Below are 57,671 nucleotides of genomic sequence, written 5' to 3' on the forward strand. Positions count from 1 at the left end.
CCAGTTCTTCTTTGGATAACTGGCCCAAACTTTCTTTTTCTAGTTCTTGAGGCAGGTTTTGGTTCATATTTGTGATACTCCACCTCAACTGTCCCCTTTGTCAATACTCTGTTACCTGAATCCTTACATTTTTTAATCTCTCTACTCTGCGTGACTCTGCGTTTTAAAATGCCTCTTGTTGACGGGAATTTGCCTCAACTTTACTCAACCAAATCACTAAATCTTCCGAATGTACTGCGATTTCACTTCCTAAAGTTTTGATATAAAGCAGTCCATCACTAATAGTTAAATCCCTAATAGGATACCACGAATCACGATTCTGAATTAAAAGATCCAACGGAATACCACCTCTTAAAACATTCTTGCGATATTTCCACCAAGCACGCCATAGCAAAACAGATTTAGTACAGTGCATCTGATAGCCTTTTGGCACTTCGCAATATTTATAGTGATAGAAACCTCTATGATCTATTTCTCCTTTGAGGAGATAATTAGATTCTGCTAGTACCTCATTGATCAATTCCCAATGGGATGACTTAGCTTGAATTAAAAACTCAGGAAATGCGCTATTCAGTTGTGTTGTAGCAATCACGCCTTCAGACTTAGCTGTTAGTTGATTAGTTTTATAAACTGTTTGTGCTGTTAAAGTAGAGTTGGATAGCAAAACATCTTGTTTCCGAGTAGATTTATCTACAAACTCACGAATTAAGTCTAGATTAGACAACATAAAATTACTTGTACTAACTTACTAAATGTGATATCAACCACAACGTTATGTAATTTAGTAGCTACATTAGTCTTTCACAGCAATCTGGATAATCACAAGCGAATTCACAGTAAAAACACAGTTAGTTCAAGTTTTTGTTAATTTTAATAAACTAAAAGCCTATACCTAAAATATAAGTAGAAAGGTGCAAATAAACCGAACTATGTAACGGAAAGTAAAGTAGGTTGAAAACCTCTTCCCTTCTGCCTTCTGCCCTCTGCCTCCTGCCTTGTCATAACGACAATTTTTAACACCGACCTACTTAGGTATAGGCTTTTGTGATCAGCCGTTGAATATTAAATTTTCAAATCTTTAAGAAAAGGTTCAAACACAGGAGTTAATTCTGAGCGACTAAGGACGAGAGTCGGAAAAGAGCGATCGCTATAATCTTCTCCTACTGTCAACGGAAATGGCTCAGATTTCAAGGATTTCCAACTACCACCAGCCGCTTGCACAATTACCCAAGCACCAGCTAAATCCCAAACTTTGGGTGTCGCTTCAATTCCACCTAATACTGCCCCAGTCGCAACTGTAAGAAAGTTATAACTAGCCACACCCAACATGCGAATTTTGCAGGGAAAGCCTTGTTGGATGACAGATGTACTGCGAGAACAAAGATTAAAAAAGTGGTTACTACTGGGAGCATCCGCACTGGTGTGGATAGGATGATTATTGAGAAATGCTCCCGTGGGTGTTGCTAAACCCGATGTACCTGGCCAAAAACCGTGGAAAGTTTGAGCTAGTGGCGGTACGTGAACATAACCAAAAACAGGCGTACCTTGATACAGCAAACCCAGAGAAATCGACCAGATAGGAATACCACGGGTAAAGTTAGTTGTCCCATCCAAGGGGTCAATTACCCAGCACCATTCTGTACCGGGAAATGTCTTGTCGGCTTCTTCGCTCAAAATACCATAACCAGAAAAATTAGCGGCGATCGCATCTCGAATTTCCTGATCAGCCCATTGATCAGCCCTTGTCACCAAACTACCATCAGCTTTTTGTGAAGCTTGCACTTGTCCAAAATCTTGCATCAGTTGTTTGCCCACTCTTGCAGTGGTAATGTGGGCAAAATCAAGAACTGTTAACCAAAAATCATTCATTGGAATATGAGGGAATGGGAATGATCATTTCATACTTCATACTTCAAACTTCCATCAGTCTAGATCGCTTTCTAAAACAGAGGCGATCGCTTGTTTGGTATTTGTCTGAAATTCTGTGATGTTAACTCTATTGAGAAACCAAATCGATACCACCATCCCCACTGCTTCTAGGGCAAAGACCAACCCGTAAGCTAGTTCCAGACTGGGTAGTGTCCTGCGCCCTATATCCAAGAGTGTACCGCCAATCACCACTGCCATTCCCCTGGAAATAGATTGTGCTAATCCCCATGCGCCAATAAATGTGCCGGCGGCTTCGGCTGCTGTCAAATCCAGCATCAAGCTAATTGCAGCTGTTGTTAAGAAACCAGTCGCTAAACCGAATAAAACCAAACCCAGTTTCAGAAAAGCTGCATTGGCTGTAAATCCAGAAATCCCCAGCAATAATGCACATAATGCCACCAACATACAGCCTAAGCGGGCGCTTTTGCGCTTACCTAAACGTGGCACAATTAAAAAGCCAGCCACAGCGTAAGCAACCAACAATCCAATACCGTAATAAACGTTTAACTTGGTGCTTTCAGCCAAAGGCATTTTAAACACCTGACCGGCATAAGGTTCTAAAATTGGGTCTTGCATAAACAAACAAAGTGTCATCACCACCAAAAAGGTGAAAAACAAACCTGTTTGGGGACTGGCTGTTAAAATTTTCCAAGCTGCACCCAGGGTGATACTGTCTTCTCGGTTTACTAATGTGGAACGGCTGGCATATTGGGAGTACTTTTTCTCAACGCCCAATGTTGATGCGATCGCCATTCCAAATACAATAGCTGGGACAATGATAAATAATTGGTTGACTGCTGCTTGCAATGTTTCTGTAGTTGCTTCTGGTGTTAACTGCTTGAGCAAGCTAGAACTAATGATTGCTCCCACAATAATCCCTGCCATCAGCATCGACCAAACCACACCCACTACTTTAGAACGGTTATCTTCTTCAGATACATCCACCAACAAAGCAGCAAAGGCTGTACCACTAGCGCAAATTGCTAAACCGTACACAGCAAAAATTAAAGATAGCAGCGCAGTCCAGCCTATAGTTTCAGTTGTCCAAACCCAAGCACCAGAAATACTCGCAACATTATTCAACTGCCACATTACTTGTACAGCTAAAAAAGCCGCGATCGCAAATATGGCTGCACCCACCCACACATAAGCTGTACGATGATAACCCCACAACGGTTTAGCATCAGAAATCTGACCAAACCAAATCCGGGAAGGCGACACAAATGCAGGTAAAGCCAACACCACCGCTACCAACGTCGCCGGAATCGCTATTTCTTGAATCATGACCCTGTTAAGTACTCCCAGAGTCAAAATGGACATCATGGCCAAACCCATTTGAAATAGGCCAAGCCGAAACATTGTGAGTAAGTTCACCCTTGACACAGCCAGGGATTTTGCTTTGGTATCGAACACTTCACCGCTTGCCATAGCTACTTTTTCGTATGGTTTATCAAAATAGTCTCTCTTTACTTAAAGATAAACTGTTTGATCTTCCAAAAAAACCCGTAATTTCAGTGTAGAGTGGGACATAAATAAATCCCCTGTTTAAACTGCTAGATTCTTCACTTAATTGTAGAGCAGTGCTTGATTGTATCCATGTTTCTCAAGAGTAGATGGAGTTTTTACCTTATAAATTACTTGCACAAAGCTGAAAGCCGTCATTAAAATTATTGACATATAAGCGATAGCTAAAAAAGCAAAGCATGAACACTGTTGTTAGAGTAAGTGCTTTTTGGGATTCTGAAGCTGAGGTTTGGGTAGCTAGTAGTGATGATTTACCTGGATTGGTTACGGAAGCTTCTACTATTGAAGTGCTAACGGAAAAGCTCAAAGTGATAATTCCAGAACTTTGTGAGTTAAATCAAGTAGAAGATTGATTATGTACGTAGAGGTGTTGTCTGCTTCAATTTATGACAAACCACTCATTCAACGGATGATGGAGCTTTATCAGTATGATTTTTCAGAGTTTGAGGATAAAGAACTCAATGAGCATGGTTATTTTGGATATCCATACTTAGATTATTACTGGGTGGAAGATAATCGCTACCCTTTCATCGTTCGAGGAGACAAAAAACTTGCTGGATTTGTTTTAGTGAATCAATTCACATACACTCCAGATAGTCAGTATTCAGTAGCAGAATTCTTTATTTTACGAAAATATAGGCATCAAGGAATTGGTAAGCGGGTTGCCTTTCAAGTTTTTGACCAATTTTGCGGCAAGTGGGAGATTCATCAAATTACTACAAATACAGTCGCTCAAAAATTTTGGCGTAGTGTTATTGGAGAGTACACAAAAGGTAAATTTACAGAAATATTAATAGATGAGGCTAGGCAACGAACTATTCAATATTTCAACAATAGTAAAAGAATGCAGTAGTCTTACTATTGAACATTTAAATTCTTTCCTTTCTACAGTTTATGCTCAAATTTATCTGAATCTAGCTATCACAATAATAATTTTTAACTAGTAAGACATACTACACGAATTAACTTACCTGTCAATGATTCCTCTTGAGTAATTGCTTCATTAATTCGAGTTGCCATTCGAGACATATCAGTATCATTCGTACAAACAATAATACCTGAATGTTCGGATGAGTTTCTATGCAGTTTGATAAAGTCTTGACGATTTAATGTTATGACAGTTCGATTATCACTAATTGCAAAATTTAACACTTCGTCATCTGGAATACCTAAATTTGCGTTACCAGCTTCTTGTACAGTTAAAACATCATGCCCCATTGTTCGTAACAGTTCACTCACCTTCCTGGGAAACATTTCATCAGCGTATAAACGCGCCATGATTTAAGCAACCTCATTAGCGTGAATAGCAGCTTCAATTTCTTCAGGATAAGCATCTGCATATATCCAAGCATTAACTAAATCAGCTGCACTAATATGAGGATAATCTTGCAAAAGTTGAACTTCGGTAATACCAAGACGACGTGCTTCAACTAATAGCCAAATCGCAATACGAGTTCCAGAAATACAAGCTTCTCCACCACAAACACCTGGTGTTTTTGTGATACCTTTTGCCCCAATGTTAATATTTTGAGTTAAAGTTTGAATAATTGCAGCCTTCTCTGTTGGAAGTAGTGCTAGGATTTGATTTTCTAGTTCTTGGAAAGTCATATAGTAACTAGCTCAGTTTGTATTGTAGCTGCTTATATTGTAGTAGTGGGGTTTTCAAAAATCGCTTTGAGCTATGTGTCCGGTCTCCTATTCGCAGAGAGAAGGCATCACCCAAACCATCACACTGAGTAATAAAAATTACTTTTTATAAAACTAAAAAAGATTTTAAAGTAAACTAAAGAGTAATACTTCTTAGAGTTATTATATTGCTCCGTAACTTTATCAAATGTAATCAATTTACATAAAAATATCAATGTGAAAAATGTGGTTTTAACTACGTTATTTCATTGAATTAGTAAGATAAGCTTGCCGTATGTATGTCATAAAACTACTGACTTCAACTACTAACAAAAAAGGCAGAAACCATGAATAAAGAAGTAGCCAAAGTAATATTATGGGAAGAAAATCAAAAAGATTTTCTCAGAAAGTTCTATGATCTCCAATTTACTCCCAGAGTAGGAGAGGAAGTTTACCTCAAAAAGGAAAGGTGGAAAGTAACCAGAGTTGAGCATGATGTAGAAGTCAGCGAGATTAATGTCTACATGGAATTAATCAAAAAACCTAAGCAGGAAAAATCATCTAATTCATAAATAAAAGTAAATACATTCAACTATAGCAATCCTATTTGATTTGAGAGAATTGCCGCCAGCAGATCCCTGATTTTTCAAAAAAGTTGGGGATCTTGTTTCTGTGAGTCAAGATTAAAATCTTTATGCAAGCCACAACCTCGCAACCAGAGTTGCGCGATCGCTCTGTAACGCTACACTATAAAAGTAAAGAAATGTAAATATATAGATATTGCAACTGTGGAAACAATCACATTAGGGAAAAATGGTGCGGCGGTTCCACCTCTGTGCATTGGAACTTGGGCTTGGGGTGATAAACTGTTTTGGAATTATGGTAATGGCTACGATCAGCAACAGTTACAAGCAGCCTTCACCGCAGCTTTAGAAGCTGGTGTGACTTTTTTTGACACCGCAGAAATTTACGGAATGGGATTGTCTGAAGAATTTTTAGGGCAATTTATCAAACAAACAACCCAACCTGTACAGGTTGCTACGAAATTTAGCCCTCTCCCTTGGCGATTTACAGCCCAATCTATCAGCGATGCTTTAACAGAAAGCCTTAAGCGCTTGCAATTACAGAGAATTGAACTGTATCAAGTGCATTGGCCATTTGCTTTCTTTTTAAGCCAAGAAACACTAATGAACACCTTAGCAGATGAGGTGAAGCAGGGAAGAATTGCCTCAATTGGTGTAAGTAATTACTCTGCAACACAAATGCGTGAAGCACATCAAATATTAGCAGCGAAGGGAGTACCGTTAGCGACAAACCAAGTACGTTATTCTTTACTAACTCGTCAAGTAGAAAGCCAAGGTATTATCGCCACCGCTCGTGAGCTTGGTGTCACAATTTTAGCCTATAGTCCTTTAGCTCAAGGATTACTCACAGGTAAATACACACCTGAAAGTGCTGATAAACCAAGCGGAGCTAGAAGAATAGATTCAAAATTTAGTAAAGAAGGCTTGCAAAAAATTGCATCAGTGATATTTTTACTACGCAGATTGGGAGAAAAACGCGATCGCACCCCAGCCCAAATTGCGCTCAATTGGTTAATTGCTCAAGGTAATGTCATTCCCATTGCTGGGGTAAAAACAGCCGAACAAGTAAAACAAAATGCGGGTGCTTTCGGCTGGAAATTAAATAACGATGAAATCGAAGAACTAGAAAAAGCAACTCGTCCTTGGCTGAATTAACCTTCATGGTCTCTGTATTTAAATGTGCTGTTATCTGGCTTATTCAAATACAGGAGGCCACAGTTCTGATACAGTTAACTCCCAACCAGGGAGTAAATCTGGCAATGTCAATTTATCGTGATTTTTTAAAATTACTGGTGCTTGATTAAGTCGATAAACTTTTAAAATTAATTCGTCAGGGTCAATCAAGATCCCAACAGTAGACCCCAGTTCTAAAAATAGTTGAATCTTTTGTTCTAATGTCTTAACCCGGTCTGATTTAGATTTAATCTCTACTATCAAGTCAGGTAATAATTCCACAAAATCGCGCTTGCTAGTCTTGAGTCTGTCAGCACACACAAAAGACACATCAGGAGCGCGGAGATTGCGTTTTTCATGATTAGTTTCCAAGCTAGGCAGAATAAAACCAGCACTAGAACCAGTAACCCTTCCTAGCTTACGTGGGCGTACCCAATTTGCTAACTGTCGAGCAAATTCTATACCTATTTCTTCTGAAATGTAGTCTGATGGCCCCATAACCAAGATGCTACCGTCTACCAGTTCCATTTGCCATTCTGGATGTTCAGCTTGTAGCTGCTCTAAATCTGCAATAGTGAACATAAAACTATAGAGAATACATCTTTATCTATGTTCCTACAAGCTGATGGAAACTGCTAACTACTTTTGTGAGTTATGAGTCCCTCAGTACTCAGCACTTAAGAAAGCTTTTGATTGGTAGAGGAAACAGGAGATTCACGGCGGCCTGTCCGCAGTTTTGGTTTGGGTGTAGAACGTCTGTCTTCGTCACTGCTGTTAGCGTCTGATTTGTTCCAAGAGGAACGGTTTCTGTCACCAGAAAATTCCCGACGCTTACCGCCGATCTTGGGTTTGGCTACAGGAACTTCCTCTTGGGGAATTTCCACATCTGAACTTAACCAAGCGGGACGGGTTTCATCGTAAGCAAGTTGTAGTGCCGCTGCGGCGATCGCATGAGCATCATACTGTTCAATTAATTCGCTGACAATGGGTAAGAATGAAGCTAACCGTTCACCAGTCAGGGCTTCTCTCACTTGTTGTTGCAATTTATTGATGTGTCGCGCTTCAATTTGCGCCCGTGTGGGAATTGAAAGTAATTGCCAGTTTTGACGGTTGTGGCGCTCAAATACTTGCTGTTTGCGGCGCTCAAAGGGCTGAACCAAAGAAATCGCTGTACCTTCTTTACCAGCACGACCAGTCCGACCGATACGATGGACGTAGGTTTCGACGCTATCGGGCAAGTCGTAATTGATCACATGGGATAATTGATCAACGTCTAAACCCCGTGCAGCAATGTCAGTTGCTACTACCCAGCGTACTTGACGATTACGGAAGCGAGTTAATAACCTTTCTCTGGCTTGTTGGGACAAATCACCGTGATATTCATCTACACTGTGACCAGCTGCTTGCAGTTGATTGGTTAATTCTGCCGCAGTTCTTCTGGTACGCACAAAGATTAAGGCTGTTTCTGGATCTTCCATTTCCAGAATTGGCTGTAAAGCTTTGGCTTTTGTCCAGTGACGGGGAATAAGATAAGCTACTTGGTTGATTTTGTTGGGTGCAGCTTTTGGTTGCTCAACAGTAACTGTCACAGGCGATCGCAAAAACTTGTTTACCAACATGCGAATCGATGGTGGCATTGTCGCCGAGAAGAGTGCTGTTTGGCGATCTTGGGGTGCTTGAGACAAAATTTTCTCGACATCATCGATAAAGCCCATGCTCAACATTTCATCGGCTTCATCCAACACAAACCACTTGACTTGATCCAACTTCAAGCAACCACGCTCTAACAAGTCAATCACCCGTCCGGGAGTACCGACAACGACGTGAACGCCGCGTTTGAGTTGCATAATTTGGCGATCAATTGATTGACCACCGTAAATTGCTAAAGCCCGTAAGTTACTATTGCCAATAAATTGACTGACAGCATCATGAACTTGAATCGCTAATTCACGAGTTGGTGTTAAAACTATAGCTTGCACTGCTCTTTGATTTACATCCAACCGCTCTAAAATCGGTAGGGAAAATGCAGCTGTTTTGCCTGTTCCTGTTTGGGATTGTCCCACTACATCCCGACCTGCCAATAATTGAGGAATGGCTTGGACTTGAATGTTAGTAGGTGCAGTAAAACTCATTTTTTCTAGTAGTTCTGCACGTTCTTGGGAAATTCCTAGTTCAATAAACGAAAGATTCATCAATTCTCCTAGATTTTATATTTTGACTTTGAGGCTGAGAAATTGAGCAGCAGTTACTTATGGGGGTTTCTCTCCCTTTGGGAGAAAACCGCACTGCCTCAATTCACTTGTAACTAGAGACAACTTGACCGTAAAGATCATATGTGTCAGCGTTGCGAATTGCTACTGGCACAATGGTTCCTAATTTTGCCTGGCCTGTGACATACACCTGACCATCTACTTCTGGCGAACATCTTCCTGAACGACCAATTAATTCCCCACTTTCAGGATTTTCTTGCTCAATCAGGACATCAACAACTTTGCCGACTTCCTGTTGATTTTTGCTCCAAGAAATGGGCTGCTGAAGTTCCATGAGTCTTTGCCGCCGCTCGTCCATGATTTCTTGGGGTAACTGATTGGGCAGACTGTAAGCGGGGGTTCCTTGTTCTGGCGAAAAGGTAAAGACACCAACATGGTCAAATTCATGCTGCTGCACGAAGTTTAGTAGATGCTCGAAATGCTCCTGGGTTTCTCCTGGGAAACCAACAATAAATGTTGTCCGCAATACGGCTGTTGGTAGTGCAGTTTTGATGCGCTCGATAATTTCATTGTTTACCCGCCCTTGCCAGGGACGGTTCATGGAGCGCAGAATTCCAGGATGAGAGTGTTGCAAGGGCAAATCCAAGTAAGGTAAAACGTTGGGTGTTTCACCGATTGCCGCAATCACATCTGGGGTTAATCCGGTGGGATAGGCATAGTGCATTCTCACCCAAGGTATGTCCACTTTCCCCAAGGCTTGGAGTAATTCGGCTAATTTGGGCTTGCCGTAAATATCCAATCCGTAGTTAGTAGTGATTTGAGAAATCAAAATGATTTCTTTCACCCCTTGGCTGGCTAACTGCTCGGCTTCAGCCACAATCGATTCTATGGTACGCGATCGCTGGTTGCCTCGCAGATGAGGAATAATACAAAACGCACACCGATAATCACATCCTTCCGCCACCCGTAGGTAGGCAACACCCTCGGTTGTAGTCCGGTAGCGCGGTGTAGTTTCATCGGCGATGTAAGTTGGTTCGGCGCTAATCTGCTTTACGCGCTCTCCTTGTTCTGCCCGCTCAATGACATTGACGATTTTGTGATAGTCGCCTGTACCTACAACGGCTACTGCTTCCGGCAACTCCTCCAACAATTGCTCTTGGAAGTGTTGCGCCATGCAGCCTGTAATAACGATTTTTTTATTGGCCTCTGCCAATTCTACTAAAGTTCTAACAGATTCTTCTCTTGCTGCTTCAATAAAACTACATGTATTAACAATAACGTAATCTGCTAACTCTTCGTTTGTATCTACGCCATAGCCTGCTTCCACTAGCAGTCCTAGCATGTGTTCTGTATCAATTCGATTTTTCTCACAGCCCAAATGAGATATTGATATTGTTGGCTTTTCACCCATACTTTAAATTCTGAGGTTTTTTTTGTTATCTACACAAAGTGCGATTGACTTCGCTCTTTGTAATGCACACCTTTCTATTGACAACACCCAGGTGGATTGTTCCTCTATTAGTTACTGTGCATATACCTGTGACCTGGATAAATTAAAGGTCATGTTATGATATGTCTACTATTAATCTGTTTCCCAGGGTAAATCCGAGTGCCTTTGAGTATATTTGACACTTGTAATATTTTTTAACAAATCGCCTATTGGTATTTTAAATTACCGCAGCGTATGCGTTGTTGATCTACCCGTCGGGAAGCCGCCCAAAGGGCTTGTTGTGAGAAGTCGCTACCCTCAGGGAAATCGCGCTTGCGACTACGCCTAATCAAGCAATAATGCTAACCCTAATGATTAGGCTAGTCCAACGACGATGCGTGGGCAAGGTGCCTAAACTCCGGGAAGCTGCCTTGCGTCTTGTGAGTGGCAAACTCCTCTTGCAGCCAGGTTTTATCTTAACATATCTTATGGAACGTTTGATGCTAAATTCCATCTGCGGATGGAGGCAGTCAAACAAACACTAGAAACACATTCATGCTAATGAAGGAACGAGGGACGAGAAACGAGAAAATAGGAGCTAGGTGAATTTTAATCCCTAATGCCCCATCCCTAATCCCTAATCCCTGAATAATGTTTGAAAACGTGGACTTATATCAGACCTTTAAAACTCGTACACCCATTATTGGCGTAGTTCACCTACTGCCATTACCCACCTCACCCCGCTGGGGAGGTAGCCTCAAAGCAGTAATTGACCGTGCCGAACAAGAAGCAACAGCCTTAGCCAGTGGGGGGGTAGACGGCATTATTGTAGAGAATTTTTTCGACGCACCATTTACTAAAAATCAGGTTGACCCGGCAGTTGTGAGCGCCATAACGGTGGTGGTACAAAGGATACAAAACTTAGTAACCTTACCTATCGGGTTAAATGTTTTGCGAAATGATGCCAAAAGTGCAATGGCGATCGCTAGTTGTGTGCAAGCCCAATTTATCCGCGTCAATGTGCTAACAGGGGTAATGGCAACAGATCAGGGATTAATTGAAGGAGAAGCCCATCAATTGCTACGCTATCGCCGAGAATTGGGCTGCGATGTCAAAATTCTGGCTGATGTCTTAGTTAAGCACGCTCGGCCTTTAAGTTCCCCCAATCTTACAGTCGCCGTCAAAGACACTATTGAACGGGGTTTAGCGGACGCAGTCATTTTATCGGGTTGGGCTACAGGTAGTCCTCCTAATCAGGAAGATTTAGAAATAGCTTGTGGTGCAGCTAACGGTACACCAGTATTTATCGGTAGTGGAGCCAGTTGGGAAAATATTGCTACACTGTTGCAGGCAGCAGATGGTGTCATAGTTTCTAGTTCCTTAAAACGTCATGGTCGGATTGAACAACCAATTGATCCGATTCGCGTCAGTCAATTTGTCGAAGCCGCACGTCGGAATTGGAACTCTAAAGGCACAAGTAAATCAACGGAACAAGTAAAATTACATTCGTAATGAGTAGGGAGTGGGAAGGCTTCAAAGCTGAAGGATTTAGATCCATAGAGACTTGCCCCAGGCTGGGATGAAATTTCACACTACCCTTTGGGAAGCCGCGCAAAGCGCGTCTACATACTTCACACTTCATACTTCATACTTCAAAGTTATGATTCGCCGCCGTTCTACTCCTTGGATTCACAAATGGTCGCGCCCAATAATTGCCGCGATCGCTGGATGTGGTGCTTTGGTTACAGGCTATCTCACCATCGAAAAGCTCACAGGAGGCAGTGCAGCTTGTGTGGCAGAGGCTGGTGCTAAAGGCTGTAATGATGTACTTTCTAGTGCTTGGGCTACAGTGTTAGGTCAACCACTAGCTTTGTTTGGATTTTTGGCATACACCGGTATGGTGATCTTGGCTTTAGCTCCCTTAATCTTGAAATCTGAGGACAACAACCAGCACAAACAGATAGAAAACTGGACATGGTTGCTGTTGTTGGTGGGAGCGATCGCTATGTCTGTCTTCAGCAGCTACTTAATGTATGTGCTGGCTTTCCAAATCAAAGCATTTTGTCCTTATTGCATAGCCTCAGCTTTATTCTCCTTGAGTTTTTTAGTCCTCACAATTATTGGCCGTGCTTGGGAAGATATTGGACAAATTTTCTTTATTGCCATTATTGTGGGGATGGTGACCCTAATCGGCACTTTAGGCGTTTATGCTGGTGTTAACAAATCAGCCACAACACCCGGTTCTACACCTGGACAAGAAAAGATTAGTTTTACACCTACAGCCGCACAAACACCTAACCCAGAATTCGGTTGGGAAATTACTACAACCTCTGGTGAGGCAGAAATTGCTCTAGCACAGCATTTAGCAAAAGTGGGTGCTAAAGAATATATTGCTTACTGGTGTCCCCACTGTCACGAACAGAAACTGATTTTTGGCAAAGAAGCTTATCAGATCCTCAAGGATAGTAATGTTCCAGTAGAGTGTGCTGGCGACAGTCCCAAAGGTAAACCAGAATTATGTCAAGCTGCAAAAATACAAGCTTTCCCCACTTGGATTATCAATGGTCAAAGTTACAGTGGAGTCCAAAACCCAGCAGAACTAGCAAAGATTACTGGTTATACAGGCCCAACAAATTTCAAGTATTTTAAGTAATTACTAGTCCTTCAATGTTGGACTTCGCCCAAAATCTAAAATTGGCATGGTCAACTGGCTGAATGTAACAATATATTCCCAGTTGACTTATTTTTTTGCCAATCTGATTTCCAGATTTGGTATAACTTACAACAAAATCATCAAAATATTTGTTTCTTAGTCATAACCACTCAAATAGAATATTTGTCATTTTTTAGTCAGCGAAAATATACTTTTGTTATTAGCAAACAATATTTATACTGAACCTGTTCCTGATCAGCAAGGAAATACTGGCTAACTTTTGCTTCATAAGCACTCACCCTAACTCCTACTTCGTCAACACTATTCTCAGATGTTTTGGTGGAACTTAATCATACTGACAAATTTCTTAAACAATGAACACAATAAGATGCAAGCTATACTTACTAGTTATTTGATAGCTAGTTGATAGCTGTACACAATAGATATGTTTTCCCCCACTAGGTAATGGGAATGAGTAAGCAGCTAGGCAAGTGTTTTGTCAGGTTAATGTTGAAATTAAAACTGAAACAGGCGCTTGGTCGAAAATATAGAGAATTATTTGTCGCTTGTACCGTTGCAGCCTGCATTTTACTTTTGCGCTCTGTTGGAATGTTACAATCCTTAGAGTTAGCTGGGTTAGATCAATTTTTTCGCTTACGTCCAACCGAACAACTAGAAAATCGCATCACGATTGTAGCAATTGATGAAGATTCTTTGCGTCGAGTCGGTTCTTGGCCAATTCCCGATGGGGTTATTGCTCAGTTATTAAAGAAATTACAAGTTAATCAACCTCGTGCTATTGGCTTAGATATTTATAGAGATTTAGCAGTAAATCCAGGTCATGAGAATCTCGTTAATTTTTATCGTTCAATGCCAAATTTGATAGGTATTGAACTATTAACGCAGAACAAACATACTCGTGTTCCACCTCCACTAAAACTAAATCACAAACAAGTTGGTTTTAATAATGTATTGTATGACCCCGATGGTAAAGTACGACGCAGTTTGTTGTATTTACATATGGGCAATCAACACTATGAAAGTTTTGCGCTGAAGTTAGCTTTATTGTATTTACAATCAGAAGGAATTACACCTCAAAAAGCAACTGAAAAACTTGATTATTTAAGGTTGGGTAAGGCTGTATTTACTCGTTTTCGAGCCAATGATGGTGGTTATATAAAAGTTGATGATAAAGGCTATCAAATTTTAGCTAACTTTCCCAAACCCTTCTGTTATAGACCCTCTGGCGAATTCTGTAGCTACCGCCAGATATCGATGAGCGATGTACTTGATGACAAAGTGCCAGTTAGTTGGATACGCGATCGCATCGTATTGATTGGTTCTACTGCTCCCAGTCTACAAGATTTTGCATTTATTCCTCACTCCAGTCAAATGCTGGGTGCAGCCAAGCCTGTGGCTGGTGTTGAACTGCAAGCTTATTTTATCAGTGAGTTAATCTCAGCTGCGATTGAAGGGCGACCTTTATTGAAAGTTTGGCCTAAATTCTGGGAATACTTATGGATTTTGGCTTGGTCTTATCTGGGATCAACAATAATTTGGCGAATTAAATCCTTCAGTAAAAGTATTCCTAGAATTTTTCTATCTTTATTAATATTGTTTTTCACTAGTTATATGGCTTTTTTATCCGGATGGTGGCTACCATTAATTCCCGGAATGATCACCTTTGTTAGTGCATCTATTTGGCTGATTTTTCATATTGCGTACATGCAGGAAGAATTGAAACGTTCTAAAGAGTTTTTGCATCAAGTAATCAACTCTATTCCTGACCCAATTTTTGTCAAAAATGAGCAACATCAGTGGATTGTTTTAAATGAAGCTTACTGTCAATTCATTGGCTATCCAGATAGTTTGTTAATTGAAAAATCATACTATGAATTTTTTCCTCGACATGAAGCTGATGTTTTTCGCCAACAAGATAATCTGGTTTTTATTACACAAAAACCGCGAGAAAATGAAGAAGAATTTACTGATGCTACTGGCAAAACTCATCTAATTGCAACTAAAAGATCGCTGCACAAAGATGCTGCGGGGAATTTCTTTTTAGTTGGAGTAATTCGAGATATTACCCAGCGCAAGCTGATGGAAGAAGAACTAAGACGCACGGCTGCTGAGTTATTTCGCTCTAATACTGAATTAAAACTCAAAGAAGACCACTTACGCTATTTGGCTTACCACGATCCCCTTACAGGTTTATCTAATCGGAAATTCTTTGCGGAACAACTTCACGAGTCGTTGCTTTGGACGCAAAAAAACAATCTATTACTGGGACTGTTGTTTATTGACTTGGATGGCTTTAAGCAGGTTAATGATACTTTAGGACATGATATGGGCGATCGCCTGCTAGTGATCGTCGCCCAGAGACTCAGCAACTGTTTACGTGGAAGTGATACTGTCTCCCGTTTGGGTGGTGATGAATTTACAGTGATTCTCAGAGCAATTCCTGATGTACAAGTAGCTGCTAGAGTCGCGGAAAAAATTTTAACCAGCATTACTGAACCAATTGTTTTGTCAGGATACACTACTAAAATTTCTGCCAGTATTGGGCTTAGTATTTACCCCATCAACAGCCAAGATACAGAAACTTTGATTAAACAAGCAGATGCAGCCATGTACCGGGCCAAGCACTTAGGTAAAAACCGTTATGAGTTGGCTTAATTAGCCAAGAGACACCATCATAAGCACCCAGTTGCCTAAGTGGGATTAAAGATGGTATTTTTTTAGTACAAAATTACTAGATAATAGTTCCGAGTGTTTACTGTGGTCATCCGGTTGGACTAAAAATTTTATTTAGAAAAGTAACACCATTTAAATTAATTTGGAACTATACTTAATTTTTATAAATTAAAATTTCATTAAGATTACTAAAATAAAAAATTTGTGGCTCCGTTTTCCTGATATTTACTTAAGTGCATCCAATTCCCTAAGTAAATACCGCTAAAGTATGTGTGTTTTTTAACAAATAAATGAAGTATTTAAACGCAGAAATATAAAGATTTTATTAAAAATTTGAATTTGTGATTATTATCTATGGGGAATTAATGAACGTTGATAGCTTTCGCTCGTAGAGAGTTCTAACTTTAGACTGATGACCATAAATGATATTTAGGTATATTTCTTAAGTGTTGAGCAGGTTTGATGACCACGGCTTTTCACTCCAATAGTTATCTGTTAACCAAAAACTTTAATTAAAACTTAATTTTTTCGGAAAAAAAGACTGAATCTGTTGTAGGTAAAAAAAATATTGGATGAACTCACAATGCAAGAACTTAATAAAAGCTTTATGGATACGAACTTGAGAATTACGGGCATTTTAATATTATGTGTGAGCGCCTGTCTCGTTATTCCTAAAATCGCTGATGCTACAGGTAGGGTCAGCAGTTTAGTGGCGAAGGATTTAAGTCATACAAACAGCAATAGTTTGACGAGTTCCAAGGTGAATTCTCAGGCATTAAAAAATGTATACATTCCGCCCAATTACGGTGGCCCTGACAGCCAGCACGGTAGCGGTACACGTTAATACTGCTTCTTTTAGATAAATGTTATGGGAATGTATTAAGTCTAAAGTCAAAGATATTTGCTCGTTAGTAACTAGCTTAAAGGAGTGGATTTACTCCATTGAAATTTTTGTACAAGTGTGTGAATTTGCCAATTAGGATCTGGCTCTGGATAATCGATGCGGTAGTGTCCGCCCCGGCTCTCTGTCCTAAAAGCAGCACTTTTGAGAATTAAATAAGCTACATCTAATAAATTCCGAGTTTCTGCCCACAGTCTTAATTGCCGCTCTACATCCGGTGTTTTGAACCTGACAGATTCATTAGCACGTAAAGAAAGTAAGAATTGACTCAAGGGTAAGATAGCAAAATCTTGCTGCCAAGCTTCTACAGTTGCGATCGCCTTTAATAATCCCGACTGTTCCCGACAGATACCAGCACTTTGCCAAACTAAACGCGGTAACTTCTCTCGCAATGCTTCTAACTGTACTTGCTGGATTTGCCAATCATTGACATCTATACTCAATTCGCGTAACGGCAACACTGGTATTTCTGATAGTTGTTCAACATCTGCTAGTGAAATATCCGTCATCTGTGCGCCAAATACAATACATTCTAGTAAAGAATTACTTGCCAGACGATTTGCTCCATGTACTCCAGTACTGGCGGTTTCTCCCACCGCATATAAACCAGGAATGTTCGTGCGATTCTGTAAATCTGCCACAATCCCCCCCATCCAATAATGAGCCGCCGGAGCCACAGGAATTGGTTCATTGTAAACATCAATTCCCCAACGCTGACAAACTTTGATGATGTTGGGAAAGCGATGACGAATTTTGTCAGGGGGGATGGGGCGCATATCTAGCCAAACATGGGCGGTAGCCAGATCGACAGCAGTCTGTTGGAGATGGCTAAAAATTGCTCTGCTAACTACATCTCGCGGTGCAAGTTCTCCCGCTGGGTGATAGTCAAAGGCAAACCGTCTCCCTCTATTATCAACTAAATGTGCGCCCTCACCTCTGACAGCCTCACTAATCAAAAAGCGATCTGCGCCTGGTTTAGTTAAGGCGGTGGGGTGAAATTGCACAAATTCCAAATCTCGCAGCATAGCACCAGCCCGCCAAGCGATCGCCACGCCATCGCCCGTACTCACGGCTGGGTTAGTAGTTTGGGCAAAAACTTGGCCACCGCCTCCAGTTGCTAAAACGATGGCTTTGGCCTTTACCCATGTAATCTCACCTTGATAAAATAGGCTAACTCCCTGACAGCGCCCTGTGTGGGGTTCTAACCACAGACTCAGTGCTAAAGCTTGTTGGATAACTTGAATATTTTTGCGGCGTAATACTTGTGCCGTTAAAGTAGTTGTGACCTCTCTACCGGTAGTGTCAGCGGCGTGGAGAACACGGTTACGAGAATGGGCAGCTTCTAAAGTCAAAGCCAAGGCTTGACCATGACGGTCAAAAGCTACACCCAAATTTACCAAAGATTGAATGCAGCTAGGGGCTTGTTGGGCAAGGAATTCCACGGCGGCGCGATCGCACAAACCTGCACCGGCTTGGATTGTATCTTCAATGTGCAACTTAGGCGAATCTTCTGGGGCGATCGCCGCAGCAATCCCACCTTGCGCCCAATCACTGGCAGACAAAGTAACAGTTTCTTTGGTAATCAAGCCGACTTGCAAAGACTCTGGCAAACACAGCGATGTGTATAGTCCAGCCGCACCAGCACCGACTACTAAAACATCAAATTGGCGAGGAATTTCTATTTCAGACAAAGTGAGAGATGGGGAGAAATTTTTACGATATGTCCTTACAAACAGCTTTTATACTCAGAACTCAGCACTCACACTTCGACTCCTTTCGACTTCTCTACGAGACGCTACGCGAACGCTCAAGACAAGTCGCTCAGTGAATAACACTCAGCACTCAGCACGGGCTAAACGCCCCGCTATCGCTAACAGGACTTTTCTACAAGAGAGCCACTCCCATCTAGGGAGTGGGCTACTGTTTTCTACATTAACGATAATTAGGCTTATCTGTAGATCCCGTTGTTAAAGCGATCGTCTCCTTCGTTGAAAGCAGGTTCTAGTTCGGTAACGGTGAAGTTATCGAAATTAGCTTGCAGGAGTTGTTTTTGGCGATCGCTCAATCCTGGTAGTTCTAACACATCTTCTACCTTTTGGTAAGGAGCGTTTTTGATGATTTTCTTCGCCAAAGTCGGATACAGACCTGGGTAATTTTGGAAAGCTCGGACATTGGTATTATTTAAATCAATTTTTTTCCCAAATTCCGTTGCTAGTTTAGCATCTGCACGGTTGCTGGATTCCACTGCTAAAACAGGGACTTGCGGCAGAGCCAGACTGTTGATCCCAGCAGCTTGGGCTATTCCAGTTGTACCTAACCATCCCCAGCAACCAAGCAACAACGTAAATACTGTTAATAAACGCGCCAATCTTTTCACGACTTTTTACCTCTTTCTATCAAACTGAATAATGGCTCTAAGCTTACAGCTGTCAACAGTTTATAATCTTTGAGCCATATTTATGACTCTCGACTCTTAACCCTTGACTAAGAACTGATAGCTCAATCAACACACAGCAGTCATCAGAAACTAATATACAGCGTATTAATATCCACAATATTTACTGCTATTGGGTTTGACTCAATTTACTTTTTGTTACAGAGTTCTGTTTTTTTGTACTTTTATTGTTATAAATGCGTTTCCTCATCAGTAGTAACCAAATCCACCCCACACTTGATAGCCGCCTCTGCTAATCGAGTATCAATCGTTGCCAAGGGCAATCCCAATCGCAGCGCCAGTTCTAAGTAATACCAATTCACGAAAATCTTGATACAAATTAATGGTTTTTAATTCTTTCCCTCTGCTCCCTACCCCCTGCCCCCCTGCGACCTACTTGTATCAAACTTAAAGTGAAACGGTATAAGCCGCGTCATAAGCTGCTAAACTTTCCTGTCGCCCCAGTACTAAGGTTATACCCAAGGCGTTTGCATCTGTAGCCAGATCAACCCGGATTAAAAGTGACTGTAGTAAAGCAATCGCTTCTTCGGATTGTTCTTTAGTTATACGGTTACGCCGTTCAGCTACAAGCAGTACATTAGCAATCTCCAGTGACCAAATTCCCGGCACAAAAGCTTCAGCATCCGGCATTATTGCCAATATTGCCTCAGCACTGGAGTTATTTTCATCCACCAAGCACCAGCTAATTGCTACAGAACAATCCAAAACAAACTACATCTGATTATCTTCGCCCTTCTTCTATCATTGAGCGGATTGACGTTTTATCTAACGCCACTTCTCGCCGTAGTTGTTTCATTCTGGCAATAGCATGACTGATCGATTTTTTTGTTGTGGGCTTTCCCCAAGCGTTACATTGGGCTTGGACTTCCTCAATTTCTGTAACTTCGGTATCAGGTAATGCCTGTATAACTACTACTACTTCAACAGAAGTATCTTTTAAATCAGTAGTTGTTTGGATTTGTAATATACCATCAGAGCCAATATGCGTTTGCCCTTGGCGTTGGCGAAGCCATCGCAAATTCATGGTTTCCATGTCGGCATCTAATAACTCATATTTTGGAAAGTACCTTAATTATGCTTCTACTTCCTGTAAGTGTTGACTCAGCACTCTAAAGAAATATGGGTGTATGGGAAAAAAGTTTCTTTTATTCATAATCAGATGGTGCGCTCCCTGTGCTGATGCTTTCAAGCAGCACTAGCTGCTAACAAAAATAAGCCATCTACCAAAATAGTGCTTAAAGCTGCGCCAGCAAAAGCATACCAGTGTTGTTGTTGGTTAAGTAAAGGTAAAATTCCGGCTGTTAGTAGTACTGATGCGAGTACCACTGCCCAAACTTGCCCCCAAGGTGTATGGACTTGAGTTACAGCAGCTTGTAGTATAGGCGACGCACGATCAGGTTCGACTTGCATAATTTGTCGCCAATAGGGCATTAGGTCAACTATGTAGAAATAAACATCGGTTAAGACTGTACCAAATAAGGAACCTAGATAAAACCAGTTACCAACCTTGCCCCAATTTTTAAGTAGACACCAACAAGCAAATGGTAAGCCGATCGCCTCTACTGGTAAATGCCATAAAGGTTCCCAACGCAACCAACCCCAATAAATTGCTCCTGCTAACCAACTCCAGCTAAAGCCTAAGAGCAAATCCCCCCACAAATAAGTTGCGGGACGTGACATTAAGCGAAAACTCAGCCATACCCAAAATCCTGTGATCGCTAAACTGAGACTGGGTAGCGATCGCACAAGTGGTGCTTCGATAAATACAGGTACTGATACTAAGAATATCGCCGCCGCCAACACCAACCAAGTTTGCCGAGGCGATATTAACAATGGTAAAGATGGCGATACGGAAAGCGTAGATTCTAATTCTTCGATACCTAGCCGCCCACCATCCCTTAAGGGTAATTCCTTATTTATAGCGGTGGTAGAAGCGTTGTAACCAGACAATGTATTATTAATCAAAGTTTTAATAATTGTTACTAAACTTTATTTTATTTAAGATAACATACCTCAGAATCCCCCCCAGGGGTATTTTTATTATACTGAAATTTGAGGCAGTGCTGGAGATGTCCGCAGAAAAAGACATTGGGAAATATTTCCTAAAATCTCACTGCATCTTTTTTCATGAGAAGGCAGAAGTACGAAGGCAGAAGTACGAAGGCAGAGAGCAGAAGGGAAAACCCCATAAATAAATTCAGGGGTTTCAACAAGGACACCTTTTTTCTCGCACTGCGTGTCCCCAGAAAAATCTTTTTACTTTTGTTCATAAATAAATAATGGTGCTTGAAACCCTGTGGCAGAGGGCAAAAATATATTTTATTCCTTCTGCCTTCTGCCTCCTGCCCTCTGCCTTTCTTCGGTCATTGATAAAAGTTCTATAAAATTGGCAAAATGGCGTTGACTTATTGAAGTAGTTGTAAGAACATGGCCAGCGTCTTAAATAGTGTTGTTGATTGTAAAATTGAATTTTATTTAAGATTGAGTAGAACAAGAAGTATATAAAGCAACATTACTAGCTAAAAAATGTTCATGATCATCTGTACAATCTTAAAAAGGTAATAAATGGAGTTTATTCAAGCTTTTATTTTGGGTATTATTCAAGGTATTACAGAGTTTTTACCCATCAGTAGTACAGCACATCTTCTAATTGCTACCAAAGTATTTGGTTGGAAAGAATTAGGTTCTAAAGATTTTGTTGATGCTATTCAATTTGGCAGTGTTATCGCTATTGTGGGATATTTTTGGTCACTCATTGTTAATGTTGTCAAAGGTGGAATCACTGCATTCAAAGAGAAAGACTGGCAACGTGAAGAATGGAAAATTCTTGTTGGTATTACAGTCGGAACAATACCTGCCTTAATTGTTGGCTTTTTGTTGAAAGATATTCTGCCTGAGAGTGCATTAATTATTGCCATTATGTCAATTATTATGGCAATTCTACTAGGTTTAGCTGAAAAAATTGGCACTCGCAAACGCGGTTTTGATTCATTGCAGATTCGGGATGGGATTTTAGTTGGATTGGGACAGACACTGGCTTTGATTCCTGGCGTATCTCGTTCTGGTTCAACCTTGACAACTGCCTTATTTTTGGGATTGGAACGCGATACCGCCGCGAAATTCTCATTTTTATTAGGATTTCCCACTTTAACTATTGCCACCCTGTATAAAAGTTTGAAAATATTCAAATTATTTCAAACCCAAGCGTTACCAGATAACATTGTGGGCTTGTTAATTGTGGGAATTATTTCAACCTTTATTTTTTCCTATCTATCAATTGCTTTTTTGATCAAATACTTGCAAACCAAAAACACTTTGATTTTTGTTTGGTATAGATTGGCATTTGGCAGCGTCATTTTATTGGCGATCGCGGCAGGTTGGGAAGGATAATGTAATCAATGTATGACCAATGACTATTGACCAATGACTACCATTCAGCCTGCAAAAATTACCAGGGTGCTACCAGATTCCATCGCTGCTGAGATTGGCTTTGAGGTTGGTGATGCGATCGTTGCTATTAATGGTACACGTCCCCGCGATTTGATTGATTATCAGTTTCTCTGTGCTGATGAATTTTTAGAACTAGAGGTTTTAGACACTGCTGGTAAAACCCATAACGTCGAAATTGAAAAAGACTATGACGATGATTTAGGGCTGGAATTTGAAACTGCCTTATTTGATGCTTTAATACAGTGTAATAATCGCTGTCCGTTTTGCTTTATTGACCAACAACCACCAGGTAAGCGCTCAAGCTTGTATTTAAAAGATGATGATTATCGTCTGAGCTTTTTGTATGGCTCCTACCTTACCTTAACCAACTTACCAGAAAAGGAATGGCAGCGAATTGAACAAATGCGCTTGTCTCCCTTATTTGTGTCGGTTCATGCTACAGAACCCGATGTAAGAATCCGTCTGTTGAAAAATCAACGTGCGGGACAAATTATGGAACAGCTGCGCTGGTTCCAAAAAAGACGATTGCAAATTCATGCTCAAGTTGTAGTTTGCCCTGGTATAAATGATGGCAAACATCTGGAACAAACATTACACGATTTAGCGTCATTTTATACTGGTGATGTACCTGCTGTAGCATCGGTGGCAGTCGTGCCGGTAGGTTTGACAAGGTTTCGTCCCCAAGCAGACGAACTCACATCTGTAACTCCAGAAAAAGCTCAAGAAGTAATTGTACAGGTGCGATCGCTTTCACAGCAATTTCGCCAGCAATTCGGCTCTAATGTTGTCTGGTTAGCCGATGAATGGTTTTTAATTGCGGGTGAAGAATTACCCACAGAAGCAGAATACGAAGACTATCCGCAAATTGATAACGGTGTTGGTTCGATTAGGTTATTTCTCAAACAATTTGTCTCGGCTGCTGCTGAATTACTCCCAGCCAAAGTTTATCCTCAAAGAAGGTTTACTTGGGTAGTCGGTAACGCTGTAGAAAAAGCCTTTCAACCGATATTGCAACGTTTAAATTCTGTTGATGGTTTAGAAGTAAATATGTGGGCTTTAGCCAGTGATTATTGGGGGCAAACTATTAGTGTCACCGGATTATTAACTGGACATGATTTACATTTAAATTTAAAAGAACAAGATTTAGGCGATGGAATTTTACTGCCAAAAGTCATGCTCAAACATGGTGAATTAGTCTTTTTAGATGATGTTAGCGTTGCAGAACTAGAGAGAAAACTAAATATCAAAATATTTCCAGTAGCAGGAGTACAAGAATTAATCAACACCTGTATTGCTGAACAAATTAAAAACTAAATATAAAAACATCAGTTGTTTTTCGGAGGTAGTTTATTGATATGCTGAATAATAACTAATAAAGGACTGTCTAATAATAAATTAAGTGAGGGATAAAAGTGAAGAATCAGGGAACTGCAATAAAAGTAACCAAAAAAGCCGGATTCTTCATTTTTAGTTTTAACTTTTTCATCATTAATTGTTTAAGTATTTTTAATGTTTTACCAGTTAGGGCAGCGGGTGAAGAACCTGTATTGAGCGTAGTTCAGAGTACAGAAAACACGCAGCAATGGGCAGGAATTACGAAGCGCTTGCAAGCCATTGGGGCAAAGTATTGCGTGATTCCCTTATCGCAAGTCAGAAGTAATGCTGATTGGGGCGATCGCCGCGTATTATTTTTGCCCAACATCGAGACATTCACCCCCGCCCAAGCGATCGCCTTAGAACAATGGGTGAGCAAAGGAGGCAAAATCATTGCTAGTGGCCCCGTCGGCAGTTTATCAGCACCGGGAGTCCGGCAGTTAATGCGATCGCTCCTGGGCAGTTATTGGGGATTTGGGCTGGATGAAACACAACAACTCAAACCAGCTAAAACCAAGCTCCAGGGATGGGCCAACCAAACCGAACTTTTTGGTCAAGTCCGTGGTGGTGTGGTTATTCCCAACGGTGCTACCAGTCAAACCACTGCGGTGTGGAATGCCAAAGATAGTCCTGCTGCCGTAGTCAGTACAGAATGGTCTACCTTATTGGGCTGGCGCTGGGGAACAGATGCAGCCTCAGCATTCGAGTTAGATCATGCCTGGTTAAAAGCTGCCATCAATCGCCATCTAACAGCACCATCTGAAGGACAGAAAAAAATCGCTGGGGCTGACTCAAGTTGCTTGACCACAATTGCAACTACTCCCCCAACTTCCCCATCGCCCATCACCGCTACCGCACCCAAACCTAGATTAATTCAGCGAATCACACCGCCATCTTCCCAGGAGGCGATTGACCAACTAGAACAAACAGTGCGTTGGAATGTTGAACCCAATTCTAATGCGCCGATTGACGACAAAGAAGCGATCGCCCTCCAGCAAGAGTTAGAAAATTTGATTAGTCGCTTAGAAAGCGCCCAATTAGCCGCATCAGTTCATGCTGCTAATTCTGACGAAGCCATCACTAGCCATTCCCCGTCTCTCAAAGAAGAAGAGACGCGCGTAGCTTCCACTAGACCGGGATTTACCATCGCCAGTAGAGAGCAAGCAATAGCACAGGCGCGGCTAGTTGCCAAAAGTATTACCGAACTAATTGCTAATAAAAACTATGCCGTAGCTCGTCAGCAGTGGCTGGCCACAAGGGCAAATTTGTGGAAAAATTTTCCGACAAATCGCCGACTAGCCCCAGCAGAAATTCGCGCAGTCTGGTTAGATAGAGGCACAATTGTCCGAGCTGGTGGTGAAAAAAAATTAGCCGAAGTTTTTGACCGCTTGGCACAGTCAGGAATTAACACCGTTTTTTTTGAAACTCTCAACGCCAGTTACCCAATTTACCCCAGTCAAGTTGCACCACAGCAAAACCCCCTAATTCGCGGCTGGAACCCTTTAGCTGTGGCGGTAAAATTAGCCCATGAGCGAGGCATGGAGTTACACGCCTGGGTGTGGGTTTTTGCCGCGGGGAACCAGCGCCACAACCAAGTAATTAACGTTCATCCTGATTACCCAGGGCCAGTATTGGCGGCTCATCCCGATTGGGCAAACTACGATAACAAAGGCAATACCATTCCCCCTGGTCAGACCAAGCCATTTTTTGATCCAGCTAACCCGCAAGTGCGGCAATATCTCCTCAAATTATTTGAAGAAATTGTCACCAAATATCAGGTAGATGGTTTACAGCTAGATTACATCCGCTATCCTTTCCAAGATCCTTTTGTCGGTCGGACTTACGGTTACGGTCAAGCTGCGCGATCGCAATTTCAGCAGTTGACTGGTGTCGATCCTCTGACTCTTTCGCCTACTCAAGGCGAATTGTGGCAAAAGTGGACAGAATTTCGTACCCAACAAGTTGATAGCTTTGTCGCCGATGTATCACAGATGTTGCGTAAACAGCGTGACAATTTGATTTTGTCGGTGGCTGTATTTCCCCTACCAGAACGAGAACGGATTCAGAAACTACAACAACATTGGGAAGTTTGGGCAAGACGAGGAGATATAGATTTAATTGTCCCCATGACTTATGCCCAAGATACAGCTCGTTTCCAACGCCTAGCACAACCTTGGATAGCTTCTACACAGTTGGGTTCTACATTATTAGTGCCAGGAATTCGTTTGCTATCTTTACCAAATCTGGCTGCATTTGACCAACTCCAAGTCATTAGAGACTTGCCAGCTAGTGGTTATGCACTTTTTGCCGCCGAGAACTTTAACAATGATTTGCTGAAAATTTTTACTCATACTCAAGGTAAAGTGCAAGCTGTAGCTGCTGTTGAACCGATTCCCCACCGTCAGCCTTTTCAAACTGCTGCTGCTCGTTATGCAGCACTGAAACGGGAATGGCAGTTTGTCATGGAAAACGATCAACTGCAAATACCTACCATCAGAATTTCTGAGTTTAACAACCAAATAGAAGTGCTAGAGCAAGCTTTAAATCAGTTGGCTACCTCACCTTCACCTAGTAAGTTACTCACAGCAAAAGCCTCTTTAACTCGATTTCAGGCGCAATTCCGCATTTGGATGCGCGAACCTGCGATTAATAACCCCTATCAAGTCAAAGCGTGGGAAAATCGGCTGGCAATGATAGAAAGACTATTACGTTATGGTCAAAGGCGATCGCAATTACGCCAGTAGATAAAAAGTATGAAGTGTGAAGTATGAAGTGTGAAGTGTGAAGTGTGAAGTGTGAAGTATGAAATTTTTTCTTTAGCCTTCTGCCTCTTAACGAATGACAAATGATCCTTGACCATTCTTAATATTTGTGTTTCTTCATACAAAATTTACAGTGAATTCACAGTATTTATCATTAGGATAATATTATCAATCTGGCATCAAAATCCTAAAACATACTGGAATAAACTCAGTTGAGATAACTATTGACAATAGCTATCGTGATTATCTATGTATACCCGACCACAACTTCTCTGGCTACAAAGCTTAGAGGAAGTAATTAACTGTTCGCCACTAACAGTTCAGCCAGAAACATCAGTGTCAGAGGTCATCTCACTGATGGCAAAGTGGGGTGTCGATATTTTGGTAGTGTCAGTTTCCCAGGTAGTAGGATGGTTGACAGCGAAAGATATAATCAAGCTCTTAGCTTCGGGTATAGACTGCAAAACCGCCAAGATTTCTGAGGTGATGCAGACCACAGTAATTACACTGAAAATTTCCGAACTTCACCATTTAACAACAGTAATTTCACTGTTGCGCCAGCATCAATTAAATATTTTGCCAATTGTTGATGAGGAAGGTCAACTGATTGGAACAGTTACCCCTGAAAGTATTTGTCAAGCGCTAGAACCAACAGTCGAGGACACTAGAAACGAAAACTCAGCGCGAATACCTTTGCTAGAGTCAGCAGTAGTATATGCTAACGACTCAAAAGCAAACCAAGATTTAGAAAGGCACGTTTCCGAGCGGAACATAGCCCTAAAGCCAACAAATCAGCAATTATTAACCGAAATTGCCGAACGCCAAATAGTAGAAGAGCAACTGCGCCAATCCCAAAAAATGTTGCAGTTAGTCATGAATACTATTCCTCAAGGTATTCTCTGGAAAGACTGCAATTCTGTTATTTTGGGTTGTAATTGGAACTTTGCCAAATTAGTTGGCGTAGAAAAACCAGAAGATATTATCGGTAAAACAGGTCATGATTTCCTTACCAACAAGTCAGAAGCAGACTTTCACCATGAGTGTGATGCCAGAGTAATCGAGACAAATCAAGCAGAACATCACATCATCTCTCTGCTTTCACGAGTCAATGGTAAACAAGCGTGGTTAGAAACCAATAAAATCCCACTGCATGATGTTGCAGGTAATGTAGTCGGTGTTTTGGGTACAGTTGAAGATATCACTGAACGCCAACAAGTACAGGAAGCTTTAGAAAAAAGCGAAGAACGCTTTCGGTTTTTGGCAGAATCCATTCCCCAACAAGTATGGATTGCTGATGTCAATGGCAACATTGAATATGTTAACCAACGGACTCTTGATTATTTTGGTTGTACTCCAGAGCAACTTCTTAGTTGGGCATGGCAGCAATGGCTACATCCAGATGACTTATACCGTTGTTTAGCAGATTGGCAAGCATCTTTAGACACAGGTAAACCCTTTGAAGGAGAATTTCGTTGGCTCCGAAGTTCTGATCAAACCTATCGCTGGCATTTAGCCCGTGCTATACCTTGGCGTGATCATGAAGGTAAAATTAACGCTTGGTTTGCTACAAATACTGATATTAACGATCGCGTTACAGCCGAAATTGCCCTGAAACATAGCGAACAACGGTTCCGTAATTTAGTGGAATCTAGCTACGATTTGATCTGGGAAGTTGATCAAAACTGTGCTTATACTTACGTCAGTCCCAAAATCCGCGACATTTTGGGTTACGAACCAGAAGCAGTTTTGGGGAAAACACCTCTTGATTTTATGCCTCCAGAACTACAACAATCACTGGCTACAGGTTTCGCCGCAATTTTGGCAACACCACAACCATTTCAATGTTTAGAAAACATCCAAATTCATCAAAATGGGCATCAAGTAGTTTTAGAAACTAGTGGTGTTCCCGTGTTTGATTCAGTAGGTAAATTCATTGGCTATCGCGGTACGAATCGAGATATTACCGAACGCAAACAAGCGGAGATGGCATTACTGGAAACTCAACAGCAACTAAAGGCAATTTTAGATCACTCGACTGTGGCAATTTATGTAGTAGATACTGACAACAGATTTGTGTTGATTAACCGTCATTTTGAACAATTATTCAACATTACCCCAGAGCAAACAATCGGCACCAGTATTTACGATATTTGGACTGATGAGATTGCAGATAGGTTTGCAGTCAACAACCATCAGGTAATTGCCAACGGCATTCCGCTAAAAGTTGAAGAAGTTGTTCCTCTGGATGATAGGTTACACACCTACTTTTCTGTCAAGTTTCCGTTAAAAGATGCCAAGGGTGTTCCCTATGCTGTCTGTGGCATTTCCACAGATATTACCGATCGCAAATTAGTAGAAGAGTCCTTGACGCGCTTTCATAAAGCTATAGAAAGCACCAGTGATGCTATTTGCATGTCAGACATCACAGGTAAAACAATTTACATCAATCCAGGGTTTACTGAAATCTATGGATACACTTTAGAAGAATTTCAAACTGCTGGAGGAGCAGCCAGTATCTTCAAATATCCAGCAGAGTTCAACCAAGTATTAACAGCTATTCAAAGTGGTGAATCGTGGCGCGGTGAAGTGACAATGCGAACCCGTGATGGTCGGCTTTTACAAATTTATTTATCCGCTAATGTAATTAAAGATTTCACTAGCAAACTTACTGGAAGAGTTTGTATCCATACTGATATTACACAACGCAAACAGGCAGAAGAAGGTTTACGATTACGCGATCGCGCGATCGCCGCCAGCAGTAATGGCATTATCATTGCAGATGCCAGCATTCCCAACGGCCCAATTATTTATGTTAATCCAGCTTTTGAACGCATGACAGGCTACTGTGCAGATGAAGTGATTGGAACAAGCTTTCGGTTGTTTCAATGTGCAGACATCGAACAATCTGGATTAAAAGAACTCAGCGACGCAATGCAAGCAGGTAGAGACTGTACTGTAGTTCTGCGTAATTATCGTAAAAACGGCAGCCTGTGGTGGAATGAACTAAATATTTCGCCTGTATATGATGCTGATGGTGTCCTGACTCATTACATTGGGATTCAAACAGATATTACTGAACGCAAGCAAACAGAAACAGCCTTACTTGTCAGTCAACAGCAATTGCAATATTTACTCTCATCCAGTCCCGCTATCATATATACCAGTAAAGCTTGTGAAGGATTTGGTGCTACCTTTATCAGCGACAATGTGAACATCGTCACTGGCTATCAACCACAAAATTTTACAGAAGATGCCAGCTTTTGGCTCAATCATATTCACCCAGAAGATGTACTTAATGTTGTTGACGAACTAGCAAAAATTTCGCAGCAAGAACACTACAGCTTAGAATACCGTTTTCTCTACAAAAATGGTATTTACCACTGGCTATCTGACCAAGGCAAACTTGTCCGAGATGACACTGGTAATCCCGTGGAACTAGTTGGTTACTTAGCAGACATCACAGAACGCAAGCAATTAGAGCAAGAATTAAGAGTAGCACTAGAAAAAGAAAAAGAACTCAACGAACTAAAATCTCGCTTTATTTCTATGACTTCCCATGAATTTCGCACACCGTTGAGTACCATTCTTTCTTCTTCAGAGTTACTCGAACATTATCGTTACAAATGGACGGAAGAAAAACAAATTACCCATCTGCACCGCATTCAATCAGCCGTGAAGCGCATAAATGAAATGTTAAATGATGTGTTAGTTATTGGTAAGGCAGAAGCAGGAAAACTTGACTACGAACCTACGGCTTTTGATTTGGTTGCCTACTGTTCTCATATCATCGAAGAAGCTCAAATAAATCAAAGTAATCGATGCTCAATTTCTTTTACTAGTCAATATTCATCCATCTCATGCTGGATGGATGACAAATTGCTAGGGCATATTCTCAACAATTTACTCTCGAATGCGATTAAATATTCTCCACAAGGAAGCAATGTAAACTTTAATCTTACTTGTGAGGATGGACAAGCAGTATTGGAGATACAAGACCAAGGAATTGGTATTCCTCAAGAAGACTTACCACATTTATTTGAATCTTTTCATCGGGCTAAAAATGTGGGTAATATCCTAGGAACTGGATTAGGGCTGGCAATTGTAAAAAAGTGTGTAGATATACACAAAGGTAAAATTGCCGTTACTAGTTCGCTGGAAGTTGGTACAACCTTTACTGTGACTCTGCCATTAAATCACACAATGCAAATCGAGGGAAAAGATGGTTAAGATTTTGGTAATTGAAGACGAAGAATCTGTGCGGGAAAACCTTTTAGATTTGCTAGAGGCAGAGGATTTTGAAACGGTTGCCGCGGCTAATGGCAGAACAGGTATAAATTTAGCATTGACTGAGGCTCCAGATTTAATTTTGTGTGACATGATGATGCCGGAAGTTGATGGTTATGGGGTACTCACAGCATTACGGCAAGATCCATCAACAGCAACAATTCCATTCATTTTTCTGACAGCCAAATCTGCTAAAGCTGATTTTCGGCAAGGTATGGATATGGGTGCAGACGACTATCTAACTAAGCCGTTTACGCGGGCTGAATTATTAAGTGCTATTATGAACCGCTTAGAAAGACAAGCCACTTTAAAAAAATATTTATCTAACCAAAAAGTGAGTAAACCTTTTTCACCCAAAATCCAGTTACTAGAACTTAGCTTGCAACGCGTTATTCAACAACAAAAGTTTCAAGAATTTGAAGTTTATTATCAACCTATAGTTGATATTGCATCTGGACAAATCATAGCATCTGAAAGTTTATTACGTTGGAACAGTCCTGAATTAGGTTTAGTTACTCCAACAGAATTTATCCCAATTGCTGAATCTACAGGTTTAATTATACCTATTGATCAATGGGTATTACAAAGTGTTTGTCAACAAATTAAGATTTGGCATGATGTCGGCATTACTTACTTGACGATGACGGTTAATTTATCAGTTATTGATTTTAATCAGCCCGACTTGATTAAAAAAATTACTGAGTTCTTAACTAAGAACAACCTAGAGCCACAATGTTTAGAAATAGAACTTACAGAAAGCATCATTATGCAAGATATCAATGGTGCGATCGCCACTATGAATAAATTACAATCTTTGGGATTAAAAATTGCTATTGATGATTTTGGTACTGGTTACTCTTCGCTGATTTATCTTAAAAATTTACCAATTAACACCTTAAAAATTGACCGTTATTTCATTCATAATGTAGCCACAGATAGTCAAAAATCTGCTATTACTAAAGCCTTAATTGAAATGGCACACAACCTAAATATGCGAGTCGTTGCTGAAGGTGTGGAAACAGAAGAAGAATTGCATTTTTTGCGTCATCATCACTGTGATGCCATGCAAGGTTTTTTATTCAGTCGTCCATTACCAGCCGTAGAATTTGAAAACTTTTTGTGGAGTAATAGACATTTGTATATATGAATTTATCTAAACTTTAAAATCAAGCTTTTTGCTACATAAAATTTTTGTATTTATCAATCAAAGATAAATATATAATTTAATTGATAATTTGATTGAAGAGAAAAATGTGTGCTACTTATACAAATGTTATTACTAAAATTTATTTAGCATATATTCTTTTAAAATTTCATATTTGCTTAGATTCAATCAATATATGAATAAAATTTTAGTGATTGAAGATGATATAAATGTACGGCAAAATATTGTAGATTTGCTCTATGCTGAAAATTTTAACGTCATTATTGCCGAAAATGGTTACATTGGGTTGCAGTTAGCGCAAGCCGAAATTCCTGACTTGGTAATTTGTGATGTGATGATGCCAGAATTAGACGGTTATGAAGTACTGAAAGAATTACGTCAAAATCCTAAAACAGCAATCATTCCTTTAATTTTTTTAACTGCCAAATCGGAAAAAACTGACTTTCGCAAGGGGATGGATTTAGGCGCTGATGACTACATCATCAAACCTTTTTCCAGGACAGAATTATTAGCTGCCATCACCTGCCGATTAGAGAGACAAACAGCAATTTATCAACAAACTCAAGAAAAATTAGATAAATTGCGTAATAGCATTACTCTGTCCCTACCTCACGAATTACGAACTCCGCTGAATGGCATCTTGGGTTTCTCGCAACTTTTGATGGAAGAAAGTGAGTTACTAGATGCAGAATCTATCAAAGAAATGGCAGAATTTATTCACCAATCAAGTCAGCGTTTATTTCTTTTAATTCAAAAATTTTTACTGTATGCAGAACTAGAAATCATTGCTACAGATCCGCAACGTGTCAAAGAAGTTCAAAGCCAGTCAACTGATTTCCCTACACTAGAACTAGCTGATGTAATTACAGAAATTGCTAAAAATTCGAGTAGAGAAGCAGATATCCAAATAGATTTCTCACCATGTCACGTCAATATTTCTACAAAAAAAATTACGAAAATTATTGAAGAATTAATTGATAATGCTTTAAAGTTTTCGCCTTGTGGCACACCAATTAAAATTACAGCTAAGGTAATTAATCATACTTTCAGTTTATCTGTTAGCGATCAGGGCCGAGGTATGAGCGCCGATCAGATTGCGGAATTAGGCGCTTATCGACAATTTGAGCGGAAACTGCACGAACAACAAGGCTCAGGATTAGGCTTAATCATTGTCAAAAGACTAGCAGAGTTACACGGCGGTAAACTCAAAATTGAAAGTAAACCCCAAGAAAAAACAGTTGTCACCGTTACACTTCCGTGCAGCACTCAAGAAACATTACTCGATACTCAGCAATCAGCACGGGCTGAACGCCCCGCTACTGCTAACAGCACTTAAAACATGACTCAGCAATAAATAAAAGCTTGGACATTGTTCAAGAAGCGATAGCTTATCTAGGCAATGCTCAAGCTAGTTGGGTATGTAGATTTGGCTGACTCGAATACTATTATGTCTAGCCGATGTATGAATTGATGTTGGGGTTTTTGTTGAAGTTAGCGTATAAATTGTATAACTTGTATAAGTTGTATACAAACATGCAACTTTATACATAGTGTAGTGGTAGAGGTATGGCAAAGCGATCGCTCCAAGCGTCAGATGAAGGTATCAGAAAAGCAAAACAAGCCTTTAAACGCAAAGGCTGGACACAAGAATATCTTGCAGCGGAGGTAGGCTTAGAGACTCGTCAAGCCATTTGGAAGTTTTTTACTGGTAAGCCAATTGATAAGCATGTTTTTAATGACATTTGCTTTGTCCTCGAACTTGACACTTCAGAAATTGTCCAACCCTTCACCACTGGCGAATCGAACCTGTCATACATCCCTGGAGATAATATTGAGACACTAGTACAAAAACTGCGGACTGTTTATCACGACAATATTCAAGCCCAGTGCGGTACTGTGCAACTCTTGGATATTACTAGACCGATCGAATTTAACGATATTTATATTGATGTAGAGATCCTCGAAGAAATTAATAGTCGAAGATGGCTAGAAATTAACAATTTACCAAAGGTATGGGTTGAAGAAAATAACTGCTTGAGTGTAGCTGATTTGCCTCAAGCCAGGGTTTCGGGAGTGGAAGCAGTCAGTAAATATACTAAGCTGATGGTGCTAGGTAAGCCTGGTTCTGGCAAAACTACATTCTTGCAAGCGATCGCCAATAGTTGTAACTTGGGGCTATTTCAACCTGATTATTTACCAATCTTTGTCCGTTTAAAAGACTTTGCCGAAGACATTCGCGATCGCACTCAAATTAGTTTATGGCAGTATCTGCATGAATCATTTATAAATCTTTGTATTCACGAACAAGAACTCACTACAGTTTTGACTAATGGACGAGCCTTAATTTTATTAGATGGCTTAGATGAAGTAGCCGGGAAAGATGCAGATATAGTTATCAAAAAAATTCGTCAATTCACTGAAAAATACCATAAAAATCAACTAATTATTACTTGTAGGCTGGGAGCTCAAAATTATAAATTTCATGGCTTTACTGAAATAGAAATTGCAGATTTTAGCAAACAGCAAATAGCCAATTTTGTCGAAAAATGGTTTGGTACGGTTGCCCAATATCCTACAGTCGCAGCACAAAACCTAGCAAATCGGTTTGTGCAGAAGCTCGAATTAACAGAAAATTTGCCAATTCTAGATTTAGTAGCTACGCCACTTTTACTAAATTTCGTTTGCCTAGTGTTTCAGTTTAATAAAGATTTCCCAGCCAATCGCGGGGAACTTTATAAACAAGTATTAGACTTGCTGCTGATCCGTTGGGATGAATCTAGAGGTATTAAAAGAGATGAAATTTATCCTGATTTTTTGTTGTTACACAAAATAAAATTGCTCAGTTATATAGCTACAATCACCTTTACCCAAAACAACTACTTTCAGACTGAAGCGAACTTACATCAACTGATTGCCGATTACCTCCGTTATCATTCTAATAATGCCGCAGCTTTAGAATTAGAAAGTGCATCTGTGTTAAAAGCGATTGAAGCTCAACATGGGTTATTAATTCAAAGGGCGCGAGGTATTTATTCTTTTGCTCATCTAAGTTTACAAAAGTATCTTACCGCTAGAGAAATAGTTACTCATATTAATACTCAAACATTAACAGAATTGATGAATCATCTGAGTGAAAAACATTGGCGGGAAGTATTTTTACTAAGCTCAGATATGTTAAAACCTGCTGATGATTTATTGCAGTCAATAAAGCAAAAAATTAATGATTTAGCCATAAAAAAATATACGCTACATAATTTTTTAATTTGGTTAAGGCAAAAATCAGCCACAGTCAATACATCTTATCATGCAGCCAGTGTACGTGCTTTTTACTTTACTATTGCCCTGCCATCAGAATATCCTTTAGCTCGTAATCAAGAATTAGCAATACTTTTGGATCATCAGCTTGCTGGTAATCTCGCAGGAGATTTAGCATTAGACCTAGCTTTAATTCATGGCTTAACTGTCAGTTTAGGTATAACTGCCGAGATTTTTTTACCAAGATTTTCGGCTTTGAGTTTAGCTTTAGACCTCAAACATTTATTAGCGGATGAACCAGATTTACAAACCTCACTGCAAGAACTGAAAAATCAGCTACCTTCCCCAAGTCAAGGTAGAGATGTTTTAAAAAATTGGTGGCAAGCAAATGGCAAAAATTGGACAGAAGCATTACGGAATTTGATGATTAATCATCGCCAAATTGGCCATAATTGGCAGTTTAATCAACAAGATTTAGAGGATATACAGCAGTACTGGGATGCTAATAAATTGCTTTTAGCTTGTCTCAAAACAGCTGGTGATGTTTCGCCTAATTTACGAAATAATCTGGAGACGAATTTGTTTTTAGTTAAGAAATTAGATTAAATTAACCGCAGTAGACGCTTTGCGGCTACTCTACGAGAATGCTAAGAACGAACCCACAGAGTTGGATGCAGATATACGCTTGTGCTATAAATTTGAAGAGTAGGCGATCGCCTACTTTTCTATTCCTCAAAATCTAGCGCATCTGCTAAATCCAGAGTTTCTTCTAATTCTGAATCCTTCTCTTCTAGTTCCAAGGTCATCTGTTGAGATACGGCTTCTAATTTGAAATCGCCTTTTTTAGATACATAATCAACAAGTTTAATCCAATCAATACGACCGTTACTGGTAAAATATTGCATAAATTCAAAAGTCATTTCATTAACTTTTGCATCAAGAGTAGACTTAAAAAGTTCATCTTTTTTCTTTGCTTCCTCTTCGATAGGAACAATCATCTCTTGGTAGAGGTTAGCATCTTCTGAGATAAATTCCCAGAACTCTTGACCAGCATATTTAAAGTATGTTTTATCGGAATCTATATCTTCCTTGAAAGGATTACTATCTTTACCATACATACAACCATTAACAGCAACGACGTTACTCGTAATACCTTGTTTTATCAAAAACTGTCTTGCTTTCTTAAAGTTGTCTTTCATTTTGCTAATTTGGTCGGAATTACCCCAATTAGTTCCAGATTTAATACCTACAATATAGTAAGTTTCATTTCGTTCAAACTCTAGGTCAACACTATTTAGCTTTGATTTAAAACCACTGTATAAAGTTTCAGATATGTGTATTGCAAAGCCCTCTAACAAATTTCCAAAAATGGTTTCTTCTTGTGAGGAAAGAAAAGCAGTAATTATGCTATCAACAAAATCTTGGGCTCGTTCAATATTTTTTGCCTTAAATAAATAAGGATTTTTACGCTTAAGAACGTCTTTAAGTTTTAACTTGCTCAATTTCTCAAATCTCTTGTCGTAGAAGGGTGTAAGGACGTTCTGAATCAAGTAATTATTATAAATTGCATAATCTGAGCTAACCACATTTAATTCCTCATTATATTGGTTACTATTTTTCACAATTTGAGTATTAGAAACTGCTGTTTTAATATTAGATTCTGCCAGTTCACAATATTCTCTTTTAATCTCAATTCCTACATAATTTCTACCTAGTTCTTTAGCAGCCACACAAGATGTTCCTGAGCCAGCAAATGGATCGAGTACTACATTATCTAAATCAGTGAATAGCTTTATGAACCATGAAGGAAGACTTTTAGGAAAAGCTGCACTATGTTTTTTATTTCCACATTCAGTTGCTAAATGTAAAACATTGGTTGGATAAGCCATTTTACGCTCTAACCAATTAGATATATTCTTACCAAATCCACTTTCAACTTTAGAATTATCGCGTCTTCTATCAGTTTCACTTAGATTCTTGAGGCGCGATTTTGCCCAATCTCCCATAGGAACCATGACAGATTCCTGATACATCTTAAATTTCTTTTGCTTGTTAAAGTGTAAGCAACGCTCCCAGGAGTCACGAAAACGATTAGACCACTTACCAGGATAACTATTTTTTTTATGCCATATATATTCTTCAGTCCATAACCATCCTTGGTTTTGCATTCCTAAAATTAAATTCAACACGTATGGATGTCTTTCACCATCCACAACTTTTTCTTTAATATTAAGAATGAAGGAACCTTCAGGTTTTAAAACTCTTTTTAGCTCTAAAGCTCTGGTTAGGAACCAATCTGTATATTCATCTGGAGAAATTCCGCCATAATTTTTTTTTCGACTATCAGCATAAGGAGGCGAGGTTATAATTAAATCAACGCTTGCAGAAGGCAGCTTTTGTAATGCCTCTAAACAATCACCAAGAATCAACTTATTCTTCCAACTTTGCGGGTTATCCTGGTCTATTAACCGCAAATCCTGAATAAAAATTTCTTCACATCCCAAGGTAATGTTTAGTGCTGCTTCTACCATACTTGAACCTCTTATACTGAAATTTGGCTTAATCAAAATATACTAAATAATTGATAAAATATTAACAATGGCTATTACTTTAAAATGCGATCGCTCCCCTACATCCTACAGTGCGATCGCTATTTTCCGTATCGACTGGCTGAAAAATCGAGCAATAGCAAAACCCAACAAAGTCTTGAAAATATTAAATTTAGTTACCTAAATCGAACTTGAGAAAGGCGACAATAATTAGATTTTCGGTTTATATTACAAAAGTTGTGTATGACTCCACGCTGCTATGAAATTCTCTGAGCGTTTCTTGTTGTTGGCGTTGTTATTCGTCACAGCAGCCTGTAACCAAACTCGCGCTGTTTCAGAAACTGCTACAACGGAAGTAGCACAGAATCCTCCACAGTTGAAAAATAGCATCCGCACTGAACTGCTTTCGCCCCAACCAATTCGCATCAACTTACAAAAATTACCGCCTCCTTTCGCTACCAAAAGCGCCTCGAAGCGGCCAGATGTAGTATCAATTCCGCAAAATCCTGTGTTGCGTGTACCACCGGGATTTAAAGTGAATGTCTTTGCGGAAAATTTAGCAGCACCGCGTTGGTTGGCTTTGACTCCTAGTGGTGATGTGCTGGTGACGGAAACTCGACAAAACCGCATTCGCCTGTTGCGAGATAGTAATGGTGATGGTGTGGCGGATGTGCGTCAGACATTCGCCAGTGCAGACAACGGTTTAAACATTCCTTTTGGGATGGCGTTTGCAGGGAATTCTTTCTTTTTGGGTAACACTGATGCAGTTTTACGCTTTCCCTACAGCAAAGGTCAAAAACAACTATCGGGTACTGGGAAAAAAATAGCCGATCTTCCTGGTGGTGGTTACAACCAACATTGGACACGGAATGTGGTAGCTGCACCAGACGGTAAGAAATTGTATGTTTCTGTGGGTTCTCGTTCTAATGTGGATGAGGAAGCATTACCAAGGGCTTCAGTGCAGGTGATGAATTTGGATGGTTCTCAAAAGCAGACTTTTGCCTATGGTTTGCGAAATCCTGTGGGTTTGGATTTTCATCCGGTAACTAAGGAGTTATACACTACTGTCAATGAACGGGATGGTATTGGAGATGATTTGGTTCCTGATTATTTAACTCGAATTCGGTCAGGGGAATTTTATGGCTGGCCTTATACTTATCTGACACCAAATAAACTCGACCCACGTCAAACGGTGAATGGTAAAAGTAAACGCCCAGATTTAGCAGCCAAGACTCGCACTCCTGATGTGTTGTTTCAATCTCATTCAGCAGCACTAGGTGTGCAATTTTACGATGGTACAACTTTCCCTGAAAAATATAAAAATGGCGCTTTTACAGCTTTCCGGGGTTCTTGGAACCGCGATCGCGGTACTGGTTACAAGGTCGTATTTGTTCCTTTTGATACTAAAGGACGACCTCAAGGCTATTACGAAGATTTTCTCACAGGATTTTTGTTAAATCCAAATACCCCAACTACTTGGGGGCGACCTGTTGGTTTGTTAGTGTTGCCTGATGGTAGTTTATTAGTAACAGAAGAGGCTAATAACCGGATTTATCGAATTCAATATACAGGTGGGTAAAAATAACCTGATTATTTCTCAAATTGCAACCACCGATACACGCCGATACACGCCGATGATTTTAAATAAATATCAGCGTTATTTTGCGGTTGATGTCTATTCCTAACAGCAGTAATTCTGTAGCAAATTTACCAAATTTACCTTTATCGCCCAACGGTGCTGAGGTAATTTTAGGTAACAGTGTTGAACCGCAGCAATTAGCTATACCTATAGCACCTAGTCCTATCACAATGTTTGGCCCTCGTGGTGCTTGTTTAGTATCAGAAAGTGGGGCGTTGTGGGTGTCAGATACAGGACATCATCGTTTATTGGGATGGCGAAATTTACCAACGGAAGATAATCAACCCGCTGACTGGGTAATTGGACAACCAGACTTTAATCACGAAGGACAAAATGCTAAAGGAAATCCAAGCAGGATAACGGTTAGTGTCCCGACGGGGATTTGTCAGTGTGGTGCAGGTTTAGCGGTAGCTGATGCTTGGAATCATCGGGTTTTAATTTGGAAAAATGTGCCAGAAGATAGCAATGTTCCCGCAGATTTGGTATTAGGTCAAAGCAATTTTGTGAATAATGAATCAAATCGTGGTATTCAGCAAGCAGATGCCAATACAATGCACTGGCCTTATGGTATTTTCTATTATAAAGGACAGCTATTTGTTGCGGATACAGGAAATAGAAGGTTGTTAATTTGGCAGCAATTCCCAACAGAAAATGGTCAACCTGCGGATTTAGTTCTGGGACAACCAGATATGATTTCTCGTAATGAAAATGGTGGTGGTTCAGCAACGGCGGCGAGTATGCGCTGGTGTCATGATATTGCTATTTGGGATGATAATTTGGTTGTTGCTGATGCAGGTAATCATCGAGTGATGATTTGGCAAGGTATACCAACAGAAAATAATACTCCTTGTGCAGTAGTATTAGGGCAAAAAAGCTTTGATTTTGTGGAGATGAATCAAGGGGTTTATTTACCGAGTGCAAGTAGTTTGAGTATGCCTTATGGGCTGGCGACAAGTGGAGAATGGTTATTAGTTGCAGATACGGCGAATTCGCGGTTGTTAGGATGGAAGCAGGCAGAGTCTATACTATCATTGCAGGGTGCTGCGGCAGATGGGTTAGCAGGACAAGTCAATTTTCAAAGCAAAAGTGAAAACCGCAATTATGGACTCCCGAAACGAGATAGTTTGAATTGGTGTTACGGGGTGAAAATTTGTGGGAATAAGGCGGTAGTGGCTGATTCTGGAAATAATCGGGTTTTGTTGTGGGGGTTTGATGGAGAAGGTTAAACGAACCGCAGAGGCGGAGAGAACGCAGAGAGGGGTATGGTGAGTGAAGAGATTAGAGTTCGTGGTATTGTGCAAGGGGTGGGGTTTCGTCCGACTGTTTATCGGCTGGCTAAGGCTTGTGGGTTGCGGGGAGATGTTTGTAATGATGGGGAAGGTGTGTTAATTCGGGTGTTGGGAAGTGAGGAAGCAATAGCCGAGTTTTTAGTTAGGTTACAGCGAGAGTGTCCCCCTTTGGCAAGAATTAATGAAATTATTAGAAGTCCCGGCGTTGGTGAGTGTAAGTTCAATGATTTTGTGATTTCCCAGAGTGTCAGCAACAAAATCAAAACCGTAATCACACCAGATGCGGCTACTTGTCCTCAATGTCAAAAAGAAATCTTTGACCCCTTGAGTCGCTTTTATCGTTACCCTTTTACTAACTGTACTCATTGCGGCCCCCGTTTGAGTATTATTCGCGCCATTCCTTATGACAGATGCAATACCAGTATGTCTGCGTTTGTCATGTGTCCCGAATGTGCAAAGGAATACCACGATGTCGAAAATCGCAGATTTCACGCCCAACCTACAGCTTGTCATGTTTGCGGCCCTACTGCTTGGCTAGAACGTGCCGATGGTAAACCTGTTACTGCTTCTATGTTCTCGATGATGGACGATGTAGATGCAGTTTGTACATTGTTGCAAAGGGGTGAAATTGTAGCAATTAAAGGGATAGGTGGATTTCATTTAGCTTGTGATGCGACAAATGAAGCGGCTGTGCAGAAGCTACGTCAGCGAAAGAAGCGCTATGATAAACCTTTTGCTTTAATGGCGCGAGATTTGGCTGTAATTGAGGAGTATTGTACGGTAAGTGGGAAGGAGAAGGAGTTATTAATTAGTGCTGCTGCGCCAATTGTTTTGTTGCGGAAGAAAGAAGAAACGAACCGCAAAGGGCGCATAGACGCGCAAGCGGCTTCCCGCAGGGTAGGGCGCAAAGAAGAAGAGGGAAGAAGAGTTTTAGAAGAGTTAGCTGTAAGTCATATAAATAATAGGAAGATTCAACACTCTCACATAGCAACATCCGTTGCACCAGGGCAAAATACCCTCGGTTTCATGCTACCTTATACGCCGTTGCATCATTTAATTTTGCGGCGGATGAATCGACCAATTGTGTTAACAAGTGGCAATATTTCAGATGAACCGCAGTGTATTGATAATGATGAAGCGCGAGAAAAGTTAGGCAAAATTACTGATTATTTTATTTTACATAACCGAGATATTCTCAACCGTGTCGATGATTCAGTGGTGCGGGTTGTTGGTGAGGCAATCCAAATAGTTCGTCGTGCTAGAGGCTATGCACCAGCACCGATTAATTTACCGCCAGGATTTGATAAATTACCGCCAATTTTAGCAATGGGTAGTGAATTGAAAAATACCTTTTGTTTGTTACGCGATGGGGAAGCAATTTTATCTCAACATTTGGGTGATTTAGAAAATGCAGGGGCTTTTAATGCTTATCAAGAAACACTGAATTTATACTTGAACTTATTTGAGCATAAACCAGAAGCGATCGCCATTGATAAACACCCAGAATATCTTTCTAGCAAACTCGGTAAAGAACTCGCATCTGCAAATCAAATTCCCCTGCATCAAATTCAGCATCATCACGCCCACATCGCTGCTTGCATGGCAGAAAATGGCATTCCTTTAAATACATCACCAGTATTAGGTATTGCTTTTGATGGTTTAGGCTACGGTGAAGATGGTACATTCTGGGGCGGAGAATTTCTCTTAGCTGATTACCATAAATTTCAGCGACTAGCAACATTTAAACCAGTCGCAATGATTGGGGGAGAACAAGCGATTTATCAACCTTGGCGTAACACCTACGCCCACTTAATATCAGCCAATCTTTGGGATAAATGCCAACAAAAATATTCTGATTTAGGAATATGCAATTTTCTACAAAAAAAGCCACTAAATTTACTCAATCAGTTAATTGAAAAAAGTATAAACTCGCCTCCAGCCTCATCAGTAGGGCGTTTATTCGATGCTGTAGCAGCAGCTATTGGTATCTGCACAGAAGAATGTAGCTATGAAGGACAAGCGGCGATCGCATTAGAATCTTTAGTTAATGTTAACATTTTAAATAATCATGAAGAAAAGCTAATTTATCCTTTTAATTTTAGCTTTTCCGATAATAATATTTATTGTATAGACTCGGCACCAATGTGGTCAGCTTTACTCAGTGATTTGCAGCAACAAACTCCTCAACCAGTCATAGCTGCTAAATTCCACAATAGTTTAGCTAATGCTGTAGTCAAAATGGTTAAGTATTTATGTCAAGAGTATCTAATTCATCAGGTCATTCTAACAGGAGGAGTCTTCCAAAATACTATTTTATTAGAGTTGGTTACTAAACAGTTACAAACATCAGAGATTAACGTACTAACTCACAGCTTAATTCCTACCAATGACGGCGGGTTATCTCTAGGACAAGCAATTATTACAGCCGCGAAATTACAGAAGTTTTTAGATTAGTAAACCACATCTTTTCCATCTCACGCATTCGCCGCTAGACGTTCTCGCACAGTAGGTACAAAGTCGCAAAGTTACAAAGTATCCGTTTTTTATACTAATATCTCTCCTTCTCTGTGTCCTCTGCGCCTCTGCGGTTAGTTATTCAATCAAAGGAAAATAAAAATGTGCTTAGGAATTCCCGGACAAATTGTCGAAATCACCGACATTCAAAAAAAACTAGCCATTGTGAATATTGCTGGTGTAAAGCGTCAAGTTAATATCGCTTGCATAGTTGACGAACAACATCCCCCCGCAACTTGTTTAGGAGATTGGGTGTTAGTTCACGTCGGTTTTGCGATGAATAGAATTAATGAGGTAGAAGCAGCAGAAACATTAAAGTTATTGGAGGAAATTGCGGCGATGACTTAAACTCTTTTAACGCAAAGGGGCGCGGAGGTAAGCGCGGAGTTACACAGAGTTTTTATTGAGAACTATCCTTTGGATTTTATGAAATATGTTGATGAGTTTCGAGAACCAGAAAAAGCCGTAGCTTTACGTAAAGAAATAGAAAAAATCAGCCAACAACTAGATAAACATATCAAAATTATGGAAGTATGCGGTGGGCATACTCATTCTATTTTTAAATACGGTATTGAAGAAATACTGCCCGATAATATTGAACTTATACACGGGCCTGGTTGTCCAGTATGTGTTATGCCAAGAGGAAAGTTGGATGATGCGATCGCCATCTCCCAACATCCTAACGTAATCTTGGCAACATTTGGCGACACCATGCGGGTTCCCGGTTCCAAAGACAGTCTCCTGCAAGCCAAAGCCAAAGGCGCAGATATCCGCATGGTGTACTCGCCCTTAGATAGCTTACAACTAGCCAAAAATCACCCTGATAAAGAAGTAGTCTTCTTTGCACTAGGCTTTGAAACCACAGTCCCCAGCACTGCTTTCACCATTATCCAAGCAGACGCAGAAAACATACGTAACTTTAGTATGTTTTGTAATCATGTGTTAGTTATTCCTGCACTTAAGGCTTTATTAGATAACCCAGATTTACAACTAAATGGATTTGTTGGACCTGGTCATGTCAGCATGGTAATTGGTACTGACCCATATCAATTTATTGCCCAACAATATCATAAGCCAATTGTTGTTTCTGGCTTTGAACCATTAGATATTTTTCAATCAATTTGGATGGTATTAAAACAGCTAGTTGAAAATCGTTGCGAAGTTGAAAATCAATATAACCGACTCGTCCAAAAAGCTGGGAATCAAATAGCACTTAAAGCCATGAATGACGTTTTTGCAGTGCGCGAAACTTTTGAGTGGCGTGGTTTAGGTGAATTACCATATTCAGGCTTAAAAATTCGTCCTGAATATAGTCAATTTGATGCTGAAATAAAATTTACCATACCTAGTCAAAAAGTCGCTGATCATAAAGCTTGCAAATGTGGCGAAATACTCAAAGGAGTTTTGAAACCTTGGGAGTGTAAAGTATTTGGTACAGCTTGTACACCAGAAACACCGATAGGTACTTGCATGGTTTCTTCGGAAGGTGCTTGTGCAGCTTATTACAAATACGGACGCTTCTCCAATTTTACGCAAAAAAAAGTAAATGAAAAACCAACAGTAACCCTAACTTCATAACCTAAGATAAAAGTGAGCAATCCGAACTCTACAAGACAGAAATTTTAGGATTGGAGTACAAGTTTATGCCATTTGTTACAGTCAAAATTGCCCGTGGTCACTCCATCGAAAAGAAACGGCAATTAGTAGAAGCTATTACTAATGCCCTAGTCACATCTTTAGATACAAAACCGGAATGGATAACCATTCACATAGATGAATTTGAACGTGAAAACTGGGCTGTTAATGGGATATTACACTGTGATAGACATCGTGGGAGACATGACGAAACAGGCAGATAAAACTAGTTAGTAAATTGTAGGGTGCGTTACGCTATTGCTAACGCACCACCTTCAAAATTAATCAAGATTATTCAATCTCAGTCATAAATTATTCTAATCAATTTAATATGGATTTATCATCATCAAACCAATTACAAAATCCCTTATTTCAAAAAATTGAACAAGTCCGCCGCCGCCAACCTAAAATCCGAGATACTCACATCACTCTCGCACATGGTAGTGGCGGTAAAGCCATGCGTGATTTAATTGATGATGTATTTGTTCGCAGTTTTGATAATCCGATTCTTTCTCAATTAGAAGACCAAGCCAGTTTCAATTTAGCTAATCTTTTACAACAGGGAGACAGACTTGCATTTACTACAGATTCTTATGTAGTAGACCCGTTGTTTTTTCCTGGTAGTGATATTGGAGAATTAGCAATTAATGGTACAGTTAACGATTTAGCTGTTAGTGGTGCTAAACCTTTATATCTCACTTGTAGTGTAATTTTAGAAGAAGGATTACCTGTAGAAACTTTACGCCGTGTAGTGACAAGTATGCAAGCCGCAGCTAAAAATGCAGGTGTACAAATCGTCACTGGTGACACTAAAGTAGTTCATCGTGGTGCTGCTGATAAATTATTTATTAACACTGCTGGTCTTGGTGTAATTCCTTCAGGTGTGAATATTTCGGCTCACAATATTCAACCGGGAGATGTCATTCTTATTAACGGCGAATTAGGTAATCATGGTACTGCAATTTTAATCGCCCGTGGTGAATTAGCCTTAGAAACTGATATTAAAAGTGATTGTCAGGCATTGCATAGTTTGGTAGAAACAATCCTCAATGTTTGTCCAGACATTCATGCTATGCGGGATGCTACACGCGGTGGTTTAGCTACAGTTTTAAATGAATTTGCCCTTACTTCTAATGTAGGAATTCGTCTCCATGAAGAATCTATTCCTATTAGAGAAGAAGTTAAAGGAGTTTGCGAAATTTTAGGTTTAGACCCATTGTACTTAGCTAATGAAGGTAAATTAGTAGTAGTAGCAAGTCGTGATAATTTTGACAAGGTTTTATCAGCAATGCAATCTCATCCTGCTGGCAAAGATGCTTGTATAGTCGGTGAAGTTATCGCCTCACCCCCTGGCGTTGTGTTCCTCAAAACAGCCTTTGGTGCTGAACGTATTGTAGATATGTTAGTGGGCGACCAATTGCCAAGAATTTGTTAATTTTTAATATTTTATTTTATGCACGAACTAGGAATAACCCAAAATATAGTAGCCATTGTCACCGAACACGCCAAAGGCATGAAAGTACAAAAAGTAGTGTTAGAAATTGGTCAACTTTCAGCCATTATGCCTGAGTCTATTAAATTTTGTTTTGATATTTGTACTCAAGGCACAGTTTTAGAAAATTCAATATTAGAAATTATCGAAATACCAGGCTTGGCTAGGTGTCGCCAATGCGGTGATGAATTTGCTGTCGATAAACCATTCGGTATTTGCAATTGTGGTAGTGTGCAACTTGATTTAATAACTGGCGAAGAACTCAAAATTAAAGAAATCGAGATAGAGGAAGTATGTGTGTAACTTGCGGTTGTTCTGATGATGGTGAGAGCAAAATTACAAATCTCGAAACAGGTGAAATTCATCACCATCATACCCACACTTTACCAGATGGGACTATAATTACTCATTCTCATCATCATAATGAAGCATCACAAATTCATGCCAAAATTCACGGTACAACAATATCTTTGGAACAAGACATCTTAGCAAAAAATAACTTATTAGCAGCCCAAAACCGAGGATGGTTTCAAGGTCGGAATATTCTTACTTTAAATTTAATGAGTTCCCCTGGTTCAGGAAAAACAACATTATTAACTCGCACTATTAATGATTTAAAGCAGCAGTTACCAATTAGTGTAATTGAAGGCGACCAAGAAACAACTAATGATGCTGAAAAAATTAAAGAAACAGGCTGTAAAGTTGTGCAAATTAACACGGGTACAGGTTGTCATTTAGATGCGTCGATGATAGAAAGGGGTTTACAACAACTCAATCCGCCGCTAAATTCTGTGGTGATGATTGAGAATGTGGGTAATTTAGTTTGTCCGGCTTTATTTGATTTGGGAGAACAGGCAAAAGTTGTAATTCTCTCTGTCACGGAGGGAGAAGATAAGCCGATGAAATATCCTCATATGTTCCGCGCGAGTGAGATGATGATTCTCACGAAAATTGATTTGTTGCCTTATGTGCAGTTTGATGTGGAACGTTGTATTGAATATGCTAAACAAGTGAATCCAAATATACAGGTTTTTCAAGTGTCGGCGATGACGGGTGTTGGGTTAGATAGTTGGTATAAGTGGTTGACGGAAAAAGTGGGGAGTTTGTCAATTTAGATACCCCTAAATCCACGCCACTTGCTACAACGGGGGGAACCCTCGCAACGCAGTGGCTCCCCTTAAAAAAAGGGGACTTTGAAGTAAGTCCATCGGCAATATTACTTGAGCATCAACAAAATATGCGATCGCCGTATCTTAGAAGCATTATTCTTAGGTAAGTCTAGGTCTAATATTAAACTAAGAATAACTATGGATGCTCAACTAACCAGTAATGAAATTAATGTCGCACGGGAGTTATTAGGCAATTACGCCCCGGCAAAACACGCATTGGATGTTTTAGAAAAACACAATGGTAATTGTGATACTTCTTTCGATGAACTGTGGATAGAGACAAACGGTGTGGTAGTCATGCCAGAGGGCAAATCGCTTTGGCAGACAACACTGAAAGTATTGCGTCAGGAACTCTGCGGTGATGAAGGCTTTCGTGGTCAACTCAAAGAATACACGAAAAATCCGGGCAGTACACCTTTGCTGACAGGGTTGATTGTTTCTCTAGTGGGTGTAGCAGCCGCGCATGGCTTACCCCTTGACCCAGCGATCGCTACTGTTGTTGTGTTGTATATTCTTAAAATTGGACTCAATATATTTTGCGACTACACCGAACCACCTGCGGGGAATTCTGGGACTCTTCCGCCAGCAAACTAATGTGTACCCCACCCGCGCTATCGCTGAAATAGAAAACACGATCGCAAAATCTATAATTGCTGTCGCTGAAATAGAAAACGCGATCGCCAAAATAGCAAATGCGATCGCATTTTCTATAATTACAGTCGCAAAAACAACAAATGCAATCTGAATTACGAATTACGAATTACGAATTCACGAACTTCCTCCACCGACACCCCCAAAATCTCAGACACGGCTGCTAATAAACTCTCATCCTGAGTAACTTGGTAGAAACGGGCAAGATTACGAAGAGAAAATTCTAAACGATACTCATCATTGAACTCAGCCGTAATCTGTAAATCTTGCAGATAATTTGCTTTTGCTGACTCCAGTTCCCCTAATTCTTCTGCAAGTCTACCAAGGTTAAAATAGGTATTAGCACAAGAATAGCAATTTTCATATCCGCTAAAAAGATCCAAAGCTAGTTGATAATTGCGTCTTGCTTGTTTATACTCCCGCAACTCTTCGGCAACTCTTCCCAAATTATGGTAAGTGATAGCACAAGCATAGTGATCATCATATTTGACAAAAATATCCAAAGCTAGTTGATAATTGCGCCTTGCTTGTTCATATTCTCGCAATTCTTCGGCAACCATCCCCAACTGTCCGTAGTTACTGGCACAAGCATAGCGATCGCCATATTCAATGTTAATATCCAAAGCTAGTTGATAATTGTGCCTTGCTTGTTGATATTCTTGCAACTTTTGAGCAACCATTCCCAGATGGTGGTATGTGTTGGCACAACCATAACGATCACCATATTCAATGTTAATATCCAAAGCTAGTTGATAATTGTGCCATGCTTGTTCATATTCTCGCAACTCTTCGGCAAGCATTCCTAATTGGTGGTAGATGCCGGCACAAGCATAGTGATCACCATATTTGATGTTAATATTCAAAGCTAGTTGATAATTGTGCCATGCTTGTTCATATTCTCGCAATTCTTCGGCAATTCTTCCCAACTGCTGGTAAGAAGTAGCCTGCCAAATTTGTTTTTGTCTTTCTTCTTCACTCTCTAACGCATCATAAATTTCCAAAGTCTTTTTATAAGACTGTCTAGCTTGCTGATACTGCTTGGCATTTAGTTGACAACCGCCTAGTATGACAATTACCCATGCTATTTGATAACCTAACTCACCTTTTATAAATGCTTGTGGATAATTATCTAAACTTTGACAAACTGTTTCTGCCAACTTCAGGTTGCTTTGTTTGTCACTAATTAACTCAAAATATTTACATAAACAAAAATATATGCTGATACTTTCTTGATTATTTAAGCAAATTTGCAGCGCATTGTAGAGATTTTCATATTCCAGCCTACAGAAAGAAATACCCAATTTCTTTTTTTGAGAATTTTTAGAAACCATCAACTGGTAATAATAACCTGCCAAATGCTGGTAGTAGTTTTTAAATCTGTCATACAAAGTTGCACGAGTTGCTTCATCCAGAGTTACTAACTTAGTTTTTAAAAAATAGGGAAAAATAGGTTGAATAGTCAACAAGCGCAAATTTTCATTAATTGGTGAAAGCAAGCCCCAGTTAATCGCCTCTTGAATTGCATCACTGAATTTATCGAAAGAATAATCTTTTAATGATTCACAAATTTTTAATTGCTCGATATATTTAGGAAGACCAGGAGTGAAAATGAACTTACTAAACTGAGCCAAACACAACAGCAATTTTTGTGCTTCTGGCGATAAATTACTATGCGAATATTCTACACACTTTAAAATATTTTTGGTCTTATCTTCACTCCCTGTATCTAAATCCACATCCCCAGCTTGCAACCCTTGCAAAATCTCCTGTGGTGATTGCTTTCGCAAATTTGCTAACACAACTTGCATCGCTAAGGGATATCCTGCTAACAAATTCATCAATTTCTGAAAATCCCCATCTTGGCGAATATCAGCAATGCTAATTTGCGGTACATTCCGTTCTAAAATTTTCTCTGCTAATTCCGTCCTGGCTTCTTTATCTAAGCCTTGCAACTCATAAATATTGTGTTTAAATGTGGTAGCTTGTAACCAATCTTCCCGACTGCGGGAACCTAAAATAACTTTGGTATTTCCACCTTGCAAACGCCCTAAAAAATCACGGATTTGATTGCGTTCTGTCTCTGGTAAAGTATTTTGAATTGCCAGTTGTTGCCCTGTCACCGATTCTAAGTTATCTAAAATCAAAGCGTAAGCTTCAGCCCGCAGTTTTGCAACTAATTTTTGTACCTGCGCCGCCTGATTCATGGCTTGAAAATTAGCTTGTTCAAATTTGCCATATACCTGCTTACCAATTTCAAACAAAATTTGTGTGAGTGTCCAAGCTTTTTCGTCATAGCCAAAATAAAAGACATTCTGCACAAAATTGGTGCGTTGCCACCATTCCCGCAGATAATTTAACAGGGTAGTTTTGCCTGTTCCCCCCATTCCCTGCAACAGTAAAATGTTATGTCTGAAAACAGCTTTCTCTATTTTGAGAATCTCTAAATCCCGCCCGAAAAAACCATATTCTGGCAACGGGAACCGATACTGACTGCCAAAAGTTTCCCAATATTTCTCTTCTTCCTCTGGTGTAAACTGGCGTAAATTAAAATTCACTGTCTGATTGCAATACACCACAGGTAGCAACCAATCTTCTAAATCAATAAACTTAATATAAGCTTTGCGTGATTTATTATTAAACAATTCCCGCCTACCCAAGCGAATCGCTTCAGTGATGGGTTGGTTATTAAATAAATGACGATAAAGCTGTTCCATCATCAACTTAGCCGCCGACACGGTGACAGAATACCCCATCGCCACCACCATCTGCATTCCCGCCGTCATTAACCGACTTCCCAAGCTGGTTTCCCGCAAATCTTCATCGGGGTTGTCGTTCTTTACCTGCTTCCCCGACTGACAAGCATTGAGAATACAAACGGGAATCCCCTTCCCTGTGAGTAAATCTGCTAACTCCTGCGCCTCGACTAAATCAACTTTTCCCTGAGTCTCGCCCTCAAAGGCTAAACACGCCCTCACACCATCAAATTTCTGCCAATCATTCCGCCCATAACGCCCTTGATATAAATAGCGTCCGGGTTTGCTGGGTTGTTGTATTTCCTTGGATGTCATCAGCGCCCCATGACAATCTAAATGGATGACATGGTAATATCCCGCCCCCTTCGCTTCCAAATGCTGAGATAAAGCTTGGTAAGTTCCGGGGCGCAGCAATTCGACATTCACCCGCAAGTGGCTATTTTCAATCAACTCCAGCAAGGGGCGAGAAATTGTCCGATAACCTACGTCCATTTCTTCATCGGGACGCGCCACCACTACCAACAAATTGATTGTGGGGGAAGTTTGCACATCTGCATAGATGGGTGCTGGTTTATTACTCTTCCGCACCATTACACAATATACGGCTAAGGGACGGGGTAAATCTGGATCACGCAACGCTTCCCAATGCAGTGCTTGAAATTCTGGTGTTTTACCGACAATTTCAATTTGTAATTGACTTAAATTACTCCGCAAGCGGTAATATACGCCATAAGCATTAAAATCAACTCGAAAAACTTGGTTAAATAACTCTTCGCCGTAAGTTTTAATACTGGCTGCTGCTGCTTCTGCCTTCACCGTATCCAGCAAGGGAAAAATCAACCAGTCTTCAAAATACCACTCTAGTTGTTTTTCTCCCTTGGGTGTAAAAGGGTCGATAATTTTTACTAGATACTCGCCTCTCCCATCAAAGCTGAGAATGGCTTTAAATCCGCCTTCTGTTGCAGATTCTTCCCGAATAGTGATAATTGGCATGGTGTAGTATGGCTCATGCTAATTGCGAGCATAGTCATATACTACACAAGAGATTTGGCGATCGCCCTTTGGTGCTTGTATAGAATGTGGTTTGATCCCCCTAAATCCCCCTTAAAAAGGGGGACTTCAACCTTAACTGAACCGTATTGCCTTAAAAAGGGGACTTTAATTCTATTTTTTACCTTTTCAAGGGGGTAGGGGGATAAACACTAAAAATTATGACGAACAACCTTAACAGTAGCGATTTCCATTTACCTTACAATCCAAACCTTGTTGAAAGAGCGAAAGAACTTCGCAAAAACATGACCCCAGCAGAAAAAAACTATGGTGTGAGTATTTGAGGGATTTTCAATTTCGGGTTTTAAGACAACGACCGATTCATCATTTTATAGTTGATTTCTACTGTCCCATTTTACAATTAGTGATTGAAATTGATGGGGATAGTCATTTTACAGATGAAGGTCAAGATTACGATATACAGAGAACCAGCATTTTAGAAGGCTATGGTTTAAAAATTATTAGGTTTACAAATAATCAAGTTTTAAATCAGTTTGATAGCGTGTGTGAGCAAATACAGGGATTGATACCCCTTCCTTAAAAAGAGGAAAAATTCTTCAAAGTCCCCCTTTTTAAGGGGAGCCACTGCGTTGCGGGGGTTCCCCCCGTTGTAGCAAGTGGCGTGGATTTAGGGGGATCTAAAGATGATGAGACAAATTTAGATCCTGAACAGCGATCGCATGGCCTAACTTTTATCTTCCCCAAACTCTATAGTGAAATTAAGGTGCGGAAGAAGTTAAACTTGAAACATAAAAACACAGATGACAAATGAGCATCTGTGTTTATCTATATATATCTGCATTCAATACTCCAATTAAGCGAGATTCAGCACTTTGCGTAACAGTGCTTGGTCTTCTATTTTGGCTTTGAGGCGACCATTTTCAACATCTCGAATCCAGCTTTGGCTTTTGCCGGTGAGTTTTGCTAATTCGCGTTGGGAGAGATTTAAATTTTTGCGGGCTTCTAAAATCTGTTCGCCAACTAAATCGCCTGTGATTCTGACTCGTCTTTTGTTTTTGATGGTTCGTCGTTGCTTTTTTTCGGAGTCAGAGATTTGTTGTTCCCATTCTGGGGGGAGTTCAAATGACAAAATCCGCGCGTTCATTAGCAGGTTCCACTTTCCACGGGGGCCGGAGTCTGTTAAACGCGTTTCGCCACCACCGTCGTTAATCCAAAATTCTAAGGCTTCGTCTGGATCTTCGGGAATCCCCATTAATTTCGCCCATAATGGTTGAATTTCTAGCGGGTAAGTTATGGGGTCAAACATGGGTTTAATTCCCAAATGATTTAGCTCTTCCAAATCATTTTCAAATGTCCGCAATAGTCGTTTGCGTTCTTCTCGCTGTCGGGAGGCTAGGGTGACTTTTTCTTCACCATAGGCGATGCGTAGCAGGGTAGGAACAGTGATGCGTTGTTCTTTACCCATCTTGGTTTTAAATAGCAACCACAGCATGAGTCTGACAGCGCCTTCGTGTTGTTGCCAAATACTCATTACGGTGGTTAAAAGTGTTTTCGGCAAGCTACCGTATTGATAGAAGGCAGTGCGTTCTTTACAGGCTTGTTTGTTTAAGAAATACTGCGCCCAAATTCCGGCTCTGACTTTAAAAGTTAGTCCAACTAGATATTTACATCCTATGTCGTCTTCTTGGAAGTGGTGCTGAACATGGACTAAGTGCCACAAACGAGACTTGGTGACAGAAAATCCTTTAACTCGGCCTTGTTGAGGCCAGTCGATGGAAATTAGCAACGAACAAGCTTGTTGGACAAGATTTTTCATTAAGGTGAGCTTGGCAGTTTTACTTAGGTCTTTGCGTTTTTCTAGCCCTAAGTATTTCTCTATTTGCCGTTCATCGATCGCAAATTCTTGCTCCCAAGGTTGTTCTAAGGTGGTGGCGTGGGCTGCTAATATCAGATGGATACAAGTGGCTCTGATATCTAATGCTTCAATAGCTTCTAAGTTGGTGATCAGATCACTGACATTGAAGGGGTCTTGGATGTGAAAAGCGATCGCACCTTTTCCTTGGCTAACTTGTCGGCTGTAACATAAATATCCGGCTGCGTCTGGTTCCCAATTTAAGGATGTGCGTTGAGCCAATACATTACACGCCTCCCAAATTGCGATCGCTGAAGCAAAGGGGTTATTCTTGCCATTAGAAAATAAGTCTAGGCTGGTAGCATCTCTCGGTTCAACTTTGCATCTCCCCTTTTTTGCCTGCCACGGTATGGGAGAATTTGTTGGGCAAGCTATTACACATTGCGGTTCAGGATAATAGCCCTCACAATTGTTACAAAGACATGGATCAATCCAATATTCATCATTTTCTAACTGAATCGCACCCGTAGGACATTGGGGACGGCAGTTATCACATCCAACGCAACTGTTGTTAGGAATTGTATAAGGCATAAAACTTCTTCCCACTTAATCGTTGAGATGTCTGGCTCAAGTCTCCCCTGGATGTGTCCTGTTTATTCATCACTCACTACCACATTATTTACCTAGCAAGAAGCAAATTTTCTTGCGTAATTATTACTCACATCCATATTTAGACTTCGCATCCAAGCGGAGGCTCTGTCAGGCTTTTAATCCGAACCGAATATTACTTCTTCATTAACTATACATTTCATAAATGTTTAGATGATTTTGTTCATCATGAGCCTAGGAAATTTTCTTAAGCTTTCATATTTTTTTAATTCTTAACTTTTACTCTTTGACCTCAAAAACTTAAACCAAGGAATTTTGCTGAATATTTATACATACAATAACTGGCAATATAGAGTTTATTAATAATTTTAATATTTACTATCAAGTGAACTGCTGTTATAACAGTTACATTTTCACTTGATGTGTTCTAATTCCTATCTTCTCTTAAAATTAGTGCATTTTTATTGCTAATTAACAATACTTGAGTAATACAAATACAAAATATAGTTATGTAACTAAATAACATATACTCTGTATACGCTATTACTGTATTTTTAAATCCGTTTTAAAATTGCGAAGTAATTTCATCATTAATATAGGTAGTAATTAACTTACCAGTAATTTATTTAGCTTGATAGGTATCATTCAGATCCCCGACTTCTTTAAGAAGTCGGGGATCTTGTTGTTCACGAATGATTTAACGCTGCCATTTTTATAAAAAATCTGGAAATTTTATTGCCAAAGAATTTCATTTAATTAATAAAACGGAAGTTAAAAACAGGATAAAAGTCATCAAATTTTAATTTGATCAAAATTAATCGTTTCACAACAAAACAAAACAATTAGATTAAGTTAGTATGAATTTAAGTACAAACAATTAGATAGGCAAAATTGCCGAAGGTTTATTCATGGCAACACTAACAGGATTGACATTTGGAGGTAAAACCTGGACACCTAAATTTGCCCAGGAGATTGACAAAGATAAATGTATCGGCTGTGGCAGATGTATGAAAGTATGTGGATATAGTGTGCTGGATTTAAAAGCACTCAATGAAGAGGGTGAATTTGTCGAAGATGATGAAGATGATGAAATCGAGCGCAAAGTCATGGTAGTTGCTCACTCCGAGAACTGCATTGGTTGCGAAGCTTGCTCCCGGATTTGTCCCAAAAATTGCTACACCCACGTCGCATTAAACAATTAAAGATTTGCCGATTATTCACAGTTGTTGTTTTAACAAAGGGATAGTCAGCAAGGTAACTAGAGGGAAATTTGATAAAATTACTAGAACTCAGCAAAAAGTTCATAGTAAACAAATGCGTAAATTCAAAATTGTTAATTATTAACTAAATCATACTTGCTGCTAATTTTGCTGTTCAATATGAGAACTAATAGCGTCCTCTAAAAACAACTAACTATTGTGAGAGTGGAAGGCAATTTTGTCATAGTAGCTGGAAATATTGTCAAGTTTTGGGGGAAGGATCTGAAGATATCTGGAAAATTCCCCCAATTTTTATCAGAAATAAGATAGAAAGTTAATAAGTAGAAGTCAAAAATCAAGAATTTGATTATAGGCTTTTGTGCTGTTTTAAATAGTGGATTTATTGGTGCTGTAATCTACTAAAAAATACTGAAGAATGAATGTAAAAGCCTGAAAAAAAGTTATTTCATACTTCATACTTCATACTTCACACTTCATACTTCCTAGTAAAATTTACAGAGCAGGAGCTTTTATGGAACAAATTCCTGTTTCACTATGGACGCTAGTTGCTGGCATAGTAGTGACAGCGTTTAGTGTTTGGATTGGTCACAACCATACACTATTACCAGTACAAGCATCGCAACAAGCACCTTTGGTAGACGGATTTTTCAACATCATGTTTACCATTGCGATCGCTTTATTTCTGATTGTAGAAGGAACTATTCTGTTTTTTCTGGTGAAGTTTCGTCGCCGTTGCGGTGATGACACTGATGGTGTACCAGTGGAAGGTAATGTTCCCTTAGAAATTTTTTGGACAGCTATCCCATCAGTGATTGTAATTGGTTTAGGCATCTATAGTGTAGATGTGTTTAACCAGATGGGCGGTTTTGAGCCAGGAAGTCATGCTCATTCGCCAGCGCATGTTGCTCACGCTTCGGGAAGTGCGATCGCGGCTACTCTCAACAATACCGCAGCACCGACAACAGCCCCCAGCATTGGCATTGGTGCGAGTAAGAACCAAAGCAAACCCGCTGACTTAGTAGTTAACGTCAGAGGAATGCAGTATGCTTGGATCTTTGAATATCCCAACAATGGCGTTACCACTGGAGAACTGCACGTTCCTATCGGTGCTGATGTGCAACTAAACCTGTCAGCACAGGATGTAATTCATTCCTTTTGGGTTCCCCAATTCCGGTTGAAGCAAGACGCATTACCCGGTATCGCCACTGAATTGCGATTCACCGCTACAAAGACAGGTACATATCCCGTTGTTTGTGCGGAACTTTGCGGTGGTTATCACGGTTCCATGCGATCGCAAGTCATTGTCCACACACCCGAAGAATACGATCGCTGGCTGACAGAAAGCCAAGTCGCTCAAAAGCAAGATTTACATCAAGCTGTCGCAGTGAACCCAGCTGAGTTATCTACCGCCGAGTTTCTTGCGCCTCATATCCACAATATGGGTGTGAGTGCTGCAACTATCGAGTCATTAGTCAATAGTCATGAGTAGCTGACAAATGACATAGGACAAATGACAAAGACACAGGACTAATTTATGACACAAGTAGAATTTCCCCGGAATACTCCACCATTACATCCCACAGCGTGGAAATGGTACGACTACTTTACCTTCAACGTAGATCATAAGGTAATTGGTATTCAATACCTAGTCACAGCATTTCTGTTTTATATCATCGGTGGATTGATGGCGATCGCCATTCGCGCCGAACTCGCCACACCAGATGCAGATTTACTCGACCCCAATCTGTATAACGCCTTCATGACCAATCACGGAACAATCATGATTTTCTTATGGATTGTTCCCAGTGCGATCGGGGGAT

The 57,671-nt window shown here is 40.1% G+C and carries 48 protein-coding genes and 1 pseudogene (1 of these 49 running past the window's edge); 32 read left to right on the forward strand and 17 right to left on the reverse strand.

All coding sequences use genetic code 11. From position 1 onward, the window contains the following. Positions 1 to 163 precede the first annotated feature (163 nt). The 3 genes from IQ259_RS11455 to IQ259_RS11465 form a co-directional block, all read right to left on the reverse strand. Complete coding sequence (locus IQ259_RS11455; protein WP_193884737.1) at positions 164 to 727, reverse strand: hypothetical protein; 564 nt, start codon at positions 725 to 727, stop codon at positions 164 to 166. Between the two features lie 335 nt (positions 728 to 1,062). Continuing rightward, on the reverse strand, positions 1,063 to 1,869 hold the full coding sequence (locus IQ259_RS11460; protein WP_193884739.1) for an inositol monophosphatase family protein: 807 nt from the start codon (positions 1,867 to 1,869) through the stop codon (positions 1,063 to 1,065). A gap of 54 nt (positions 1,870 to 1,923) precedes the next feature. Next, the gene (locus tag IQ259_RS11465; protein ID WP_193884741.1) at positions 1,924 to 3,357 is read right to left on the reverse strand and encodes a BCD family MFS transporter; all 1,434 of its coding nucleotides are present in this window, start codon (positions 3,355 to 3,357) and stop codon (positions 1,924 to 1,926) included. A gap of 275 nt (positions 3,358 to 3,632) precedes the next feature. Between IQ259_RS11465 and IQ259_RS11470 the strand changes: the two genes are divergently transcribed. Beyond that, positions 3,633 to 3,806 (forward strand): DUF1902 domain-containing protein, encoded by a 174-nt coding sequence (locus IQ259_RS11470; protein ID WP_193884743.1) that lies wholly within the window; start codon positions 3,633 to 3,635, stop codon positions 3,804 to 3,806. A gap of 2 nt (positions 3,807 to 3,808) precedes the next feature. Next, positions 3,809 to 4,306 (forward strand): GNAT family N-acetyltransferase, encoded by a 498-nt coding sequence (locus tag IQ259_RS11475; RefSeq protein WP_193884745.1) that lies wholly within the window; start codon positions 3,809 to 3,811, stop codon positions 4,304 to 4,306. 83 nt (positions 4,307 to 4,389) lie between these two features. Here the strand turns inward: IQ259_RS11475 and IQ259_RS11480 are convergent, their stop codons facing one another. Next, positions 4,390 to 4,731 (reverse strand): DUF5615 family PIN-like protein, encoded by a 342-nt coding sequence (locus tag IQ259_RS11480; protein WP_193884747.1) that lies wholly within the window; start codon positions 4,729 to 4,731, stop codon positions 4,390 to 4,392. A 3-nt stretch (positions 4,732 to 4,734) separates the two neighbouring features. Continuing rightward, complete coding sequence (locus IQ259_RS11485) at positions 4,735 to 5,061, reverse strand: DUF433 domain-containing protein (RefSeq protein WP_193884749.1); 327 nt, start codon at positions 5,059 to 5,061, stop codon at positions 4,735 to 4,737. A gap of 365 nt (positions 5,062 to 5,426) precedes the next feature. Between IQ259_RS11485 and IQ259_RS11490 the strand changes: the two genes are divergently transcribed. Together IQ259_RS11490 and IQ259_RS11495 are read left to right on the forward strand one after the other, a co-directional pair. After that, entirely contained in the window at positions 5,427 to 5,651 is a 225-nt protein-coding gene (locus IQ259_RS11490; RefSeq protein WP_193884751.1) for a hypothetical protein, read from the forward strand. 216 nt (positions 5,652 to 5,867) lie between these two features. Next, complete coding sequence (locus IQ259_RS11495; RefSeq protein WP_193884753.1) at positions 5,868 to 6,818, forward strand: aldo/keto reductase; 951 nt, start codon at positions 5,868 to 5,870, stop codon at positions 6,816 to 6,818. 39 nt (positions 6,819 to 6,857) lie between these two features. Here IQ259_RS11495 and IQ259_RS11500 read toward each other — a convergent pair whose 3' ends face one another. From IQ259_RS11500 to rimO, 3 genes are all read right to left on the reverse strand, one after another. Next, positions 6,858 to 7,418 carry a Uma2 family endonuclease gene (locus IQ259_RS11500; RefSeq protein WP_193884755.1) on the reverse strand — a complete coding sequence of 187 codons (561 nt, stop codon included), beginning with the start codon at positions 7,416 to 7,418 and terminating at the stop codon, positions 6,858 to 6,860. A gap of 95 nt (positions 7,419 to 7,513) precedes the next feature. Next, positions 7,514 to 9,028 (reverse strand): DEAD/DEAH box helicase, encoded by a 1,515-nt coding sequence (locus tag IQ259_RS11505; protein ID WP_193884757.1) that lies wholly within the window; start codon positions 9,026 to 9,028, stop codon positions 7,514 to 7,516. Positions 9,029 to 9,131: 103 nt separating this feature from the next. Then, the gene (gene rimO / locus IQ259_RS11510) at positions 9,132 to 10,457 is read right to left on the reverse strand and encodes a 30S ribosomal protein S12 methylthiotransferase RimO (protein WP_193884759.1); all 1,326 of its coding nucleotides are present in this window, start codon (positions 10,455 to 10,457) and stop codon (positions 9,132 to 9,134) included. 681 nt (positions 10,458 to 11,138) lie between these two features. On the opposite strand from rimO, the gene btpA reads away from it, so the two are divergent. From btpA to IQ259_RS11530, 4 genes are all read left to right on the forward strand, one after another. After that, entirely contained in the window at positions 11,139 to 11,987 is an 849-nt protein-coding gene (gene btpA, locus IQ259_RS11515) for a photosystem I biogenesis protein BtpA (protein WP_193884761.1), read from the forward strand. A gap of 148 nt (positions 11,988 to 12,135) precedes the next feature. Continuing rightward, complete coding sequence (locus IQ259_RS11520) at positions 12,136 to 13,128, forward strand: vitamin K epoxide reductase family protein (RefSeq protein WP_193884837.1); 993 nt, start codon at positions 12,136 to 12,138, stop codon at positions 13,126 to 13,128. Positions 13,129 to 13,599: 471 nt separating this feature from the next. Further along, positions 13,600 to 15,804 (forward strand): CHASE2 domain-containing protein, encoded by a 2,205-nt coding sequence (locus IQ259_RS11525; RefSeq protein WP_193884763.1) that lies wholly within the window; start codon positions 13,600 to 13,602, stop codon positions 15,802 to 15,804. 625 nt (positions 15,805 to 16,429) lie between these two features. After that, positions 16,430 to 16,666, forward strand: coding sequence for a hypothetical protein (locus IQ259_RS11530; protein WP_193884765.1), 237 nt, complete (start codon positions 16,430 to 16,432; stop codon positions 16,664 to 16,666). A 71-nt stretch (positions 16,667 to 16,737) separates the two neighbouring features. On the opposite strand, the gene nadB is transcribed toward IQ259_RS11530, so the two are convergent. The 6 genes from nadB to IQ259_RS11560 form a co-directional block, all read right to left on the reverse strand. Continuing rightward, positions 16,738 to 18,414, reverse strand: a complete 1,677-nt coding sequence (gene nadB / locus IQ259_RS11535; RefSeq protein ID WP_193884767.1) for an L-aspartate oxidase — start codon at positions 18,412 to 18,414, stop codon at positions 16,738 to 16,740. A gap of 257 nt (positions 18,415 to 18,671) precedes the next feature. Beyond that, positions 18,672 to 19,100 (reverse strand): photosystem II complex extrinsic protein PsbU, encoded by a 429-nt coding sequence (psbU, locus tag IQ259_RS11540; protein WP_193884769.1) that lies wholly within the window; start codon positions 19,098 to 19,100, stop codon positions 18,672 to 18,674. Between the two features lie 248 nt (positions 19,101 to 19,348). Next, a complete protein-coding gene (locus IQ259_RS27560; protein ID WP_255525336.1) occupies positions 19,349 to 19,480 on the reverse strand; it encodes a hypothetical protein in 132 nt (43 codons plus the stop codon). 85 nt (positions 19,481 to 19,565) lie between these two features. After that, positions 19,566 to 19,883 carry a type II toxin-antitoxin system VapC family toxin gene (locus IQ259_RS11550; RefSeq protein WP_228014488.1) on the reverse strand — a complete coding sequence of 106 codons (318 nt, stop codon included), beginning with the start codon at positions 19,881 to 19,883 and terminating at the stop codon, positions 19,566 to 19,568. Between the two features lie 16 nt (positions 19,884 to 19,899). After that, complete coding sequence (locus IQ259_RS11555) at positions 19,900 to 20,211, reverse strand: hypothetical protein (RefSeq protein ID WP_339383870.1); 312 nt, start codon at positions 20,209 to 20,211, stop codon at positions 19,900 to 19,902. 152 nt (positions 20,212 to 20,363) lie between these two features. Beyond that, entirely contained in the window at positions 20,364 to 21,143 is a 780-nt protein-coding gene (locus tag IQ259_RS11560; RefSeq protein ID WP_193884773.1) for a DUF3120 domain-containing protein, read from the reverse strand. A 600-nt stretch (positions 21,144 to 21,743) separates the two neighbouring features. Between IQ259_RS11560 and IQ259_RS11565 the strand changes: the two genes are divergently transcribed. The 7 genes from IQ259_RS11565 to IQ259_RS11595 all read left to right on the forward strand — a co-directional run bounded on the left by IQ259_RS11565 (position 21,744) and on the right by IQ259_RS11595 (position 36,074). After that, on the forward strand, positions 21,744 to 22,568 hold the full coding sequence (locus IQ259_RS11565; RefSeq protein ID WP_193884775.1) for an undecaprenyl-diphosphate phosphatase: 825 nt from the start codon (positions 21,744 to 21,746) through the stop codon (positions 22,566 to 22,568). Positions 22,569 to 22,601: 33 nt separating this feature from the next. Continuing rightward, complete coding sequence (locus tag IQ259_RS11570; protein WP_193884776.1) at positions 22,602 to 23,942, forward strand: TIGR03279 family radical SAM protein; 1,341 nt, start codon at positions 22,602 to 22,604, stop codon at positions 23,940 to 23,942. 98 nt (positions 23,943 to 24,040) lie between these two features. Beyond that, the gene (locus IQ259_RS11575; RefSeq protein ID WP_193884777.1) at positions 24,041 to 26,746 is read left to right on the forward strand and encodes a family 10 glycosylhydrolase; all 2,706 of its coding nucleotides are present in this window, start codon (positions 24,041 to 24,043) and stop codon (positions 26,744 to 26,746) included. A 267-nt stretch (positions 26,747 to 27,013) separates the two neighbouring features. After that, positions 27,014 to 30,991 (forward strand): PAS domain S-box protein, encoded by a 3,978-nt coding sequence (locus IQ259_RS11580; RefSeq protein ID WP_193884778.1) that lies wholly within the window; start codon positions 27,014 to 27,016, stop codon positions 30,989 to 30,991. Further along, positions 30,984 to 32,195 carry an EAL domain-containing response regulator gene (locus tag IQ259_RS11585; protein WP_193884779.1) on the forward strand — a complete coding sequence of 404 codons (1,212 nt, stop codon included), beginning with the start codon at positions 30,984 to 30,986 and terminating at the stop codon, positions 32,193 to 32,195. The genes IQ259_RS11580 and IQ259_RS11585 overlap by 8 nt, the downstream gene beginning before the upstream one ends. A gap of 193 nt (positions 32,196 to 32,388) precedes the next feature. Next, positions 32,389 to 33,549: a response regulator gene (locus IQ259_RS11590; RefSeq protein ID WP_193884780.1), complete on the forward strand. Its 1,161-nt coding sequence runs from the start codon at positions 32,389 to 32,391 to the stop codon at positions 33,547 to 33,549. Positions 33,550 to 33,779: 230 nt separating this feature from the next. Next, entirely contained in the window at positions 33,780 to 36,074 is a 2,295-nt protein-coding gene (locus tag IQ259_RS11595; RefSeq protein ID WP_193884781.1) for an NACHT domain-containing NTPase, read from the forward strand. A 119-nt stretch (positions 36,075 to 36,193) separates the two neighbouring features. Here IQ259_RS11595 and IQ259_RS11600 read toward each other — a convergent pair whose 3' ends face one another. Beyond that, the gene (locus IQ259_RS11600; protein ID WP_193884782.1) at positions 36,194 to 37,999 is read right to left on the reverse strand and encodes a PmeII family type II restriction endonuclease; all 1,806 of its coding nucleotides are present in this window, start codon (positions 37,997 to 37,999) and stop codon (positions 36,194 to 36,196) included. Positions 38,000 to 38,066: 67 nt separating this feature from the next. Between IQ259_RS11600 and IQ259_RS27565 the strand changes: the two genes are divergently transcribed. The 12 genes from IQ259_RS27565 (at position 38,067) to IQ259_RS11655 (ending at position 48,500) form a co-directional block, all read left to right on the forward strand. Then, entirely contained in the window at positions 38,067 to 38,201 is a 135-nt protein-coding gene (locus tag IQ259_RS27565) for a hypothetical protein (protein ID WP_255525338.1), read from the forward strand. Positions 38,202 to 38,276: 75 nt separating this feature from the next. Next, entirely contained in the window at positions 38,277 to 39,596 is a 1,320-nt protein-coding gene (locus IQ259_RS11605; RefSeq protein WP_193884784.1) for a sorbosone dehydrogenase family protein, read from the forward strand. A 92-nt stretch (positions 39,597 to 39,688) separates the two neighbouring features. Further along, the gene (locus IQ259_RS11610; protein WP_193884786.1) at positions 39,689 to 40,882 is read left to right on the forward strand and encodes a hypothetical protein; all 1,194 of its coding nucleotides are present in this window, start codon (positions 39,689 to 39,691) and stop codon (positions 40,880 to 40,882) included. Positions 40,883 to 40,918: 36 nt separating this feature from the next. Then, positions 40,919 to 43,399, forward strand: a complete 2,481-nt coding sequence (locus IQ259_RS11615; protein WP_193884788.1) for a carbamoyltransferase HypF — start codon at positions 40,919 to 40,921, stop codon at positions 43,397 to 43,399. Positions 43,400 to 43,561: 162 nt separating this feature from the next. Next, positions 43,562 to 43,807, forward strand: a complete 246-nt coding sequence (locus IQ259_RS11620; RefSeq protein WP_193884790.1) for a HypC/HybG/HupF family hydrogenase formation chaperone — start codon at positions 43,562 to 43,564, stop codon at positions 43,805 to 43,807. A 78-nt stretch (positions 43,808 to 43,885) separates the two neighbouring features. Continuing rightward, positions 43,886 to 45,037 carry a hydrogenase formation protein HypD gene (hypD, locus tag IQ259_RS11625; protein WP_193884792.1) on the forward strand — a complete coding sequence of 384 codons (1,152 nt, stop codon included), beginning with the start codon at positions 43,886 to 43,888 and terminating at the stop codon, positions 45,035 to 45,037. Between the two features lie 65 nt (positions 45,038 to 45,102). Continuing rightward, positions 45,103 to 45,318 (forward strand): 4-oxalocrotonate tautomerase family protein, encoded by a 216-nt coding sequence (locus tag IQ259_RS11630; RefSeq protein WP_193884794.1) that lies wholly within the window; start codon positions 45,103 to 45,105, stop codon positions 45,316 to 45,318. A 107-nt stretch (positions 45,319 to 45,425) separates the two neighbouring features. Beyond that, positions 45,426 to 46,529: a hydrogenase expression/formation protein HypE gene (hypE, locus tag IQ259_RS11635; RefSeq protein ID WP_193884796.1), complete on the forward strand. Its 1,104-nt coding sequence runs from the start codon at positions 45,426 to 45,428 to the stop codon at positions 46,527 to 46,529. An 18-nt stretch (positions 46,530 to 46,547) separates the two neighbouring features. Next, entirely contained in the window at positions 46,548 to 46,889 is a 342-nt protein-coding gene (hypA, locus tag IQ259_RS11640; protein WP_193884798.1) for a hydrogenase maturation nickel metallochaperone HypA, read from the forward strand. Continuing rightward, positions 46,880 to 47,701, forward strand: a complete 822-nt coding sequence (gene hypB / locus IQ259_RS11645; RefSeq protein WP_193884800.1) for a hydrogenase nickel incorporation protein HypB — start codon at positions 46,880 to 46,882, stop codon at positions 47,699 to 47,701. Before hypA ends, hypB begins: the two co-directional genes overlap by 10 nt. A 192-nt stretch (positions 47,702 to 47,893) precedes the next feature. Further along, a complete protein-coding gene (locus IQ259_RS11650) occupies positions 47,894 to 48,349 on the forward strand; it encodes a hypothetical protein (protein WP_193884838.1) in 456 nt (151 codons plus the stop codon). Between the two features lies 1 nt (position 48,350). Next, complete coding sequence (locus tag IQ259_RS11655; protein ID WP_193884802.1) at positions 48,351 to 48,500, forward strand: hypothetical protein; 150 nt, start codon at positions 48,351 to 48,353, stop codon at positions 48,498 to 48,500. A gap of 1 nt (position 48,501) precedes the next feature. Here IQ259_RS11655 and IQ259_RS11660 read toward each other — a convergent pair whose 3' ends face one another. Further along, the gene (locus IQ259_RS11660; RefSeq protein ID WP_193884804.1) at positions 48,502 to 52,152 is read right to left on the reverse strand and encodes a tetratricopeptide repeat protein; all 3,651 of its coding nucleotides are present in this window, start codon (positions 52,150 to 52,152) and stop codon (positions 48,502 to 48,504) included. 218 nt (positions 52,153 to 52,370) lie between these two features. Here IQ259_RS11660 and IQ259_RS11665 point away from each other — a divergent pair. Further along, positions 52,371 to 52,750 (forward strand): annotated as a pseudogene (locus IQ259_RS11665) (endonuclease domain-containing protein). 81 nt (positions 52,751 to 52,831) lie between these two features. Further along, positions 52,832 to 52,981, forward strand: coding sequence for a hypothetical protein (locus tag IQ259_RS11670; RefSeq protein WP_193884806.1), 150 nt, complete (start codon positions 52,832 to 52,834; stop codon positions 52,979 to 52,981). A 42-nt stretch (positions 52,982 to 53,023) separates the two neighbouring features. Here the strand turns inward: IQ259_RS11670 and IQ259_RS11675 are convergent, their stop codons facing one another. Continuing rightward, the gene (locus IQ259_RS11675; RefSeq protein WP_193884808.1) at positions 53,024 to 54,613 is read right to left on the reverse strand and encodes a helix-turn-helix domain-containing protein; all 1,590 of its coding nucleotides are present in this window, start codon (positions 54,611 to 54,613) and stop codon (positions 53,024 to 53,026) included. A 926-nt stretch (positions 54,614 to 55,539) separates the two neighbouring features. Here IQ259_RS11675 and fdxB point away from each other — a divergent pair. From fdxB to ctaD, 3 genes are all read left to right on the forward strand, one after another. Further along, complete coding sequence (gene fdxB, locus IQ259_RS11680) at positions 55,540 to 55,833, forward strand: ferredoxin III, nif-specific (protein WP_193884810.1); 294 nt, start codon at positions 55,540 to 55,542, stop codon at positions 55,831 to 55,833. Between the two features lie 529 nt (positions 55,834 to 56,362). Then, entirely contained in the window at positions 56,363 to 57,340 is a 978-nt protein-coding gene (locus IQ259_RS11685; protein ID WP_193884811.1) for a cytochrome c oxidase subunit II, read from the forward strand. A gap of 45 nt (positions 57,341 to 57,385) precedes the next feature. Next, on the forward strand, positions 57,386 to 57,671 hold the 5' end (the start) of the coding sequence (gene ctaD, locus IQ259_RS11690; protein ID WP_193884813.1) for a cytochrome c oxidase subunit I. 1,361 nt of this gene lie beyond the right edge of the window; only the first 286 of its 1,647 coding nucleotides appear in the window; it begins with the start codon at positions 57,386 to 57,388; the stop codon falls past the right edge of the window.

The sequence above is a fragment of the Fortiea sp. LEGE XX443 genome (genome assembly GCF_015206815.1).
Taxonomy (GTDB): Bacteria; Cyanobacteriota; Cyanobacteriia; order Cyanobacteriales; family Nostocaceae; genus Nostoc_B.

Coding starts and splice junctions, on each gene's coding strand:
- IQ259_RS11620 (WP_193884790.1), top strand. CDS start 43,562: ATGTGCTTAGGAATTCCCGGACAAATTGTCGAAATCACCGACATTCAA.
- IQ259_RS11600 (WP_193884782.1), bottom strand. CDS start 37,999: ATGGTAGAAGCAGCACTAAACATTACCTTGGGATGTGAAGAAATTTTT.
- IQ259_RS11650 (WP_193884838.1), top strand. CDS start 47,894: ATGGATGCTCAACTAACCAGTAATGAAATTAATGTCGCACGGGAGTTA.
- IQ259_RS11630 (WP_193884794.1), top strand. CDS start 45,103: ATGCCATTTGTTACAGTCAAAATTGCCCGTGGTCACTCCATCGAAAAG.
- hypB (WP_193884800.1), top strand. CDS start 46,880: ATGTGTGTAACTTGCGGTTGTTCTGATGATGGTGAGAGCAAAATTACA.
- IQ259_RS11570 (WP_193884776.1), top strand. CDS start 22,602: ATGACTACCATTCAGCCTGCAAAAATTACCAGGGTGCTACCAGATTCC.
- IQ259_RS11660 (WP_193884804.1), bottom strand. CDS start 52,152: ATGCCAATTATCACTATTCGGGAAGAATCTGCAACAGAAGGCGGATTT.
- IQ259_RS11530 (WP_193884765.1), top strand. CDS start 16,430: ATGGATACGAACTTGAGAATTACGGGCATTTTAATATTATGTGTGAGC.
- IQ259_RS11585 (WP_193884779.1), top strand. CDS start 30,984: ATGGTTAAGATTTTGGTAATTGAAGACGAAGAATCTGTGCGGGAAAAC.
- IQ259_RS11470 (WP_193884743.1), top strand. CDS start 3,633: ATGAACACTGTTGTTAGAGTAAGTGCTTTTTGGGATTCTGAAGCTGAG.
- hypE (WP_193884796.1), top strand. CDS start 45,426: ATGGATTTATCATCATCAAACCAATTACAAAATCCCTTATTTCAAAAA.
- IQ259_RS11525 (WP_193884763.1), top strand. CDS start 13,600: ATGAGTAAGCAGCTAGGCAAGTGTTTTGTCAGGTTAATGTTGAAATTA.
- IQ259_RS11610 (WP_193884786.1), top strand. CDS start 39,689: ATGTCTATTCCTAACAGCAGTAATTCTGTAGCAAATTTACCAAATTTA.
- IQ259_RS11465 (WP_193884741.1), bottom strand. CDS start 3,357: ATGGCAAGCGGTGAAGTGTTCGATACCAAAGCAAAATCCCTGGCTGTG.
- IQ259_RS11555 (WP_339383870.1), bottom strand. CDS start 20,211: ATGGAAACCATGAATTTGCGATGGCTTCGCCAACGCCAAGGGCAAACG.
- IQ259_RS11475 (WP_193884745.1), top strand. CDS start 3,809: ATGTACGTAGAGGTGTTGTCTGCTTCAATTTATGACAAACCACTCATT.
- IQ259_RS11485 (WP_193884749.1), bottom strand. CDS start 5,061: ATGACTTTCCAAGAACTAGAAAATCAAATCCTAGCACTACTTCCAACA.
- IQ259_RS27565 (WP_255525338.1), top strand. CDS start 38,067: ATGGCTATTACTTTAAAATGCGATCGCTCCCCTACATCCTACAGTGCG.
- hypA (WP_193884798.1), top strand. CDS start 46,548: ATGCACGAACTAGGAATAACCCAAAATATAGTAGCCATTGTCACCGAA.
- IQ259_RS11490 (WP_193884751.1), top strand. CDS start 5,427: ATGAATAAAGAAGTAGCCAAAGTAATATTATGGGAAGAAAATCAAAAA.
- IQ259_RS11480 (WP_193884747.1), bottom strand. CDS start 4,731: ATGGCGCGTTTATACGCTGATGAAATGTTTCCCAGGAAGGTGAGTGAA.
- IQ259_RS11460 (WP_193884739.1), bottom strand. CDS start 1,869: ATGAATGATTTTTGGTTAACAGTTCTTGATTTTGCCCACATTACCACT.
- IQ259_RS11605 (WP_193884784.1), top strand. CDS start 38,277: ATGAAATTCTCTGAGCGTTTCTTGTTGTTGGCGTTGTTATTCGTCACA.
- IQ259_RS11595 (WP_193884781.1), top strand. CDS start 33,780: ATGGCAAAGCGATCGCTCCAAGCGTCAGATGAAGGTATCAGAAAAGCA.
- fdxB (WP_193884810.1), top strand. CDS start 55,540: ATGGCAACACTAACAGGATTGACATTTGGAGGTAAAACCTGGACACCT.
- rimO (WP_193884759.1), bottom strand. CDS start 10,457: ATGGGTGAAAAGCCAACAATATCAATATCTCATTTGGGCTGTGAGAAA.
- IQ259_RS11565 (WP_193884775.1), top strand. CDS start 21,744: ATGGAGTTTATTCAAGCTTTTATTTTGGGTATTATTCAAGGTATTACA.
- IQ259_RS11590 (WP_193884780.1), top strand. CDS start 32,389: ATGAATAAAATTTTAGTGATTGAAGATGATATAAATGTACGGCAAAAT.
- IQ259_RS11675 (WP_193884808.1), bottom strand. CDS start 54,613: ATGCCTTATACAATTCCTAACAACAGTTGCGTTGGATGTGATAACTGC.
- IQ259_RS11500 (WP_193884755.1), bottom strand. CDS start 7,418: ATGTTCACTATTGCAGATTTAGAGCAGCTACAAGCTGAACATCCAGAA.
- IQ259_RS11505 (WP_193884757.1), bottom strand. CDS start 9,028: ATGAATCTTTCGTTTATTGAACTAGGAATTTCCCAAGAACGTGCAGAA.
- IQ259_RS11615 (WP_193884788.1), top strand. CDS start 40,919: ATGGTGAGTGAAGAGATTAGAGTTCGTGGTATTGTGCAAGGGGTGGGG.
- IQ259_RS11580 (WP_193884778.1), top strand. CDS start 27,014: ATGTATACCCGACCACAACTTCTCTGGCTACAAAGCTTAGAGGAAGTA.
- hypD (WP_193884792.1), top strand. CDS start 43,886: ATGAAATATGTTGATGAGTTTCGAGAACCAGAAAAAGCCGTAGCTTTA.
- IQ259_RS11685 (WP_193884811.1), top strand. CDS start 56,363: ATGGAACAAATTCCTGTTTCACTATGGACGCTAGTTGCTGGCATAGTA.
- IQ259_RS11520 (WP_193884837.1), top strand. CDS start 12,136: ATGATTCGCCGCCGTTCTACTCCTTGGATTCACAAATGGTCGCGCCCA.
- IQ259_RS11455 (WP_193884737.1), bottom strand. CDS start 727: ATGTTGTCTAATCTAGACTTAATTCGTGAGTTTGTAGATAAATCTACT.